Source organism: Pseudoxanthomonas mexicana (assembly GCF_010093385.1).
Taxonomy (GTDB): Bacteria; Pseudomonadota; Gammaproteobacteria; order Xanthomonadales; family Xanthomonadaceae; genus Pseudoxanthomonas_A; species Pseudoxanthomonas_A mexicana.
The window spans coordinates 1-56,573 of sequence record NZ_PDWV01000021.1 but is presented as its reverse complement, the minus strand read 5'-3'; the positions used below and the strand labels follow the sequence as shown (position 1 = coordinate 56,573).

The 56,573-nt window shown below is 67.0% G+C and carries 53 protein-coding genes and 1 pseudogene (1 of these 54 running past the window's edge); 42 read left to right on the top strand and 12 right to left on the bottom strand.

Annotated features, from left to right (window positions below; translation table 11 throughout):
• The 35 genes from rpoB to CSC76_RS09445 all read left to right on the top strand — a co-directional run.
• Window positions 1-2,370, top strand: the 3' portion of a protein-coding gene (gene rpoB, locus CSC76_RS09615) for a DNA-directed RNA polymerase subunit beta (protein ID WP_162109797.1). 1,782 nt of this gene lie to the left of the window's left edge; only the last 2,370 of its 4,152 coding nucleotides appear in the window; the start codon falls outside the window, past its left edge; the stop codon is at window positions 2,368-2,370.
• Window positions 2,371-2,457: 87 nt separating this feature from the next.
• Window positions 2,458-6,687 (top strand): DNA-directed RNA polymerase subunit beta', encoded by a 4,230-nt coding sequence (rpoC, locus tag CSC76_RS09610; protein WP_162109796.1) that lies wholly within the window; start codon window positions 2,458-2,460, stop codon window positions 6,685-6,687.
• A gap of 235 nt (window positions 6,688-6,922) precedes the next feature.
• Entirely contained in the window at window positions 6,923-7,297 is a 375-nt protein-coding gene (rpsL, locus tag CSC76_RS09605) for a 30S ribosomal protein S12 (protein WP_055945224.1), read from the top strand.
• A 13-nt stretch (window positions 7,298-7,310) separates the two neighbouring features.
• On the top strand, window positions 7,311-7,778 hold the full coding sequence (gene rpsG, locus CSC76_RS09600; RefSeq protein WP_056879074.1) for a 30S ribosomal protein S7: 468 nt from the start codon (window positions 7,311-7,313) through the stop codon (window positions 7,776-7,778).
• A 176-nt stretch (window positions 7,779-7,954) separates the two neighbouring features.
• Window positions 7,955-10,051: an elongation factor G gene (gene fusA / locus CSC76_RS09595; RefSeq protein WP_162109795.1), complete on the top strand. Its 2,097-nt coding sequence runs from the start codon at window positions 7,955-7,957 to the stop codon at window positions 10,049-10,051.
• Window positions 10,052-10,126: 75 nt separating this feature from the next.
• A complete protein-coding gene (gene tuf, locus CSC76_RS09590; protein ID WP_162109794.1) occupies window positions 10,127-11,317 on the top strand; it encodes an elongation factor Tu in 1,191 nt (396 codons plus the stop codon).
• 517 nt (window positions 11,318-11,834) lie between these two features.
• Complete coding sequence (gene rpsJ, locus CSC76_RS09585) at window positions 11,835-12,146, top strand: 30S ribosomal protein S10 (protein ID WP_162109793.1); 312 nt, start codon at window positions 11,835-11,837, stop codon at window positions 12,144-12,146.
• An 11-nt stretch (window positions 12,147-12,157) separates the two neighbouring features.
• The gene (gene rplC / locus CSC76_RS09580) at window positions 12,158-12,811 is read left to right on the top strand and encodes a 50S ribosomal protein L3 (RefSeq protein WP_162109792.1); all 654 of its coding nucleotides are present in this window, start codon (window positions 12,158-12,160) and stop codon (window positions 12,809-12,811) included.
• An 11-nt stretch (window positions 12,812-12,822) separates the two neighbouring features.
• Entirely contained in the window at window positions 12,823-13,428 is a 606-nt protein-coding gene (gene rplD, locus CSC76_RS09575) for a 50S ribosomal protein L4 (protein WP_162109791.1), read from the top strand.
• A complete protein-coding gene (gene rplW, locus CSC76_RS09570) occupies window positions 13,425-13,724 on the top strand; it encodes a 50S ribosomal protein L23 (protein WP_055941273.1) in 300 nt (99 codons plus the stop codon). Before rplD ends, rplW begins: the two co-directional genes overlap by 4 nt.
• A gap of 11 nt (window positions 13,725-13,735) precedes the next feature.
• Window positions 13,736-14,563 (top strand): 50S ribosomal protein L2, encoded by an 828-nt coding sequence (rplB, locus tag CSC76_RS09565; RefSeq protein ID WP_162109790.1) that lies wholly within the window; start codon window positions 13,736-13,738, stop codon window positions 14,561-14,563.
• A 6-nt stretch (window positions 14,564-14,569) separates the two neighbouring features.
• A complete protein-coding gene (rpsS, locus tag CSC76_RS09560; RefSeq protein ID WP_055941277.1) occupies window positions 14,570-14,845 on the top strand; it encodes a 30S ribosomal protein S19 in 276 nt (91 codons plus the stop codon).
• 12 nt (window positions 14,846-14,857) lie between these two features.
• A complete protein-coding gene (rplV, locus tag CSC76_RS09555) occupies window positions 14,858-15,193 on the top strand; it encodes a 50S ribosomal protein L22 (protein ID WP_055943295.1) in 336 nt (111 codons plus the stop codon).
• Between the two features lie 2 nt (window positions 15,194-15,195).
• Complete coding sequence (gene rpsC / locus CSC76_RS09550; protein WP_056878821.1) at window positions 15,196-15,915, top strand: 30S ribosomal protein S3; 720 nt, start codon at window positions 15,196-15,198, stop codon at window positions 15,913-15,915.
• A gap of 6 nt (window positions 15,916-15,921) precedes the next feature.
• The gene (rplP, locus tag CSC76_RS09545; RefSeq protein WP_056878822.1) at window positions 15,922-16,335 is read left to right on the top strand and encodes a 50S ribosomal protein L16; all 414 of its coding nucleotides are present in this window, start codon (window positions 15,922-15,924) and stop codon (window positions 16,333-16,335) included.
• Window positions 16,335-16,520 carry a 50S ribosomal protein L29 gene (rpmC, locus tag CSC76_RS09540; protein ID WP_162109789.1) on the top strand — a complete coding sequence of 62 codons (186 nt, stop codon included), beginning with the start codon at window positions 16,335-16,337 and terminating at the stop codon, window positions 16,518-16,520. The genes rplP and rpmC overlap by 1 nt, the downstream gene beginning before the upstream one ends.
• A 12-nt stretch (window positions 16,521-16,532) precedes the next feature.
• Window positions 16,533-16,799, top strand: a complete 267-nt coding sequence (rpsQ, locus tag CSC76_RS09535; protein ID WP_056878823.1) for a 30S ribosomal protein S17 — start codon at window positions 16,533-16,535, stop codon at window positions 16,797-16,799.
• Between the two features lie 16 nt (window positions 16,800-16,815).
• Complete coding sequence (rplN, locus tag CSC76_RS09530) at window positions 16,816-17,184, top strand: 50S ribosomal protein L14 (protein ID WP_013535986.1); 369 nt, start codon at window positions 16,816-16,818, stop codon at window positions 17,182-17,184.
• Window positions 17,185-17,199: 15 nt separating this feature from the next.
• Window positions 17,200-17,517 carry a 50S ribosomal protein L24 gene (gene rplX, locus CSC76_RS09525; RefSeq protein WP_162109788.1) on the top strand — a complete coding sequence of 106 codons (318 nt, stop codon included), beginning with the start codon at window positions 17,200-17,202 and terminating at the stop codon, window positions 17,515-17,517.
• 11 nt (window positions 17,518-17,528) lie between these two features.
• Complete coding sequence (gene rplE / locus CSC76_RS09520) at window positions 17,529-18,071, top strand: 50S ribosomal protein L5 (RefSeq protein WP_162109787.1); 543 nt, start codon at window positions 17,529-17,531, stop codon at window positions 18,069-18,071.
• 20 nt (window positions 18,072-18,091) lie between these two features.
• Complete coding sequence (rpsN, locus tag CSC76_RS09515; RefSeq protein WP_162109786.1) at window positions 18,092-18,397, top strand: 30S ribosomal protein S14; 306 nt, start codon at window positions 18,092-18,094, stop codon at window positions 18,395-18,397.
• Window positions 18,398-18,600: 203 nt separating this feature from the next.
• On the top strand, window positions 18,601-18,999 hold the full coding sequence (gene rpsH, locus CSC76_RS09510) for a 30S ribosomal protein S8 (protein WP_162109785.1): 399 nt from the start codon (window positions 18,601-18,603) through the stop codon (window positions 18,997-18,999).
• A gap of 17 nt (window positions 19,000-19,016) precedes the next feature.
• Window positions 19,017-19,544, top strand: a complete 528-nt coding sequence (rplF, locus tag CSC76_RS09505) for a 50S ribosomal protein L6 (RefSeq protein ID WP_162109784.1) — start codon at window positions 19,017-19,019, stop codon at window positions 19,542-19,544.
• 29 nt (window positions 19,545-19,573) lie between these two features.
• A complete protein-coding gene (gene rplR, locus CSC76_RS09500; RefSeq protein WP_162109783.1) occupies window positions 19,574-19,930 on the top strand; it encodes a 50S ribosomal protein L18 in 357 nt (118 codons plus the stop codon).
• A 156-nt stretch (window positions 19,931-20,086) separates the two neighbouring features.
• Window positions 20,087-20,629 (top strand): 30S ribosomal protein S5, encoded by a 543-nt coding sequence (gene rpsE / locus CSC76_RS09495; protein ID WP_162109782.1) that lies wholly within the window; start codon window positions 20,087-20,089, stop codon window positions 20,627-20,629.
• Complete coding sequence (rpmD, locus tag CSC76_RS09490; protein WP_055941302.1) at window positions 20,622-20,813, top strand: 50S ribosomal protein L30; 192 nt, start codon at window positions 20,622-20,624, stop codon at window positions 20,811-20,813. Before rpsE ends, rpmD begins: the two co-directional genes overlap by 8 nt.
• On the top strand, window positions 20,813-21,256 hold the full coding sequence (gene rplO / locus CSC76_RS09485; RefSeq protein ID WP_162109802.1) for a 50S ribosomal protein L15: 444 nt from the start codon (window positions 20,813-20,815) through the stop codon (window positions 21,254-21,256). Before rpmD ends, rplO begins: the two co-directional genes overlap by 1 nt.
• A gap of 7 nt (window positions 21,257-21,263) precedes the next feature.
• The gene (gene secY, locus CSC76_RS09480) at window positions 21,264-22,625 is read left to right on the top strand and encodes a preprotein translocase subunit SecY (protein WP_162109781.1); all 1,362 of its coding nucleotides are present in this window, start codon (window positions 21,264-21,266) and stop codon (window positions 22,623-22,625) included.
• 342 nt (window positions 22,626-22,967) lie between these two features.
• Window positions 22,968-23,324 (top strand): 30S ribosomal protein S13, encoded by a 357-nt coding sequence (rpsM, locus tag CSC76_RS09475; protein WP_055943298.1) that lies wholly within the window; start codon window positions 22,968-22,970, stop codon window positions 23,322-23,324.
• 12 nt (window positions 23,325-23,336) lie between these two features.
• Window positions 23,337-23,729 carry a 30S ribosomal protein S11 gene (gene rpsK, locus CSC76_RS09470; protein WP_055941307.1) on the top strand — a complete coding sequence of 131 codons (393 nt, stop codon included), beginning with the start codon at window positions 23,337-23,339 and terminating at the stop codon, window positions 23,727-23,729.
• 14 nt (window positions 23,730-23,743) lie between these two features.
• Window positions 23,744-24,373 (top strand): 30S ribosomal protein S4, encoded by a 630-nt coding sequence (gene rpsD / locus CSC76_RS09465; RefSeq protein ID WP_055941309.1) that lies wholly within the window; start codon window positions 23,744-23,746, stop codon window positions 24,371-24,373.
• A gap of 50 nt (window positions 24,374-24,423) precedes the next feature.
• Complete coding sequence (locus tag CSC76_RS09460) at window positions 24,424-25,422, top strand: DNA-directed RNA polymerase subunit alpha (RefSeq protein WP_162109780.1); 999 nt, start codon at window positions 24,424-24,426, stop codon at window positions 25,420-25,422.
• Between the two features lie 184 nt (window positions 25,423-25,606).
• Window positions 25,607-25,981 (top strand): 50S ribosomal protein L17, encoded by a 375-nt coding sequence (rplQ, locus tag CSC76_RS09455; RefSeq protein WP_162109779.1) that lies wholly within the window; start codon window positions 25,607-25,609, stop codon window positions 25,979-25,981.
• Window positions 25,982-26,132: 151 nt separating this feature from the next.
• Window positions 26,133-26,648, top strand: a complete 516-nt coding sequence (locus tag CSC76_RS09450) for a disulfide bond formation protein B (RefSeq protein WP_162109778.1) — start codon at window positions 26,133-26,135, stop codon at window positions 26,646-26,648.
• A 51-nt stretch (window positions 26,649-26,699) separates the two neighbouring features.
• Entirely contained in the window at window positions 26,700-28,094 is a 1,395-nt protein-coding gene (locus CSC76_RS09445) for a class II 3-deoxy-7-phosphoheptulonate synthase (RefSeq protein WP_162109777.1), read from the top strand.
• Between the two features lie 19 nt (window positions 28,095-28,113).
• Here the strand turns inward: CSC76_RS09445 and CSC76_RS09440 are convergent, their stop codons facing one another.
• The 4 genes from CSC76_RS09440 to typA all read right to left on the bottom strand — a co-directional run bounded on the left by CSC76_RS09440 (window position 28,114) and on the right by typA (window position 35,707).
• Entirely contained in the window at window positions 28,114-31,632 is a 3,519-nt protein-coding gene (locus CSC76_RS09440; protein ID WP_162109776.1) for a bifunctional diguanylate cyclase/phosphodiesterase, read from the bottom strand.
• Window positions 31,633-31,737: 105 nt separating this feature from the next.
• Window positions 31,738-33,339 carry an amidase gene (locus CSC76_RS09435; RefSeq protein ID WP_162109775.1) on the bottom strand — a complete coding sequence of 534 codons (1,602 nt, stop codon included), beginning with the start codon at window positions 33,337-33,339 and terminating at the stop codon, window positions 31,738-31,740.
• A gap of 53 nt (window positions 33,340-33,392) precedes the next feature.
• On the bottom strand, window positions 33,393-33,863 hold the full coding sequence (locus CSC76_RS09430; protein ID WP_162109774.1) for a DUF2127 domain-containing protein: 471 nt from the start codon (window positions 33,861-33,863) through the stop codon (window positions 33,393-33,395).
• A 14-nt stretch (window positions 33,864-33,877) separates the two neighbouring features.
• A complete protein-coding gene (gene typA / locus CSC76_RS09425) occupies window positions 33,878-35,707 on the bottom strand; it encodes a translational GTPase TypA (protein ID WP_162109773.1) in 1,830 nt (609 codons plus the stop codon).
• Between the two features lie 387 nt (window positions 35,708-36,094).
• Here typA and CSC76_RS09420 point away from each other — a divergent pair, with 387 nt between their 5' ends.
• From CSC76_RS09420 to prpE, 4 genes are all read left to right on the top strand, one after another.
• Complete coding sequence (locus tag CSC76_RS09420) at window positions 36,095-36,592, top strand: peptidylprolyl isomerase (protein WP_162109772.1); 498 nt, start codon at window positions 36,095-36,097, stop codon at window positions 36,590-36,592.
• 142 nt (window positions 36,593-36,734) lie between these two features.
• Entirely contained in the window at window positions 36,735-37,937 is a 1,203-nt protein-coding gene (locus CSC76_RS09415; RefSeq protein ID WP_162109771.1) for a pyridoxal phosphate-dependent aminotransferase, read from the top strand.
• A 119-nt stretch (window positions 37,938-38,056) separates the two neighbouring features.
• Window positions 38,057-39,043: a malate dehydrogenase gene (locus CSC76_RS09410; protein WP_162109770.1), complete on the top strand. Its 987-nt coding sequence runs from the start codon at window positions 38,057-38,059 to the stop codon at window positions 39,041-39,043.
• Window positions 39,044-39,265: 222 nt separating this feature from the next.
• Window positions 39,266-41,167 (top strand): propionate--CoA ligase, encoded by a 1,902-nt coding sequence (gene prpE, locus CSC76_RS09405; protein WP_162109769.1) that lies wholly within the window; start codon window positions 39,266-39,268, stop codon window positions 41,165-41,167.
• A gap of 3 nt (window positions 41,168-41,170) precedes the next feature.
• On the opposite strand, the gene CSC76_RS09400 is transcribed toward prpE, so the two are convergent.
• On the bottom strand, window positions 41,171-42,571 hold the full coding sequence (locus tag CSC76_RS09400; RefSeq protein WP_162109768.1) for a M14 family zinc carboxypeptidase: 1,401 nt from the start codon (window positions 42,569-42,571) through the stop codon (window positions 41,171-41,173).
• 71 nt (window positions 42,572-42,642) lie between these two features.
• Window positions 42,643-43,860 carry a citrate synthase family protein gene (locus CSC76_RS09395; protein WP_162109767.1) on the bottom strand — a complete coding sequence of 406 codons (1,218 nt, stop codon included), beginning with the start codon at window positions 43,858-43,860 and terminating at the stop codon, window positions 42,643-42,645.
• Between the two features lie 135 nt (window positions 43,861-43,995).
• Between CSC76_RS09395 and prpB the strand changes: the two are divergent.
• The 3 genes and pseudogenes from prpB to CSC76_RS09380 all read left to right on the top strand — a co-directional run bounded on the left by prpB (window position 43,996) and on the right by CSC76_RS09380 (window position 46,713).
• Window positions 43,996-44,879 (top strand): annotated as a pseudogene (gene prpB / locus CSC76_RS09390) (methylisocitrate lyase).
• A 15-nt stretch (window positions 44,880-44,894) separates the two neighbouring features.
• Window positions 44,895-46,049 (top strand): bifunctional 2-methylcitrate synthase/citrate synthase, encoded by a 1,155-nt coding sequence (prpC, locus tag CSC76_RS09385; protein ID WP_162109766.1) that lies wholly within the window; start codon window positions 44,895-44,897, stop codon window positions 46,047-46,049.
• Window positions 46,050-46,215: 166 nt separating this feature from the next.
• Entirely contained in the window at window positions 46,216-46,713 is a 498-nt protein-coding gene (locus CSC76_RS09380; protein ID WP_162109765.1) for a hypothetical protein, read from the top strand.
• A 16-nt stretch (window positions 46,714-46,729) separates the two neighbouring features.
• On the opposite strand, the gene CSC76_RS09375 is transcribed toward CSC76_RS09380, so the two are convergent.
• From CSC76_RS09375 to CSC76_RS09350, 6 genes are all read right to left on the bottom strand, one after another.
• A complete protein-coding gene (locus CSC76_RS09375; protein ID WP_162109764.1) occupies window positions 46,730-47,341 on the bottom strand; it encodes a glutathione S-transferase family protein in 612 nt (203 codons plus the stop codon).
• Between the two features lie 230 nt (window positions 47,342-47,571).
• A complete protein-coding gene (locus CSC76_RS09370) occupies window positions 47,572-48,027 on the bottom strand; it encodes a cell wall hydrolase (protein WP_162109763.1) in 456 nt (151 codons plus the stop codon).
• A 466-nt stretch (window positions 48,028-48,493) separates the two neighbouring features.
• Window positions 48,494-50,533, bottom strand: a complete 2,040-nt coding sequence (locus CSC76_RS09365) for an NADPH-dependent 2,4-dienoyl-CoA reductase (protein ID WP_162109762.1) — start codon at window positions 50,531-50,533, stop codon at window positions 48,494-48,496.
• A gap of 198 nt (window positions 50,534-50,731) precedes the next feature.
• Window positions 50,732-54,160, bottom strand: coding sequence for an SbcC/MukB-like Walker B domain-containing protein (locus CSC76_RS09360; protein WP_162109761.1), 3,429 nt, complete (start codon window positions 54,158-54,160; stop codon window positions 50,732-50,734).
• The gene (locus tag CSC76_RS09355; RefSeq protein WP_162109760.1) at window positions 54,147-54,788 is read right to left on the bottom strand and encodes a DUF4194 domain-containing protein; all 642 of its coding nucleotides are present in this window, start codon (window positions 54,786-54,788) and stop codon (window positions 54,147-54,149) included. Before CSC76_RS09355 ends, CSC76_RS09360 begins: the two co-directional genes overlap by 14 nt.
• Window positions 54,785-56,230 carry a Wadjet anti-phage system protein JetA family protein gene (locus tag CSC76_RS09350; RefSeq protein WP_162109759.1) on the bottom strand — a complete coding sequence of 482 codons (1,446 nt, stop codon included), beginning with the start codon at window positions 56,228-56,230 and terminating at the stop codon, window positions 54,785-54,787. Before CSC76_RS09350 ends, CSC76_RS09355 begins: the two co-directional genes overlap by 4 nt.
• Between the last annotated feature and the right edge of the window lie 343 nt (window positions 56,231-56,573).

Genomic DNA, 56,573 nt, shown 5'->3' with positions numbered 1-56,573 from the left:
AACATCGGCCTGATCAACTCGCTGGCCGTGTATGCGCGCACCAACAGCTACGGCTTCCTCGAGACGCCGTACCGCAAGGTCGTGGACGGCGTGATCACCGACGAGATCGAGTACCTGTCGGCGATCGAGGAGAACGAGTACGTCATCGCGCAGGCCAACGCGCTGCACGACGCCAAGAGCCGCCTGACCGAACAGTTCGTGCCGTGCCGCTACCAGGGCGAATCGCTGCTGAAGCCGCCGAGCGAAGTGCACTACATGGACGTCTCGCCGATGCAGACCGTGTCGGTCGCGGCGGCGCTGGTGCCGTTCCTGGAGCACGATGACGCCAACCGCGCACTGATGGGCGCCAACATGCAGCGCCAGGCCGTGCCGACGCTGCGTGCGCAGAAGCCGCTGGTCGGTACCGGCATCGAGCGCGCCGTGGCGCGCGACTCGGGCGTGACCGTGAACGCCCGTCGTGGCGGCGTGGTCGAGCAGATCGACGCCGGCCGCATCGTGGTGAAGGTCAACGAGAGCGAGATCTCCGGCGAAACCGATGCCGGCGTCGACATCTACTCGTTGATCAAGTACACGCGCTCCAACCAGAACACCTGCATCAACCAGCGTCCGCTGGTGAACGTGGGCGACGTGGTGGCGCGCGGCGACGTGCTGGCCGACGGTCCGTCTACCGACATCGGCGAGTTGGCGCTGGGCCAGAACATGCTGATCGCGTTCATGCCGTGGAACGGCTACAACTTCGAAGACTCCATCCTGCTCTCCGAGCGCGTGGTGGAAGAGGATCGCTACACCACGATCCACATCGAAGAGCTGACCTGCGTCGCGCGCGACACCAAGCGGGGGCCGGAGGAAATCTCCGCCGACATCCCGAACGTCTCCGAGCAGGCGCTGAACCGCCTGGACGAGAGCGGCGTGGTGTACATCGGTGCCGAAGTGCGCGCCGGCGACATCATGGTCGGCAAGGTCACGCCCAAGGGCGAAAGCCAGCTGACCCCGGAAGAGAAGCTGCTGCGCGCGATCTTCGGCGAGAAGGCTTCGGACGTGAAGGACAGCTCGCTGCGCGTGCCCCCGGGCATGGACGGCACCGTCATCGACGTGCAGGTCTTCACCCGCGACGGCATCGAGAAGGACAAGCGCGCGCGCCAGATCGAAGAGAACGAGATCAAGCGCGTCAAGAAGGACTTCGACGACCAGTTCCGCATCCTGGAAGGCGCCATCTACGCCCGCCTGCGTTCGCAGCTGGTCGGCAAGGTCGCCAACGGAGGTCCGGCCGGGCTGAAGAAGGGCGACGCGATCACCGACGCGTACCTGGACGGCCTGAAGAAGTCCGAGTGGTTCACCCTGCGCATGAAGGACGACGACGCCTCCGATGCCATCGAGCGCGCCCAGATGCAGATCCAGGCGCACGAGAAGGAGTTCGAGCGCCGCTTCGCCGACAAGCGCGGCAAGATCACCGCCGGCGACGACCTCGCCCCGGGCGTGCTGAAGATGGTCAAGGTGTACCTGGCCGTGAAGCGCCGTATCCAGCCGGGCGACAAGATGGCCGGCCGTCATGGCAACAAGGGCGTCGTGTCGACCATCGTGCCGGTCGAGGACATGCCGTACATGGCCAACGGCGAGACGGTGGACATCGTGCTGAACCCGCTGGGCGTGCCGTCGCGTATGAACATCGGCCAGGTGCTGGAAGTCCACCTGGGCTGGGCGGCTAAGGGACTGGGCAAGAAGATCCAGAACATGCTGGAAGCCCAGGCCAAGGTCGCCGACCTGCGCAAGTTCCTGACCCAGATCTACAACCACGACCAGAAGCTGGGCGAGGACCGCGTGGACCTGGACCAGTTCAGCGATGCCGAACTGATCGCGCTGGCCAAGAACCTGACCGACGGCGTGCCGATGGCCACCCCGGTGTTCGACGGCGCGGCGGAGACCGAGATCAAGCACATGCTCGAACTCGCGGATCTGCCGATCAGCGGCCAGACCCAGCTGTACGACGGCCGCACCGGCGAGGCGTTCGACCGCCACACCACGGTCGGCTACATGCACATGCTGAAGCTGAACCACCTGGTGGACGACAAGATGCACGCGCGTTCCACCGGTCCGTACTCGCTCGTCACCCAGCAGCCGCTGGGCGGCAAGGCGCAGTTCGGCGGCCAGCGCTTCGGCGAAATGGAAGTCTGGGCGCTGGAAGCCTACGGCGCGGCGCACACCCTGCAGGAAATGCTGACGGTCAAGTCGGACGACGTGCAGGGCCGCAACCAGATGTACAAGAACATCGTCGATGGCGCCCACGAGATGGTCGCGGGCATGCCGGAGTCCTTCAACGTGCTGGTGAAGGAAATCCGCTCGCTCGCCATCAACATGGAACTGGAAGACTGATCGCGACGCGCGGGCGCTTCCCTGCGCCCGCGTTGCGAAGCACGTCATCCCGCCCCCGACAAAGATTCCTCCTGACGGAGAAACAAAATGAAAGACCTGCTCAACCTCTTCAACCAGCAGCGCCAGACGCTGGACTTCGACGCGATCAAGATCGCGCTGGCTTCGCCGGACCTGATCCGTTCGTGGTCCTTCGGCGAAGTGAAGAAGCCGGAAACCATCAACTACCGGACGTTCAAGCCCGAGCGCGACGGCCTGTTCTGCTCGGCCATCTTCGGCCCGATCAAGGACTACGAGTGCCTGTGCGGCAAGTACAAGCGCATGAAGCACCGCGGCGTGGTCTGCGAGAAGTGCGGCACGGAAGTGACGCTGGCCAAGGTGCGCCGTGAGCGCATGGGCCACATCGACCTGGCCAGCCCGGTCGCGCACATCTGGTTCCTGAAGTCGCTGCCGTCGCGCATCGGCCTGATGCTTGACATGACCCTGCGCGACATCGAGCGCGTGCTGTACTTCGAAGCCTATGTCGTCACCGAGCCGGGCCTGACCTCGCTCGAACGCCGCCAGCTGCTGACCGAAGAGCAGTTCATGCAGGCGCGCCAGGAACATGGCGACGACTTCGACGCCGCCATGGGCGCCGAGGCCGTCTACGACCTGCTGCGCACCATCGACCTGCAGGCCGAGATGGTGAACCTGCGCGAGGAAATCGCCAGCACCAACTCCGAGACCAAGCTCAAGCGCCTCACCAAGCGCATCAAGCTGATCGAGGCGTTCCTGGAGTCGGGCAACCGTCCTGAATGGATGGTCATGACCGTGCTGCCCGTGCTGCCGCCGGACCTGCGTCCGCTGGTGCCGCTGGATGGCGGCCGCTTCGCGACCTCCGACCTGAACGACCTGTACCGTCGCGTCATCAACCGCAACAACCGCCTGCGCCGCCTGCTGGAACTCAACGCGCCCGACATCATCGTGCGCAACGAGAAGCGCATGCTGCAGGAGTCGGTGGACGCCCTGATGGACAACGGCCGCCGCGGCCGCGCCATCACCGGCACCAACAAGCGCCCGCTGAAGTCGCTGGCCGACATGATCAAGGGCAAGCAGGGCCGCTTCCGCCAGAACCTGCTGGGCAAGCGCGTCGACTACTCCGGCCGTTCGGTCATCGTGGTCGGCCCGACCCTGCGCCTGCACGAATGCGGCCTGCCGAAGAAGATGGCGCTGGAGCTGTTCAAGCCGTTCGTGTTCGCCAAGCTGCAGCGCCGTGGCCTGGCCACCACCATCAAGGCCGCCAAGAAGCTGGTCGAGCGCGAAGAAGCCGACGTCTGGGACATCCTGGAAGAGGTCATCCGCGAGCACCCGGTGCTGCTGAACCGCGCGCCGACGCTGCACCGCCTGGGCATCCAGGCGTTCGAGCCGGTGCTGATCGAAGGCAAGGCCATCCAGCTGCACCCGCTGGTTTGTACGGCGTTCAACGCTGACTTCGACGGTGACCAGATGGCCGTGCACGTGCCGCTCTCGCTGGAAGCCCAGCTGGAAGCGCGCGCGCTGATGATGTCGTCCAACAACATCCTGTCGCCCGCCAACGGCGAGCCGATCATCGTGCCGTCGCAGGACGTCGTGCTCGGCCTGTACTACATGACCCGCGCGCTGGAGAACAAGAAGGGCGAGGGCATGGCGTTCGCCAACATCGCCGAGGTCAAGCGCGCCTACGACAACCGCGCCGTCGAGCTGCACGCCAAGGTCAAGGTCCGTATCAGCGGCACCGTGATCGACGAGGAAGGTGGCCGCAGCAAGCAGACCAGTATCGTGGACACCACGATCGGTCGCGCGCTGCTGGCCGAGATCCTGCCGGAAGGCCTGCCGTTCGCCCTGGTGAACACCGAGCTGAACAAGAAGGCCATCAGCCGCCTGATCAACTCCAGCTACCGCATGCTGGGCCTGAAGGACACGGTCGTGTTCGCCGACAAGCTGATGTACACCGGCTTCGCGTACGCCACGCGCGCCGGCGTCTCGATCGGCATCGACGACATGCTGATCCCGGCCGAGAAGAAGGGCATCCTGGGCGAAGCCGAGCAGGAAGTGCTGGAGATCCAGGAGCAGTACCAGAGCGGTCTGGTCACCGCCGGCGAGCGCTACAACAAGGTGGTCGACATCTGGTCGCGCACCAACGAGCGCATCGCCAAGGCGATGATGGACACCATCGGCACCGACAAGGTGAAGAACGCCAAGGGCGAGACCATCAACGAGAAGTCGATGAACTCGCTCTACATCATGGCCGACTCCGGCGCCCGTGGTAGCCAGGCCCAGATCCGCCAGCTGGCCGGCATGCGCGGCCTGATGGCCCGCCCCGACGGCTCGATCATCGAGACGCCCATCAAGGCGAACTTCCGCGAAGGCCTGAACGTGCAGGAGTACTTCAACTCCACGCACGGTGCCCGCAAGGGCCTGGCCGATACCGCGCTGAAGACCGCGAACTCCGGTTACCTGACCCGTCGCCTGGTCGACGTGGCGCAGGACGTGGTGATCACCGAGGTCGATTGCGGTACGTCGGAAGGCCTGATGATGACCCCGATCGTGGAAGGCGGCGACGTGGTCGAGCCGCTGCGTGACCGCGTGCTGGGCCGCATCGTGGCCGAGGACGTGTTCCTGCCGGGCAACGACGAGGATCCGATCGTCACCCGCAACACGCTGCTGGACGAAGCCTGGGTGCAGAAGTTGGAAGACGCCGGCGTGCAGGCGCTGAAGGTGCGCTCCACCATCACCTGCGAGTCCGATTTCGGCGTCTGCGCCCACTGCTATGGCCGCGACCTGGCCCGTGGCCACATCGTCAACATCGGCGAAGCGGTCGGCGTCATCGCCGCGCAGTCGATCGGCGAGCCCGGCACCCAGCTGACCATGCGTACGTTCCACATCGGTGGCGCGGCATCGCGTGCGGCGGCGGTCGACAACATCACCGTCAAGACCACCGGCTCGATCAAGTTCAACAACCTGAAGTTCGTCGAACACGCCAACGGCAGCCTGGTCGCCGTCTCGCGTTCGGGTGAACTGTCGGTGCTCGACGGCCACGGCCGCGAGCGCGAGCGCTACAAGCTGCCCTACGGCGCCACCATCAACGTCAAGGACGGCGACCAGATCACCGCCGGCCAGGCCGTGGCGAACTGGGATCCGCACAACCACCCGATCGTGTCGGAAGTGGCCGGTTTCGTGCGCTTCGTCGACTTCGTCGACGGCGTCACCGTCATCGAGAAGACCGACGAACTGACCGGTCTGGCCTCGCGCGAGATCACCGATCCGAAGCGTCGCGGTTCGCAGGGCAAGGACCTGCGTCCGATCGTCCGCATCGTGGACAAGGACGGCAAGGACCTGAGCATTCCCGGGACCGACCTGCCGGCGCAGTACCTGCTGCCGCCGCGCTCGATCGTCAACCTGCAGGACGGCGCGCCCGTCGGCGTGGGCGACGTGGTCACCAAGGTGCCGCAGGAAGCGTCCAAGACGCGCGACATCACCGGCGGTCTGCCGCGCGTGGCCGACCTGTTCGAAGCCCGCAAGCCGAAGGACCCGGCCATCCTGGCCGAGCGTTCCGGCATCATCAGCTTCGGCAAGGACACCAAGGGCAAGCAGCGCCTGATCATCAAGGACCCCGATGGTTCCGAGCACGAGGAGCTGATCCCGAAGTTCCGCCAGATCATCGTGTTCGAAGGCGAACACGTGGCCAAGGGCGAAACCATCGTGGACGGCGAGCCGAGCCCGCAGGACATCCTGCGCCTGCTGGGCGTCGAGCCGCTGGCCGCCTACCTGGTGAAGGAAATCCAGGACGTGTACCGCCTGCAGGGCGTGAAGATCAACGACAAGCACATCGAGGTGATCACCCGCCAGATGCTGCGCAAGGTCGAGATCACCGATGCCGGCAACAGCAAGTTCCTGGCGGGCGAGCAGGTCGAGAAGCAGCGCGTGATTGAGGAGAACGCCAAGCTGGCCGCGCGTAACGAGCTGCCCGCCAAGTACGATCCCGTGCTGCTGGGCATCACCAAGGCGTCGCTGGCGACCGAATCGTTCATCTCCGCGGCCTCCTTCCAGGAGACCACCCGCGTGCTGACCGAGGCGGCTGTCCGTGGTACGCGCGATCCCCTGCGTGGCCTGAAGGAGAACGTCATCGTCGGTCGCCTGATCCCGGCCGGCACCGGTCTGGCGTACCACAACCAGCGCCGCCGCAATGCCTCCGGTCTGACCGAGGCCGAGGTCGACGCCCTGTCCGGCGTCGTCAGCGAGCCGGTCACCCCGGCGGCCGTGGCCTCGGACGAGGCGGGCGAGGAGTCCAGCGCCAGCTAAATTCGTACCACCCGACGGCCCCCGGGCCGTCCCAGACCACGAAAAGAGGCGCAGGACGCGCCTCGTTTTCGGCCCAGGAAGGGCGGGATCGCAGTCAGTTGGCAGGCACCCACCCCCGTCGCGTTGACGGTAGGGCGGGTGGCCGGCTATACTTTTCCGTCTAGGTGGGCCGTCTTGCGGCCTGCCTTCGTTTTCATGTCAAACAAGGCTCCGGCCTTCACACGAAGAATCCACTATGGCAACCGTCAATCAGCTGGTCCGCAAGCCGCGGCAGGCCCCCACGTACAAGAGCCAGTCGCCCGCGCTGGACAACTGCCCGCAGCGTCGCGGCGTGTGCACCCGTGTCTATACGACCACCCCGAAGAAGCCGAACTCGGCCCTGCGCAAGGTCGCCAAGGTGCGCCTGACCAACCAGGAAGAGATCATCAGCTACATCGGCGGCGAAGGCCACAACCTGCAGGAGCACTCCGTGGTGCTCGTGCGCGGTGGTCGCGTGAAGGACCTGCCGGGCGTGCGTTACCACACCGTGCGCGGCTCGCTGGACGCCTCGGGCGTCGCCAAGCGCCGTCAGGGTCGTTCCAAGTACGGCGCCAAGCGTCCCAAGGCTTAAGGAATAAACGAACATGTCGCGCAAAGGCTCTGCCCCCCAACGTGAAATCCTGCCGGACCCCAAGCACGGCAGCCAGACGATCGCCCGCTTCATCAACATGGTGATGCTGAGCGGCAAGAAGTCCGTCGCCGAGAAGATCGTCTACGGCGCCATGGACGTGATCGGCGAAAAGAACCCGAACGCCCTGGAACTGGTCGAGAAGGCGCTGGACAACGTCTCTCCGGCCGTCGAGGTGAAGTCCCGCCGCGTCGGCGGCGCCACCTACCAGGTGCCGGTCGAAGTGCGTTCCTCGCGTCGCATGGCGCTGGCGATGCGCTGGCTGATCGAGTCCGCCCGCAAGCGCGGCGAGAACTCCATGCCGCGCAAGCTGGCCGCCGAACTGCTGGATGCCTCCGAGAACCGCGGTGGCGCCATCAAGAAGCGTGAAGAGACCCACCGCATGGCGGAAGCGAACAAGGCGTTCGCGCACTACCGCTGGTAACGGCCTGCGGGCCCTTGCGATCAAGGGCCCTCGGCACCATCTAGGTGCCCCTGGGACGCGCTCCGGCGTCCCGATCCCGAAGGCCGCCGAAAGGCGGCATTCGGCCATCTGAAGATCCGCCCTCCACGGAAGGCCACGGCATCCCGCCGGCCCTCCATCAGAAAAGAGAGACTGTCGTGGCTCGCACCACTCCCATCGAGCGTTACCGCAACTTCGGCATCATGGCGCACATCGACGCCGGCAAGACCACCACGTCCGAGCGCATCCTGTTCTACACCGGCAAGAGCCACAAGATCGGTGAAGTGCACGACGGTGCCGCGACCATGGACTGGATGGAGCAGGAGCAGGAGCGTGGCATCACGATCCAGTCCGCCGCCACCACCGCGTTCTGGAAGGGTATGGACAAGTCCATGCCGGAGCACCGCTTCAACATCATCGATACCCCCGGGCACGTCGACTTCACCATCGAAGTGGAGCGCTCGCTGCGCGTGCTCGACGGCGCGGTGTTCGTCCTGTGTGCCGTGGGCGGCGTGCAGCCGCAGTCCGAGACCGTGTGGCGTCAGGCCAACAAGTACCACGTTCCGCGCATCGCGTTGGTCAACAAGATGGACCGGACGGGCGCCAACTTCTTCAAGGTCCGTGACCAGCTGAAGTCGCGTCTGGGCGCCTCGCCGGTGCCGATGCAGGTGCCGATCGGTGCCGAGGATGGTTTTGTCGGCGTGGTCGACCTGGTCAAGATGAAGGCCATCGCGTGGGACGACAAGACCCAGGGCATGACCTTCGAGTACCGCGACATCCCGGCTGACCTGCAGTCCGTGGCGGAGGAGGCTCGTGCGTTCATGGTCGAGTCGGCCGCCGAGGCCAATGAAGAGCTGATGGACAAGTACCTGGGTGGCGAGGAGCTGACCGAGGACGAGATCTATTCCGCGCTGCGTGCCCGCACGCTGAAGACCGAGATCGTGCCGATGTTCTGCGGTTCGGCGTTCAAGAACAAGGGCGTGCAGGCCATGCTGGACGGCGTGGTCAAGCTGCTGCCGTCGCCGGTGGACGTGCCGGCGGTGAAGGGCACCGACGTGGATGACGAATCCAAGGAGCTGACCCGCGATTCCAGCGACAAGGCGCCGTTCTCGGCGTTGGCCTTCAAGATCATGACCGATCCGTTCGTCGGCTCGCTCACCTTCTTCCGCGTGTATTCGGGAACGCTGAATGCCGGCGATCAGGTTTTCAACTCGGTCAAGGGCAAGAAGGAGCGCATCGGTCGTCTGTTGCAGATGCACTCCAACAACCGTGACGAGATCAAGGAAGTGTTGGCCGGCGATATCGCGGCTGCCGTGGGCCTGAAGGACGTCACCACCGGTGACACCCTGTGTGCCCAGGACGCTCCGATCATCCTCGAGCGCATGAGCTTCCCGGAGCCGGTCATCTCGATGGCCGTGGAACCGAAGACCAAGTCCGACCAGGAGAAGATGGGTTTGGCGCTGGGCCGCCTGGCGCAGGAAGATCCCTCGTTCCGCGTCCGTACCGACGAGGAATCGGGTCAGACCATCATCTCGGGCATGGGCGAGCTGCACCTGGATATCATCGTTGACCGCATGAAGCGCGAGTTCAACGTGGAGGCCAACGTCGGCAAGCCGCAGGTGGCCTATCGCGAGACGATCCGCAAGGCGATCAAGCAGGAAGGCAAGTTCGTGCGCCAGTCGGGCGGTCGCGGCCAGTACGGCCACATCGTCATCGAGATGTCGCCGGTCGAGCGCGGCGTGGGCTTCTCGTACGAGAGCGCCATCGTCGGCGGTGTCGTGCCGAAGGAATACGTCGCAGCGGCGGGCAAGGGCATCGAAGAAGCCATGAAGAGCGGTCCGCTGGCCGGTTTCCCGGTCGTCGACATCGCCATCAAGGCCGTGGACGGCTCCTTCCATGACGTCGACTCCAACGAAATGGCGTTCAAGGTCGCTGGCTCGATGGCGTTCAAGGAAGCCTTCAGCAAGGCCCAGCCGGTCCTGCTGGAGCCGATCATGAAGGTCGAGATCGTCACCCCGGAAGACTATCTGGGCGACGTGATGGGCGACGTGAGCCGTCGTCGCGGCATCCTGCAGGGTCAGGACGACAGTCCGTCCGGCAAGGTGATCAACGCGATGGTGCCGCTGGGCGAAATGTTCGGCTACGCCACCACGCTGCGTTCGATGTCGCAGGGTCGCGCCACGTTCTCGATGGAGTTCGACCACTACGCGGAAGCGCCGGCCAACATCGCTGACGCGGTCGTCAAGAAGAACTAAGAGTTGGGGGCCGGGCATCGCGGGTGCGATGCCCGGCGCTCCCGTCATGAATCACGCATAACAAGGTAGAAGACAATGGCAAAGGGTAAATTCGAACGCACCAAGCCGCACGTGAACGTGGGCACGATTGGCCACGTTGACCACGGCAAGACGACGCTGACGGCGGCGCTGACGAAGATCGGCGCGGAGCGTTTCGGTGGCGAGTTCAAGGCGTACGACGCGATCGACGCGGCGCCGGAAGAGAAGGCGCGCGGCATCACGATTTCGACGGCGCACGTGGAATACGAATCGGCCACGCGCCACTACGCGCACGTGGACTGCCCGGGCCACGCCGACTACGTGAAGAACATGATCACCGGTGCGGCGCAGATGGACGGCGCGATCCTGGTGTGCTCGGCCGCCGACGGCCCGATGCCGCAGACGCGTGAGCACATCCTGCTGTCGCGCCAGGTGGGCGTGCCGTACATCGTCGTGTTCCTGAACAAGGCTGACATGGTGGACGACGCCGAGCTGCTGGAGCTGGTGGAGATGGAAGTCCGCGAACTGCTGAGCAAGTACGAGTTCCCGGGCGACGACACCCCGATCATCTCGGGCTCGGCCCGTCTGGCGCTGGAAGGCGACCAGAGCGAGATCGGCGTGCCGGCGATCCTGAAGCTGGTGGACGCGCTGGACACCTGGATCCCGACCCCGGAGCGTGACGTCGACAAGCCGTTCCTGATGCCGGTGGAAGACGTGTTCTCGATCTCCGGCCGCGGCACCGTGGTGACCGGTCGTATCGAGCGCGGCATCATCAAGGTGGGCGACGAAATCGAAATCGTCGGTATCCGTCCGACCCAGAAGACCACGGTCACGGGCGTGGAAATGTTCCGCAAGCTGCTGGACCAGGGCCAGGCGGGCGACAACGCCGGTCTGCTGCTGCGCGGCACCAAGCGTGACGACGTGGAGCGTGGCCAGGTGCTGGCCAAGCCGGGTTCGATCACCCCGCACACCGAGTTCGAAGCCGAAGTGTACGTGCTGAGCAAGGACGAAGGCGGCCGTCACACCCCGTTCTTCAAGGGCTACCGCCCGCAGTTCTACTTCCGCACCACCGACATCACCGGTGCGGTGCAGCTGCCGGAAGGCGTGGAGATGGTGATGCCGGGCGACAACGTGAAGATGGTGGTCACGCTGATCAACCCGGTGGCGATGGACGAAGGCCTGCGCTTCGCGATCCGCGAGGGCGGCCGTACGGTCGGCGCCGGCGTGGTGGCCAAAATCATCAAGTAAGGCCCCGGCGGTCCCGCGTGTCGCGCCTCCGGGCGCGCCCCGCAACCCGGGAGGGCCGGTAACGCCGGCCTTCCTTTTGGGTGCATCCGCTGGAGGCGCGAAACGCTTGCGGCAAGAGTGTTGAACGGCTACAATGCCGGCCCCCGAATGGCGACCCGCTATTCAGGATCGCAATAACTGCCGGCGCCCCCTGGGAGGAGGCCGGCCTACCGCGAAAAGAGGTGCAGGATGCGCCTCGTGTTCGCCAGACACGGAGTGTCGCGTGCCATCCTGCAGGCTTCGGCCGGGCAGGGCGCCCTGGTGGTTGACGGGGTGTGTCACGCGTCCTATACTTTCATGTCTGGGCGGGCCGGTTTACCGGCCTGCCTTGTTTTTCAGGAAGAATCCCCAGCCGATTCAGGTGCTTTCCGCTCGTGGAGTCCTCGCGGGCAGTGGGGAAATGGATCAGCTTGGACTAACCGGGGCAAGGCATCCCAGAGGCCGCGCCCGTCGCTCTTTAACGAAGGAAATTTCCGTCATGGCGGACCAAAAGATCCGAATCCGGCTCAAGGCGTACGATCATCGTCTGATCGACCGCTCGGCCAGCGAGATCGTTGAGACGGCCAAGCGGACCGGCGCGCAGGTGCGCGGCCCGATCCCGCTGCCGACCAAGATCGAGCGTTTCACCATCCTGGTGTCCCCGCACGTCGACAAGGACGCGCGCGACCAGTATGAGACCCGCACGCACAAGCGCGTGCTCGACATCGTCGACCCCAACGACAAGACCGTGGACGCGCTGATGAAGCTCGAACTGGCTGCCGGCGTCGACGTTCAGATCAAGCTGACCTGAGGCCAACGACCATGACCGCGAAGAAGTATTCGTTGGGTCTCGTCGGCCGCAAGGCTGGCATGACCCGCGTGTTCACCGAAGATGGCAAGTCCATTCCGGTGACGCTGATCGAAGCAACCCCGAACCGCATCACCCAGATCAAGACCCCGGAAACCGACGGCTACAGCGCCGTGCAGGTCGCTGTGGGCAGCCGTCGCGCCTCGCTCGTCACCAAGCCGGTCGCCGGTCACCTGGCCAAGGCCAAGGTCGAAGCCGGTCGTGGCCTGTGGGAGCTGCGTATCGAAGCCGACAAGCTGGGCGACTTCACCGTCGGCGGCGAAATCAAGGCCGACATCTTTGAAGTGGGCCAGAAGGTCGACGTCCAGGGCGTCACCAAGGGCAAGGGCTTCCAGGGCACCATCAAGCGCTGGAACTTCCGCATGGGCGACGCCACCCACGGTAACTCGCTGTCGCATCGCGCGCCGGGTTCGCTGGGCCAGCGCCAGACGCCGGGTCGCGTGTTCCCGGGCAAGAAGATGTCCGGCCACATGGGCGCAGTGCAGCAGAGCACGCAGAACCTGGAAATCGTCCGCGTGGACGCCGAGCGCGGCCTGATCGCCGTTCGCGGCGCCGTGCCGGGTGCGCCGGGTGGCGACGTGATCGTGCGTCCGGCAAGCAAGGGTTGAGGAGAACGACCATGGAACTAGCCATTACAGGTAGCGCCAACAAGCTGTCGGTCTCCGACGACGTGTTCGGCCGCGAATTCAGCGAGGATCTGGTCCACCAGGTCGTCGTTGCCTACCGCAACGCCGGTCGTTCCGGCACCAAGGCGCAGAAGACCCGCGCCGAAGTGAACGGCACCACCAAGAAGTCCAAGAAGCAGAAGGGCGGCGGCGCCCGTCACGGCGCCCTGACCGCGCCGATCTTCGTCGGCGGCGGCGTGACCTTCGCGGCCAAGCCGCGCAGCTTCGCGCAGAAGGTGAACCGCAAGATGTACCGCGCGGCCATCAGCTCGATCCTGTCGGAGCTGAACCGCCAGAACCGCCTGACGGTCGTGGAAGCGTTCGATGTGGACGCCACCAAGACCAGCGCCCTGGTCGAGAAGCTGAAGGGCCTGGATCTGGGCAAGCGTCCGCTGATCGTCACCGAGGATGCCTCCGAGCACCTGTACCTGTCCGCCCGCAATCTTCCCTACGTGGAAGTGCGCGACGTGCAGGGCCTGGATCCGGCGGCGCTGGTCGGTGCCGACTCCGTGCTGATCACGGCCGACGCCATCAAGAAGATCGAGGAGTGGCTGGCATGATCAGCAACGAAAAGATTTTTGCCGTGCTGCGCGCTCCGCGTGTCTCCGAAAAGACCGTGCGCCTGCAGGAACTCTCCAACCAATACGTCTTCGAAGTCTCGAACGATGCCACCAAGGCCGATGTGAAGGCCGCGGTCGAGCAGCTGTTCGACGTCAAGGTCGAGACGGTCAACGTGGTGAACGTGAAGGGCAAGAACAAGTCCTTCCGCAACCGCGCCGGCCGCCGCGGCGACTGGCGCAAGGCGTACGTGCGTCTGGCCGATGGCCAGGCCATCGACGTGTCGGCCAAGGCCTGAGGTAGACCCACATGCCATTGATGAAGTTCAAACCCACCTCCGCCGGCCGCCGTTCCGCCGTCCGCGTGGTGACGCCCGATCTGCACAAGGGGGCGCCGCATGCGCCGCTCCTCGAGAAGCAGAGCAAGACCGGTGGTCGTAACCACCACGGTCGCATCACCACCCGCCACATCGGCGGTGGCCACAAGCAGCACTACCGTCTCATCGACTTCAAGCGCGACAAGGAAGGCATCCCGGCGCGCGTGGAGCGGATCGAATACGATCCCAACCGCACCGCGCACATCGCGCTGCTGTGCTACGTCGATGGCGAGCGCCGCTACATCATCGCCCCTAAGGGCCTGAAGGCCGGCGACCAGGTCATCGCCGGTAGCGATGCGCCGATCAAGGCCGGCAACACGCTGCCGCTGCGCAATATCCCGGGCGGTACGACTATCCACGGCATCGAGCTGAAGCCGGGCAAGGGCGCGCAGATCGCCCGCGCCGCCGGCGCCGCCGTGCAGTTGGTCGCCCGCGAGCAGGGTTTCGCCACGCTGCGCCTCCGCTCCGGCGAGATGCGCAAGGTGCAGGTCGAGTGCCGCGCCGCCGTTGGCGAAGTGGGCAACGACGAGCACAGCCTGGAGAAGCTGGGCAAGGCCGGCGCCAAGCGCTGGCGTGGTGTCAAGCCGACCGTCCGCGGTGCGGCCATGAACCCCGTCGACCACCCGCACGGTGGTGGTGAGGCCAAGGCCGGCCAGGGCAACCCGCACCCGGTCACCCCGTGGGGTGTGCCGACCAAGGGTTACAAGACGCGCAAGAACAAGCGCACGCAGCAATTCATCGTCCGCGATCGTAGGGGCTAATCGACCATGGCACGTTCACTCAAGAAGGGCCCGTTCGTCGATCACCACCTCGTCAAGAAGGTGGAGGCCGCGGGCGGTAGCAAGAAGCCGATCAAGACCTGGTCGCGCCGTTCGATGATCCTGCCGGAAATGGTGGGTTTCACGATCGCCATCCACAATGGCAAGAACCACGTTCCGGTGCTGGTCAACGAGAACATGGTCGGCCACAAGCTCGGCGAGTTTGCCGTCACCCGTACCTTCAAGGGTCACGGTGGCGACAAGAAAGCCGGCGGCAAGAAGTAAGGAGAGATGATCATGGAAGCGAAAGCCATCCTGCGCACCGCGCGCATCTCCCCCCAGAAGGCCCGCCTGGTCGCCGACCAGGTGCGCGGGCTGCCGGCCGAGCGCGCCGTCAACCTGCTGAAGTTCTCGGACAAGAAGGCTGCCCACCTGATCAAGAAGGTCGTGGAGTCCGCCATCGCCAACGCCGAGAACAACCAGGGCGCCGACGTCGACGAGCTGAAGGTCAAGACCATCATGGTCGACGAAGGTCCGATGCTGAAGCGTTTCATGGCCCGCGCCAAGGGCCGTGGCACCCGCATTCTGAAGCGCACCAGCCACATCACCGTGGTCGTGGGCGAGGGCAAATAAGTATGGGTCACAAAGTTCATCCGACCGGTATCCGCCTGGGCATCGCCAAGGACTGGAATTCCAAGTGGTTCGCCAACAAGCGCGACTACGCCGACTATCTGGCCGCGGACCTCAAGGTGCGCGAGATGCTTCGCAAGAAGCTGGCCCAGGCCGGCATTTCCAAGATCCTGATCGAGCGTCCGGCCAAGACCGCCCGCGTGACCATCCACACCGCCCGTCCGGGCGTGGTGATCGGCAAGCGCGGTGAGGACATCGAGAAGCTGCGCAAGGAAGTGAGCGACCTGATGGGCGTCCCGGCGCACATCAACGTCACCGAAGTGCGCAAGCCCGAGCTGGACGCCCAGCTGGTGGCCGAATCGATCGCGCAGCAGCTGGAGCGCCGCATCATGTTCCGCCGCGCCATGAAGCGCGCCGTGGGCAACGCGATGCGCTTGGGTGCCTTGGGCATCAAGGTCAACGTGGCAGGCCGCTTGAACGGTGCGGAAATCGCCCGTTCCGAGTGGTACCGCGAAGGCCGCGTGCCGCTGCACACGCTGCGTGCCGACATCGATTACGGTTTTGCCGAGGCGAAGACCACCTACGGCATCATCGGCATCAAGGTGTGGGTCTACAAGGGCGAAATCTTCGATTTCAGCCAGGTGGGTCAGGAGAAGCAGGACGACGCGCGCCCCGAGCGTAGCGAGCGTCCTTCGCGCCCGGCTCGTGACCGCGACGCGAGGTAATCAGTCATGTTGCAACCCAAGCGAACCAAATACCGCAAGATGCACAAGGGCCGGAACGAAGGCCTGAGCTGGAACGGTAACCTCGTCAGTTTCGGCGAGTACGGCCTGAAGGCCACGGCGCACGGTCAGTTGACCGCGCGCCAGATCGAAGCGGCCCGCCGCTCGATCAGCCGCTACGTCAAGCGCGGCGGCAAGATGTGGATCCGCGTGTTCCCCGACAAGCCGATCACCAAGAAGCCCATCGAAGTCCGAATGGGTTCGGGTAAGGGCAACGTCGAGTACTGGGTCGCCCAGATCCAGCCGGGCCGCATGATCTATGAAATCGAAGGCGTCAGCGAGGACATTGCGCGCGAGGCGTTCCGCCTGGCCGCGGCCAAGCTGTCGGTCACCACCACTTTCGTGACCCGGACGGTGCGCTAATGGAACTCAAGCAACTCCGCGAGAAATCGGCTGACGAGCTGAAGGCCCACCTGACCGAGTTGCGCAAGGAGCAGTTCTCCCTGCGCATGCAGAAGGTGACCGGCCAGCGGCCGAAGACGCATGAACCCCGCCGGGTCCGTCGCGAGATCGCTCGCGTCAAGACCCTGCTGGGCAGCCAGAAGTAAGGAGCGACCAAGATGAGCGATAACAAAGACAAAGCGCAACGCACCATCGAAGGCCGCGTCGTCAGCAACAAGATGGACAAGACGGTCACCGTCCTGGTGGAGCGTCAGGTCAAGCACGCCCTGTACGGCAAGTACATCAAGCGTTCCACCAAGCTGCACGCGCACGACGCGGACAACAGCTGCAAGGAAGGCGACGTGGTGCGCGTGACCGAGATCGCCCCGATGTCCAAGACCAAGAACTGGCGCGTGGTGGAAATCATCACCCGCGCGGCCGAATAAAGAGGAGATCTGAATCATGATCCAGATGCAGAGCTACCTTGACGCGGCCGACAACTCCGGCGCCAAGGAACTGATGTGCATCAAGGTGCTGGGCGGTTCCAAGCGCCGTTACGCCGGCATCGGCGACATCATCAAGGTGACCGTCAAGGACGCCATTCCGCGCGGCAAGGTTAAGAAGGGCGAAGTCTACGACGCCGTGGTCGTGCGTACCCGCAAGGGCGTCCGCCGCCCGGACGGTTCGCTGATCCGCTTCGACGGCAACGCCGCCGTGCTGCTCAACAACAAGCAGGAGCCGATCGGCACCCGCATCTTCGGGCCCGTGACCCGCGAGCTGCGTTCCGAGAAGTTCATGAAGATCGTTTCGCTCGCGCCTGAAGTGCTCTGAGCGGAGGACATAGAAATGGCTAACCGTATCAAGAAGGGCGACCAGGTCGTCGTCATCACCGGCAAGGACAAGGGCAAGAAGGGCGACGTTGTGCGCGTGGACGGCGACCGCGTGGTCGTCTCCAACGTGAATGTCGTCAAGCGCCACACCAAGCCGAACCCGCAGGCCGGCATCGCGGGTGGCGTGGTGGAGAGCGAGCGCTCGATCCACATTTCCAATGTCGCGCTGTTCAACCCGGCGACGGGTAAGGGCGAGCGTATCGGTTTCAAGGTGCTGGAGGATGGACGCAAACTGCGCGTGTTCCGCTCCAGTGGTGAGGCGCTCGACGCCTGAGGAATGAGGTCATGACCACCCGTCTCGAAAAAATGTACAAGGAAGAAGTGGCGCCGGCTCTGATGAAGAAGTTCGGCTACACCAATCCGATGGAAGTGCCGAAGATCACCAAGATCACCATCAACATGGGTGTGGGTGAAGCGGCTACCAACAAGAAGATCCTGGAAAACGCCGTGGCCGACCTGGCCAAGATCACCGGCCAGAAGCCGATCACGACCAAGTCCCGCGTGTCGGTGGCTTCGTTCAAGATCCGCGACGGTTGGCCGATCGGCTGCAAGGTCACCCTGCGTCGCGCCAAGATGTACGAGTTCCTGGACCGCCTGATCAGCATCTCGCTGCCGCGCGTCCGCGACTTCCGTGGCGTATCCGGCCGTTCGTTCGACGGTCGCGGCAACTACAACATGGGCGTGAAGGAACAGATCATCTTCCCGGAAATCGACTTCGACGCCGTCGACGCGATCCGCGGCATGGATATCGCCATCACCACGACCGCCAAGAATGACGCCGAAGCCAAGGCGCTGCTCGAAGCGTTCAAGTTCCCGTTCCGCAACTGATTCGCTAGGAAGAAGACATCATGGCAAAGACCTCGATGGTCAACCGCGACATCAAGCGGGAAAAGCTGGCCAAGCAGTACGCCGCCAAGCGCGATGCGCTGAAGAAGATCATCTCGAGTACGACTGCGTCGTACGAAGAGAAGATCGAGGCGGTCACCAAGTTGCAGAAGCTGCCGCGCGACTCCTCGCCGAGCCGCCAGCGCAACCGCTGCGAGCTGTCCGGCCGTTCGCGTGGCGTGTACCGCAAGTTCGGCCTGGGCCGCAACATGCTGCGCAAGGCCACCATGAACGGTGACGTGCCCGGCCTGCGCAAGGCCAGCTGGTAACAGTCTCCCGCGCCGCCCGCGAGGGCGGTCGCATGGAGTGAAGCGACAAGTCCGGCACAGGCCGGACTTGTTGTTGTACAATGTTCGGCTCCCGTGGCCTGGCCGGGGAGTGCCGGTCCGCCGGCGGCCCGCCTGGGGGTTCCAGGGACAACACAAGATTTTCGCGAAAGCGGATATCGGTGCTACTCATAAGGCAGACTCTAATGAGCATGACTGATCCCATCGCCGACATGCTGGTGCGCATTCGCAATGCCGCCGCTGTGGGCAAGCCGACGGTGAAGATGCCGTCCTCCAAGATCAAGACCTCGATCGCCAACGTGCTGAAGGCCGAAGGCTATATCGGTGACGTCCGCGTGACGAAGACCGAGAACAACAAGGCCGAGCTCGAGATCGTCCTGAAGTACTTCGAAGGCAAGCCGGTCATCGAGAAGCTGAGCCGCGTGTCCCGTTCGGGCCTGCGCCAGTACCGTGGCAAGGCCGAGCTGCCCAAGGTCCTCGGTGGCCTGGGCGTCGCCATCATTTCCACTTCCAAGGGCATCATGACCGATGCGCAGGCCCGTGCGGCCGGCGTGGGTGGTGAAGTCCTGTGCTTCGTGGCCTAAGCGAAGGAGCCCAGAACATGTCCCGCGTAGCCAAGAAGCCGATCAATCTCCCCAAGGGCGTCGAACTGAGCACTCAGGGCGAGACCCTTAACGTCAAGGGCCCGAAGGGCACCCTGTCCATCGCCAAGCCGGCCGGCGTCGACGTGAATGTCGACAACGGCGTGGCCAACTTGTCGCCCGCCACCCCGGCCGACGACGCCATCACCGGCACCATCCGCGCGATCCTGGCCAACATGGTCAAGGGCGTGTCGGAAGGCTTCGAGCGCAAGCTCGAGCTGGTGGGCGTGGGCTACCGTGCCGCGATGCAGGGCAAGGACCTGAACCTGTCGCTGGGTTTCTCCCACCCGATCCTGTTCAAGACGCCGGAAGGCATCACCATCGCCACCCCGACCCAGACCGAAATCCTGGTGCAGGGCGCCGACAAGCAGCGCGTGGGTGAAGTCGCCGCCAAGATCCGCGGTTTCCGTCCGCCGGAGCCCTACAAGGGTAAGGGCGTGAAGTACTCCGACGAAACCATCATCCGCAAGGAAGCGAAGAAGGCCTAACCGGGCTTTCGGCTTCGAGGAACCAGATCATGAGCATCAAGAACACCGCCCGCCTGCGTCGCGCCAAGTCGACCCGTGCGCACATCCGCGAGCTCGGCGTGCCGCGCCTGTCGGTGCTGCGCACCGGCCAGCACATCTATGCCCAGCTGTTCACCGCCGACGGCGCCAAGGTCATCGCCTCCGCCAACACCCTGCAGGCCGACGTCAAGGATGGCCTGAAGAACGGCAAGAACAGCGACGCCGCCGCGCGCGTGGGTCGGGTCATCGCCGAGCGCGCCAAGGCCGCGGGCATCGAGAAGATCGCGTTCGATCGCTCGGGCTACCGTTACCACGGCCGCATCAAGGCCCTGGCCGACGCGGCCCGCGAAGGCGGCCTGCAGTTCTAATCCTGAAAGGCATGGGGGCGACCCCATGCCTTGTCCTGCCGGCGCGGGCTGCGCCGGGCGCGGTCGCTCTTCTGCAGCGGCCGATGCGTCACCGCTCCACACCACAACCATAAGCGGCCACGCCGTACATACCTCATCAACCAAGGAATTCAAGCAATGGCAGAAGAACGTCAGCCGCGGGGTCGCGATCGCGACCGCAACCGCGAAGAGAAAGTCGACGACGGCATGATCGAGAAGCTGGTCGCGGTCAACCGCGTCAGCAAGACCGTCAAGGGCGGTCGCCAGTTCACCTTCACCGCACTGACGGGGGTGGGCGACGGCAACGGCAAGATCGGTTTCGGGTACGGCAAGGCGCGTGAAGTGCCGGTCGCCATCCAGAAGTCGATGGAATACGCCCGCAAGGGCATGCTGAACGTCGACCTGAACAACGGCACGCTGTGGCACCCGGTGAAGGCCGGTCACGGTGCGGCGCGCGTGTTCATGCAGCCGGCCTCGGAAGGTACGGGCGTGATCGCCGGCGGTGCCATGCGCGCCGTGCTGGAAGCGGTGGGTGTGAAGAACGTGCTGGCCAAGGCCGTCGGTTCGCGCAACCCGATCAACCTGGTCCGCGCCACGCTGAAGGGCCTGAGCGACATGCAGTCGCCGACCCGCATCGCGGCCAAGCGCGGCAAGAAGGTGGAGGAACTCCTCAATGGCTAACGAGTCCAACAAGACCGTCAAGGTGCGCCTGGTGCGCGGCCTGCGTGGTTCCCAGTCGCGTCACCGCCTGTCGGTGAAGGCGCTGGGCCTGAACAAGCTCAACGACGTGCGTGAACTGAAGGACAGCCCGCAGGTGCGCGGCCTGATCGCCAAGGTCCACTACCTCGTCAAGGTCGAGGAGTAATCAACATGCGTCTCAACACACTGAAGCCCGCCGACGGCGCCCGTACCGAACGCACCCGCGTCGGCCGTGGTATCGGTTCCGGCCTGGGCAAGACCGCGGGTCGTGGCCACAAGGGCTCGTTCGCGCGCGCCGGCAAGGGCAAGATCAAGGCGAAGTTCGAAGGCGGCCAGATGCCGCTGATCAAGCGTCTGCCGAAGGTCGGTTTCCGCTCCAAGCTGAAGCTGGATTGCGCGGAAGTGCTGTCTTACCAGCTGGAAAAGCTGGAAGCCGGCGAGATCGACTTCGCCGCGCTGCGTGCCGCCAAGCTGGTGCCCAGCACCGCCAAGCGCGCCAAGATCGTGAAGAAGGGCGAACTGACCACGAAGTTCGTGCTGAAGGGCGTGTCCGTCACGGCCGGTGCCAAGGCCGCCATCGAGGCTGCCGGCGGCAGCGTGCAGGGGTAACGGACGCATGGCGCAGGGGAATGCCGCCGGTGCGCTGGCAGGCGCAGGCAAGTTCACCGAACTCCGCCAGCGCCTGCTGTTCGTGCTGGGTGCGCTGATCGTCTACCGGATCGGCTGCTTCATTCCGGTCCCGGGCGTCAATCCCGATGCCATGCTTGCGATGATGCAGGCGCAGGGCGGCGGCATCGTGGACATGTTCAACATGTTCTCGGGCGGCGCCCTGCATCGTTTCAGCATCTTCGCGCTGAACGTCATGCCCTACATCTCGGCGTCGATCGTGATGCAGCTGGGCGTGCACATCTTCCCCAGCCTCAAGGCGCTGCAGAAGGAAGGCGAGTCCGGTCGCCGCAAGATCACCCAGTACTCGCGCATCGGCGCCGTGCTGCTGGCGGTCGTGCAGGGCGGCAGCATCGCCACCGCGCTGCAGAACCAGGTCGCGCCGGGCGGCATGCCGGTGGTGTACGCGCCGGGCATGGGTTTCGTGCTGACCGCGGTGGTCGCACTGACCGCCGGCACCATCTTCCTGATGTGGCTGGGCGAGCAGGTGACGGAGCGCGGCATCGGCAACGGCGTCTCGCTGATCATCTTCGCCGGCATCGTGGCCGGCCTGCCGGGTGCGGTCATCCAGACGGTGGGCGCGTTCCGTGACGGCACGCTGAGCTTCATCTCGCTGCTGGTCATCGCGGTGGTGGTGCTGGGCTTCACGTTCCTGGTCGTCTTCGTGGAGCGCGGGCAGCGACGGATCACGGTGAACTACGCGCGCCGCCAGGGCGGTCGCAACGCGTACATGAACCAGACCTCGTTCCTGCCGCTGAAGCTCAACATGGCCGGTGTCATCCCGCCGATCTTCGCGTCCAGCATTCTGGCTTTCCCGGCCACGCTGGCGATGTGGTCCGGCGAGAACAGCGGTGCCACCACCTGGCTGCAGCGCATCTCCAATGCCCTGGCCCCGGGCGAGCCGCTGCACATGATCGTGTTCGCAGCGATGATCATCGGCTTCGCGTTCTTCTACACGGCGCTGGTGTTCAACTCGCAGGAAACCGCCGAGAACCTGAAGAAGTCGGGCGCGCTGATCCCGGGCATCCGCCCCGGCAAGGCCACCGCCGACTACGTCGACGGCGTGCTGACCCGCCTGACGGCCATCGGTTCGCTGTACCTGGTGGCGGTCTGCCTGCTGCCGGAAGTGATGCGCACGCAGCTGGGCACCTCGTTCTACTTCGGCGGCACCTCGCTGCTGATCGTGGTGGTGGTGGTGATGGACTTCATCGCGCAGATCCAGGCGCACCTGATGTCCCACCAGTACGAGAGCCTGCTGAAGAAGGCCAATCTGAAAGGCGGTTCGCGGGGCGGTCTTGCCCCCCGTGGCTGAGGTATAATCGCGGGCTTCCCGCACCAGTCCGGCCCTCATGGCCGGCTGACTTAGATGGGCGGCCCCCGCAGCGATCCGGTGCGGGGGTGAGAACCGGCCAGTCCCTGCGCCAGAGTAGCGCGGGCGGGGCGGGCAGGGGGGAACCCCGGTCCCGCACCAGGCAGGTTCCGGCGCCGGAGCATGGGCACACTCCCCATGCCGGGTCTGCGGCCGGCTTCGCCGGCACGGACTTCCAAGGAACACCGGATCGGGCTATACTTTCCAGTTCACTCCGCCTGTCTGCGCGAATCCCGCCCGGGACGACCGTACACGGGCCAATACTCACAGTTGGAGAACCGCGTCATGGCGCGTATTGCAGGTGTCAACCTGCCTGCCCAGAAGCATGTCTGGGTCGGTTTGCAAAGCATCTACGGCATCGGCCGTACCCGTTCCAAGAAGGTCTGCGAAGCCGCCGGCGTCGCCTCGACCACCAAGATCCGCGACCTGTCGGAGCCGGAAGTCGAGCGCCTGCGCGCCGAAGTCGGCAAGTACGTGGTCGAAGGCGACCTGCGCCGTGAAGTCGGCATCGCCATCAAGCGCCTGATGGACCTGGGCTGCTACCGCGGCCTGCGCCACCGTCGCGGCCTGCCGCTGCGTGGCCAGCGCACCCGCACCAACGCCCGCACCCGCAAGGGTCCGCGCAAAGCCATCAAGAAGTAAGGGGCGACCATCATGGCCAAGCCAGCTGCTGCCAAAGTCAAGAAGAAGATCAAGCGCGTCATCACCGACGGCGTCGCCCACGTCCACGCTTCTTTCAACAACACCATCGTCACCATCACCGACCGCCAGGGCAATGCGCTTTCCTGGGCGACCTCGGGTGGTGCCGGTTTCCGCGGTTCCCGCAAGTCCACGCCGTTCGCGGCCCAGGTCGCCGCCGAGAAGGCCGGCCGTGCCGCACTGGACTACGGCGTGAAGTCGCTGGAAGTCCGCATCAAGGGCCCGGGTCCGGGTCGTGAGTCGGCCGTGCGTTCGTTGAACAACGTGGGCTACAAGATCACCAACATCATCGACGTGACGCCGATCCCGCACAACGGGTGCCGTCCGCCGAAAAAGCGTCGCGTCTAAGGGGGCGATAAGAAATGGCTCGTTATATCGGTCCTACCTGTAAGCTCGCGCGCCGTGAAGGCGCCGACCTGTCGCTCAAGAGCCCGGCCCGTGCGCTGGACTCCAAGTGCAAGCTGGAGCAGAAGCCCGGCCAGCACGGCGCCACCGCCCGCAAGGGCAAGCTGTCCGACTACGCCACCCAGCTGCGCGAAAAGCAGAAGGTCAAGCGTATCTACGGCCTGCTGGAGCGCCAGTTCCGCAACTACTACAAGAAGGCCTCGACCAAGAAGGGCAACACCGGCGAGAACCTGCTGCAGCTGCTGGAAACCCGCCTGGACAACGTCATCTACCGCATGGGCTTCGCCGTGACCCGTCCGGCCGCGCGCCAGCTGGTCTCGCACCGCGGCGTGCTGGTCAACGGCAAGCCGGTCAACCTGCCTTCCTACCAGGTCAAGGCCGGTGACGCGATCGCGCTGTCGGAGAAGGCCCAGAAGCAGCTCCGCGTGCAGGAGTCGCTGACGGTCGCCGAGCAGCTCGACCTGAACCCGTCGTGGGTCGAAGTCGATGCGAAGAAGTTCAGCGGCGTGTTCAAGGCGGTGCCGGCGCGTTCGGACCTGCCCGCCGACATCAACGAAGCGCTGATCGTCGAGTTGTACTCGAAGTAATTCATTCACGCACCCCCGGGCGACCGGGGGACCGCAGGAGACAAAGCAACATGACGGGTATTACTCAGCAAGTGCTGCGCCCCCGCGGCCCGCAGATCGAGCGCCTGACCGGCAACCGTGCGAAGGTGGTCATTGAACCGCTTGAGCGTGGTTACGGCCATACGCTCGGCAACGCGTTGCGCCGCGTGCTGCTGTCGTCGATCCCCGGCTTCGCGATCACCGAAGTCGAGATCGATGGCGTGCTGCACGAATACAGCACCATCGAAGGCATGCAGGAAGACGTGCTGGAAGTGCTGTTGAACCTGAAGGATGTGGCCATCCGCATCCACAGCGGCGACTCCTCCACGCTGAGCCTGGCCAAGCAGGGCCCGGGCGTGGTGACCGCCGGCGACATCAAGACCGACCACAACGTCGAGATCCTGAATCCGGAACTGGTCATCTGCAACCTGACCAAGGACACGGCGCTGAACATGCGCCTGAAGATCGAGCGTGGTTTCGGCTACCAGCCGGCCGCTGCCCGCCGCCGTCCGGACGAAGAGCCCCGTGCCATCGGCCGCCTGGTGCTGGACGCCTCGTTCTCGCCGGTCCGTCGCGTCGCGTACGCGGTGGAATCGGCGCGCGTCGAGCAGCGCACCGACCTGGACAAGCTGGTCCTGGACATCGAGACCAACGGCACCATCGACGCCGAGGAAGCCGTGCGCACGGCCGCCGACATCCTCAGCGACCAGCTGTCGGTGTTCGGTGACTTCACGCATCGCGACCGCGGCGCGCCGAAGCAGGCTGCCAGCGGCGTTGATCCGGTGCTGCTGCGCCCGATCGACGACCTGGAGCTGACGGTGCGTTCGGCCAACTGCCTGAAGGCCGAGAGCATCTACTACATCGGCGACCTGATCCAGAAGACGGAAGTCGAACTGCTCAAGACCCCGAACCTCGGCAAGAAGTCGCTGACCGAGATCAAGGAAGTCCTGGCGCAGCGCGGCCTGTCCCTGGGCATGAAGCTGGAGAACTGGCCGCCGGCCGGTGTCGCCCAGCACGGCATGCTCGGCTGATGATGCAACACGAAGCTCCCGCCATCGCGCGGGAGCTTCGCTGCAACACCCTCGTCGACGGACCTGAAGGCCCGCGACGCTCCGGTCAGGGATGGCCGGTACGGACCACCCGCAGTCCACTGTTCCAGCGCCTGGAAGGCGACAGCGAAGTACAACGACCCACCATTCAACAGGAATCACACCCATGCGCCACCAGAAAGCCGGTCGCAAGTTCAACCGCACCAGCGCCCATCGCGAAGCGATGTTCCGTAACATGGCCGCCTCGCTGATCAAGCACGGCCTGATCAAGACCCCCCTGCCGAAGGCCAAGGAACTGCGCCGCGTCGCGGAACCGCTGATCACCCTCGGCAAGATCGATGGCGTCGCCAATCGTCGTCTCGCCTTCTCGCGCCTGCGCGACAAGGAAGCCGTCGGCACGCTGTTCACCACCCTCGGCCCGCGCTACCAGTCGCGCCCGGGTGGCTACCTGCGCATCCTGAAGTGCGGCTTCCGCGCCGGCGACAACGCGCCGATGGCGTACGTCGAGCTGGTCGACCGTCCGGAAGCGGCGGCCGAGTAAGCGCCGCGTTACCGCGCGACCCCAGAAACCCCGGCAAATGCCGGGGTTTTTGCTTTTTCGGTGATCCAGGAGGCGCGGCAGACCGCCGCAGGGTGACGTCGGCCCCGCCACGCATGGATAATGCGGGCACGACCTCATGCCACCGGTGCCAATGAATCCTCTTCGCTGGAGTTTCCGTGCGCAGTGTTTCCTGGGCTTCGCGATCTGCGTGGGCCTGCTGGGCTATGCACTTTACGTGCAGTTCGTGCAGCAGCTGGAACCCTGTCCGTTCTGCATCTTCCAGCGGCTGGCCTTCGCCGCGACCGGGGTGTTCTTCCTGCTCGGCGCATTGCATGGACCCCGCCGGCCCGGTGGTCGCAAGGGGTACGGCGTACTGGCGTTCCTCGGCGCGGCGACCGGCATCGGCATCGCGGGCAGGCACGTGTGGGTCCAGCTGTCCCCGCCGCTGATGCCCAGCTGCGGCCCCGGATGGGATTACATGATCGAGACCAACACCTGGCTGGGCGTGGTGCAGAAGGTGCTGACCGCCAAGGGCGACTGCAGCACCATCGACTGGAGCTTCCTGGGCCTGACCATGCCGATGTGGAGCCTGGTGTGGTTCGTGCTGCTGGCGGTCTGGGCGCTCTGGATCGGCTTCCGCGCCCGCAGGACCTCGACCTTCCGCTGATTTGACGCGGCGCACCAATCTGGCAGGATGGTGGGCCCCCAGGAGTCCACCATGAATCCGTCCGACCGCAACCTACGCGCCGTCACCCTGCCGCCGAACTGGGCGCCGGAAAGCTGGCGCTCGCGTCCGGCGGTGCAGATGCCCACGTACCCGGATGCGGCGGCGCTGGAGTCCGCACTCGGCGAACTGCGCCAGCTGCCGCCCCTGGTCACGTCGTGGGAGATCTTCTCGCTGAAGAAGCAACTGGCGGAGGCCCAGGAAGGCAAGCGCTTCCTGCTGCAGGGTGGCGACTGCGCCGAGAGCTTCAGCGACTGCGAGTCCGGGCTGATCTCGAACCGGCTGAAAGTGCTCCTGCAGATGAGCCTGGTGCTGGTGCACGGCCTGCGGCTGCCGGTGGTGCGCGTGGGGCGCTTCGCAGGGCAGTACGCCAAACCGCGCTCGGCGGACATGGAAACGCGCGACGGCGTCACGCTGCCCAGCTATCGCGGCGACCTGGTCAATGCGCCCGAGTTCACGCCCGAAGCCCGCGTGCCCGACCCGCGGCGCATGATCAAGGCGCACGCGCGCTCGGCGATGACGATGAATTTCGTGCGTGCGCTGATCGACGGCGGCTTCGCGGACCTGCACCACCCCGAATACTGGAACCTCAATTGGGTAGGCTATTCGCCGCTGGCGAACGAGTACCAGCACATGGTCACCTCGATCGGTGATGCGGTGAGGTTCATGGAGACCCTGTCGGGCTCCGAGGTGCACAACCTCAACCGGATCGACTTCTACACCTCGCACGAAGCGCTGCTGCTGCCGTACGAGGAAGCGCTGACACGCGAGGTGCCCCGCCAATGGGGCTGGTTCAACCTCAGCACCCATTATCCGTGGATCGGCATGCGCACCGCGGCGGTGGATGGCGCGCACGTGGAGTACCTGCGCGGCGTGCGCAATCCCATCGCCATCAAGGTGGGACCCTCGGTTACGCCCGACCAGCTGCTGCGGCTGATCGACGTACTGAATCCCGAAGATGAAGCAGGCCGCCTGACCTTCATCCATCGCATGGGGGCGACGCAGATCGCGGACAAGCTGCCGCCGCTGCTGGATGCGGTCCGTCGGGACGGTCGTCGCGTGCTGTGGGTGTGCGACCCGATGCACGGCAACACCGAAAGCACGAGCAACGGGTTCAAGACCCGCCGCTTCGACAACGTGCGCGGGGAAGTCGAGCAATCCTTCGACCTGCATGCGGCGGCCGGTACGCGCCTGGGTGGCGTGCATCTGGAGCTGACGGGCGAGGACGTCACCGAATGCACCGGAGGCGCGCGGGAACTTACGGACCTGGATCTGGAGCGCGCTTATCGTTCCACCGTCGATCCGCGGCTGAACTACGAGCAGTCGCTGGAGATCGCCATGTGCATCGTGCGCAAGCAGAACCAGCTGGCCACGCCGGCCACGCGTTGACGGCGGCACCGGGACGGCCTCACGAGCCGTGCGCGTGCGCGGCTGATGCGGTCGGTGGGAGGTGCCAGGTCTTCCCCCGCGCATACAGGCGCGCGAACTCCGCGGCCGGCACCGGCAGGCTGAAGTAGTTGCCCTGCAACTCGTCGCAACCGTTGGCGACGAGCCAGGCTGCCTGCGCGGCCGTTTCGACGCCCTCGGCGATCGTGCGGCACTGCAATTGCGCCGCCAGGCCGATGATGGCGCGCGTGATGGCGGCCTGGTTCGGCTCGCCGACGTCCCGCACGAACGTCTGGTCGATCTTGAGCACGTTGAAGCCGTAGTTGCCCAGATAGCTGAGGCTGGAGAAGCCGGTGCCGAAGTCGTCGATGGCGATGCGCACGCCCAGGGCCTTCAGGGCGCGCAACGTGCGGTCGGTCCGTTGCACGTCGCGCATCAGCGTGGTCTCGGTGACTTCCAGTTCCAGGAACTCGGCGGGCAGCCCGCTGTCCTGCAGCGCTTCGACCACCGTGTCGACCAGGTCGTCGGTGTCGAAGTTGGCGGCGGCGATGTTGACCGACACCCGGATTGGCGGCAGTCCCGCCTGCTGCCAGATGCGGTTCTGCCTGCACGCTGCGCGGATGGCCCACTGGTCGATGTCGACGATCAGGCGCGTTTCTTCGGCGATGGGCAGGAATTCGCCCGGCAGTACCAGCCGGTCGCCACGCTGCCAGCGGGCCAGGCCCTCTACGCCGACGATCCGCCCGCTCAGACTGTCGATCTGCGGCTGGTAGTGCAGGACGAGGTCGCCGTTGCGCAGGCTGCGGCGGAGGCTGTTCTCCAGTTCGATGCGCGCGTCCACGCTGGACGCCAGCTCGCGCGTGTAGAAGCGGCTGGCGTTGCGGCCGTTGCGCTTGGCCAGATACATGGCGGCGTCGGCACGCATCATCAGTGTGCCGGCATCGTAGCCGTCGTCGGGGAACAGGCTGATGCCGATGCTGAAGGCCTGGTGCAGTTCGTGCGAGGCCACGGTATACGGCGTGCCGCACAGGGCGAGCAGGCGGTCCGCGACCTGCAGCACGCTGTCGCGCGTCACCACATTGGGCAGCAGCACCACGAATTCGTCGCCGCCGGTGCGGTAGACCGTCCCCAGGTTGCCCACGTTGCGCTGCAGGCGGCGCGCCACCTGCTGCAGCAGTTCATCTCCCGTGTGATGCCCCAGCGCATCGTTGACGTGCTTGAACAGGTCCAGGTCGAGGAACAGCACGGCGATGCCGTTGCCGTGGTTGGTGGCATGGGTGATGGCCTGGCCCAGGCGCTCGTTGAGCTGGAGGCGGTTGGGGAGCCCGGTCAGCGCATCGTGGTGGGCCAGGAACGTCATGCGCGAACTCAACGCGCGCGATTCGGTGATGTCGCGCAGCACCATCACCGTGCCCACCAAGCGATCGTCGCGGTCGTGGATGGACGACAGCGAGCGCTCCACCAGCATGTACGAACCGTCCTTCCGCTCCAGCCGCAGGTCGCCCGGCTGGCCCGCCGAGTGCGACATGTCGTCCTCATCCTGCGCCTCGACCCTCGCCAGCGGCGCGACGCGGTCCTGTGCCTCGCCCAGTGCCTGGTCCAGGCTCCATCCGCACAGCGCCTCGGCCGCGGGATTCAGGTAGGTCACCCGTCCCTCGGTGTCGACGGTGATGACGGCTTCGCGGATGGAGGTCAGCGTGACTTCGGCCAGTTCGTTCGCCTCGTGCAGTGCATGTTCCAGGCGGGCCTTCTCGGTGATGTCGATCGCCATGACGAAGAATCCACCGATCCTGCCGGTCTCGTCGATGTCGGGCGTGTAGAAGCTGTGCAGGCTGCGTATGCCGTCCCCCGGGGCGGGGCTGCTCCCGAACTCGCCCTCGCGCCCCTGCAGGGCCGCCTCGATCTGCGGCAACCGACGCAGGTAGGCGTCCTCGCCGAACAGCTCGCGCATGTGCCGACCCGCCTGCGGCGTCACGCGCCAGCGGACCTGCTCGGCGAACGCGCGATTGTGGAAAACCAGCCGGTGCTCGACGTCGAACTGTGCGATCAGCGCGGGCAGGCGATCGGTGACGCGCTTGAGGTGGTCGCGCGCCAGCGCCAGCTCGCGATGCGTGCGACGCTGTTCGCTGACATCGTTGCCCATCAGGTACCAGCCGGCGATCCGCCGGCCCGGTTCGACGTCGGGCACGAGGTACAGGTGGACGGCACGTGGGGGCTGCCCGAGTTCGGCGTCCCACGCGATCCACCGGTCCGGGGTGCAGTCGCGCATGGCCCGCTTGAGCGAGGCCAGGAACGCCGGCGCGCCCGCATGCACCTCGTCCACGTGCCGCTCGCGCCATTCCTCTTCCGTTCCCGACCACTCCCGGCAGGCGCGGTTGGCGAACCCGTAGCGCCCGCCGGCATCGACATAGGCGATCAGGGCGGGCAGGTGGTCGGCGACCGCGTCCAGCAGGGCACGGCTGCGGTGCTCGGTGCGTGCCAGGTTGCGCAGCAACAGGAACAGCAGCCCTCCCAGCCCGATGCCGGAGAGCGTCAGCGAGACGATGGTGGTCAGTCCGGACAGGGCATCGCGCAGGGGCGGAGACTGCAGGACGAGCTGCCATTCGCTGCCCAGCAGGCGGATGTTGCGCTGGGCCGTGAAGGCCGGTCGCCAACCTTCGCCGTGGCGATCCTGCAGGGCGCGGATCTGGAAGATCGGTTCATCGCCGAAGTCGCGCGCGCGCAGTTGCAGGTCGAACTCGTCGCCGGCGCTCCTGCCGATGGCGTCCTCCATGACCCGCTCCCAGCCGAAGCCGGCCGTGGCGAATCCACGCAGCAGGCGCCGCCGGGCGTCCACGCCGGCGCGCGCCGCGACGGAATCGGCGTAGACCGGCGCGTACAGCAGGAAGCCCGGCAGGCCGGTACTGCCCCGGGAGGCATCGCCCAGCGCGACCAGCGGCGCGGCGGCCAGTTCGCCGCTGTCGCGCGCGGATTCGATGGCGCCACGGCGCACCGTTTCCGCCATGACGTCCTTCCCCAGCAGGGGGCGCATGCCCGGGGCATCCGGATACAGCAGGTCCACGACCACGTATTCGCTGCGGTCGCCAGCGGGATGGATGGCGAAGGCATCCCCGTAGCGTGCGCGCTGGGAGGCGAGGTAGGCGTCGCGCTCGTCATGGCGCACAAGGCGCGCGAACCCGAGCCCGTGCACGCCGGCCTGGCGCGTGGGCACCTGCAGCTTCTCGACGAATGCGTAGAAGCTGTCCTGTTCGATGTCCTGCCGCCCTTCCAGCACCGCGGCGGCCGCGCGCACGGTGTCCTCGTAGGCGTTCATGTGGGTGGAGACGGCAGTGGCGATGGCGTCGGCGCGGGCGTCGAACTGGGCGCGCGCATGATCGCGGGCCTGCCGCCAGGCGGTGGCACCGGCCCACAGCGACAGCAGGCAGGCGGCGACCAGCACGCCCCACGCCAGCGAGTTCAGGTTCCGCTGACGTCGTCGTGCCGTGGAGACCGATCCACTCAACGCACGCAGTTCCGATGCCCGGTCCGCGCCTGACTCCACGCGTGCGATCCCCACCTGCTGGTTGCCGGCTATGACGCCACGAACACGGCGCGGCTGCAAGCGGCCCGGCCCGCGGCCCGCGGAACGGGGCGGTCGGCCTGGGTCTCAGCGCCGAGCGGCGCGCGGCGGCAATGTGGGCCAGTACTCGGGCGGCTTGCGTGCCCGTGTCCGCTGCTCGTAGTCGTAGCCAAGCGCGATCAGCCGGGCTTCGCTCCATGCCGGCCCCATGAACACGATGCCCGGCGGCAGTCCGTCGCTGTGGCCCGCCGGCACGGTGAGGCTGGGGTAGCCGGCCACCGCGGCCGCGCCGTAACCGGCGCCAGGGAAGTGGTCGCCGGCCTTGTGGTCGGTCAGCCAGGCGGGACCCGTGGTGGGGGCGATCAGGACATCCAGCTGCTGCGCCTTCAGCGCGGCGTCGATGCCCTCGGGCCCCGCCAGGCGGCGGGCGCGGCTGCGGGCGGCGATGTAGGCCGATTCGCCCAGTCCGCCCTTGGCGTTGGCCCGTTCGAACAGGTCCTGGCCGAAATGCGGCATTTCCGACAGGCGGTACTGTTCGTTGTAGCCGATCAACTGCGTCAGCGTGGTCAGCGGGGCGTTGCGCTCGGCGAGGTAGCGTTCCAGGCCATGCTTGAACTCGTACAGCATCAGCTCCAGTTCGTCAGCGCTCCACTGGCCGTCGGTGGGGATCTCCGCATCCACCACGATCGCGCCGGCCTCGCGCATCACCTGGATGGCGCCCTCCAGCGCTGCGGCCGCGTCGGGATGGATGGCCGCCTTGCTGCGCAGCACGCCGATGCGCGCACCCTTCAGCGCGCCGGGCGTCAGTCGCGCGCTGTAGTCGAGGGTGGTGTTCCAGGCTGCATTGGTCGTTGCGGCGTCGGCAGGGTCCCGCCCGGCCAGCACGCCGAGCAGCAGCGCGGCATCGGCGACGGTGCGCGCGATGGGGCCCGCCGTGTCCTGGCTGTGCGAGATCGGCAGGATGCCTTGCCGGCTGACCAGGCCCACGGTGGGCTTCAGGCCGACCACCCCATTGATCGCCGCCGGGCACAGGATGCTGCCGTCGGTCTCGGTGCCCACGCTGACGGCCGCCAGATTGGCGGATATCGCCACCGCGCTGCCCGAGCTGGAGCCGCAGGGATTGCGGTCCAGTGCGTAGGGGTTGCGGGTCTGCCCGCCGCGCGCGCTCCAGCCCGAGGTCGAATGCGACGAACGGAAGTTGGCCCACTCGCTCAGGTTGGCCTTGCCCAGGATCACCGCGCCGGCCTCGCGCAGGCGCCGCACCAGGAACGCATCCCGGCCGGGCCGGAAATCCTTCAGTGCCAGCGAGCCGGCGGAGGTGGCCAGGGGTACGGCGTCGATGTTGTCCTTCAGCAGCACCGGGATGCCATGCAGCGGGCCGCGCACTGCATTGGCGCGGCGTTCCACATCGCGCAGCGCCGCTTCCTTCAGCGCGTCCGGGTTCAGTTCGATGACGGCGTTGAGCTGGGGCCCGGCCTTGTCGACCGCAGCGATCCGGTCCAAGTAAGCCTGTGTCAGCCTCCGGCTGTCCAGTTCTCCCGCCTGCATGCGCGCCTGCAGGTCGGCGATGTCGAGTTCGGCATAGATGAAGTCGGTCGGGGCTGCGGGCGCGGTGGCATTCGGCGGCGACGCCTGCTGGCAGGCTGCCAGGGCGAGCATCAGGCCGAGCGGCAGCAGGGATCGACGCATGCGGACACCTTTGTCACATCAGTGTGCAGGCTACGCAGCCCCCGCACCGCGCGTCAAATCGACCGGCGACGACGGATATCGCGCCACAGCACCCACACGATCACCAGGTTGACGACGAGCAGGGCCCAGGTATGCCAGCCCGGGTGGTGGTACAGCGCGTACACGTCCAGGGGCAGGTAGGCGGCCGAGCCGATGCAGCCCAGCCACGAGGCCCAGGCGCGTGCGCGCCACAGGCCCCAGGCTTCCAGCAGGCGCATGCCAGCATACACGGCGATGATGAGGGCGGCCACGTGGACCGATTCGGGATTGATGCGGGCCATCCACTGGCTCACCACGCCAGGACCGGCGTCGGGGATGAAGCGGGTGACGATCGCCTGCACGCTCTCGCGCAGGCGGTCCGGGCCGAACGCCAGCAGGCCGCCGGCGAAGGCCAGGGCCAGCACGCCCTTGGCGCCCTCGAACAGGGCGATGGCGTGCAGGCCGGGATGCGCCTTGGGGTCCGGGTTGTAGGTGGCGTCGTCCAAGGCGCGGGCGGCAATTACGCCGCCCGCGAGGCGCGCTTGCGGTCGCTCTCGGTCAGCAGCTTCTTGCGCAGGCGGATTTCCTTCGGCGTGATCTCGACCAGTTCGTCGTCGTCGATGAAGTCCAGCGCCTGCTCCAGCGAGAACTTGATCGCCGGGGTCAGCTGGATGGCGTCGTCCTTGCCCGAGGCGCGCATGTTGGTCAGCGGCTTGGTCTTGATGGCGTTGACGGTCAGGTCGTTGTCCTTGGAGTGGATGCCGACCAGCTGGCCTTCGTACACGTTGTCGCCTTCGGCGGCGAACAGCTTGCCGCGCTCCTGCAGCGGGCCCAGCGCGTACGCCGGCGTGGCGCCCGGCGCATTGGCGATCATCACACCGTTCAGACGCTTGGCGATGGCGCCCTGTTCCTTCGGGCCATAGTGGTCGAACACGTGGAACAGCAGGCCCGAACCCTGGGTCAGCGTCTTGAACTCGTTCTGGAAGCCGATCAGGCCACGCGCCGGGATTTCATAGTCCAGGCGCACGCGGCCCTTGCCGTCGGGTTCCATGTTCTTCAGCTGGCCCTTGCGGGTGCCCAGCTTCTCCATCACGCCGCCCTGGTGAGCTTCCTCCACGTCGACGACGAGCTGCTCGATCGGTTCCATCAGCTGGCCGTCGATCTCCTTGATGATGACCTCCGGGCGCGACACGGCCAGCTCGTAGCCTTCGCGGCGCATGTTCTCGATCAGGACCGACAGGTGCAGTTCGCCGCGGCCGGAGACCAGGAACTTGTCCGCATCCTCCAGCTGCTCGACCTTCAGCGCCACGTTGTGCACGGTCTCGCGCTCCAGGCGTTCCTTCAGCTGGCGGCTGGTCAGGAACTTGCCACCGGACAGGTCCTTGTGGCCGGCGAACGGCGAGTTGTTCACCTGGAACGTCATGCTGATGGTCGGCTCGTCCACCGTCAAAGCCGGCAGCGCCTCCGGGACGTCCAGCGCGCAGACCGTATCGGAGATCGTCAGGTCCTGGATGCCGGAAATGGCCACGATGTCGCCGGCCTCGGCCGATTCCTGCTCGATGCGCTCAAGGCCCAGGAAGCCGAGCACCTGCAGCACCTTGCCCTGGCGCTTCTTGCCTTCGCGGTCGATCACGGCGACCGGCATGTTCTTCTTCAGCGTGCCGCGCTGGATGCGGCCGATGCCGATGACGCCGACGAAGTTGTTGTAGTCCAGCTGGCTGATGCGCATCTGGAAGGCGCCTTCCGGGTCCACGTCGGGCTTGGGCGCGTGCTGCATGATCGCTTCGTACAGCGGGGTCATGTCGCCGGAGCGGACCTCCGGGTCCAGGCTGGCATAGCCGTTCAGCGCCGAGGCGTAGACGATCGGGAAATCCATCTGTTCGGCGGTGGCGCCTAGGCGGTCGAACAGGTCCCACACCTGCTCGACGACCCACTCCGGGCGCGCGCCCGGGCGGTCGATCTTGTTCACCACCACGATCGGCTTGAAACCCATCGCGAAGGCCTTCTGGGTGACGAAGCGGGTCTGCGGCATCGGGCCGTCCATCGCATCGACCAGGATCAGCACGGTGTCCACCATCGACAGCACGCGCTCGACCTCGCCGCCGAAGTCGGCGTGTCCGGGGGTGTCGACGATGTTGATGCGGTTCTCGCGCCAGGTGATGGCGGTGTTCTTGGCCAGGATGGTGATGCCGCGCTCTTTTTCCTGGTCGTTGCTGTCCATCACGCGTTCGGCCAGCACGGTGCGCTCGGAGAGGGTGCCGGACTGCTTCAGCAGCTGGTCGACGAGGGTGGTCTTGCCATGGTCGACGTGCGCGACGATCGCGATATTGCGGAGGGTTTGGATGGACATGGATTCTGGGATCGGAAAAACGCACCCGGATACCCCCTTCGAAGGGGCAGGGCGCGAGGACGGGGAGGAAAGAAGGCGGCGTATTATAGCGGGCTATCGAGCCCTAAGCACCTGATTTGCCGGAGAACACTGAACGAGCGCCGCCGACGACGGTCTTCCCTTGAAAGCCCGGGCTGGCGCCGTGATCTGGCAAAGGGTAGGCCCGCATCCCCGGCCTTGACCTGTCGCCGCTCCCCCATCCGGCCACGTGGTGGGCGGGGAGGGGGCGTCTGGCGCTTCCATGGTCTCGTGGCCCACCCGATGTCGGGCTTGGCCGCACCCGGGTAGCCACTGCCGGCGCGGTACGCCACCATCCGTTTCCCTTTTTTCACCCCGGAGAACCACCCCATGAGTCAGCTGACCGCCACCTTCGATACCTCGCGCGGCCCCATCAAGATCGAGCTGTACCCCGACAAGGCGCCGCTGACGGTGGCCAATTTCGTCAGCCTGGCCAAGCGTGGCTTCTACGACGGCCTGAACTTCCACCGCGTGATCGCCGACTTCATGATCCAGGGCGGCTGCCCGGAAGGCTCCGGCCGTGGCGGCCCGGGCTACCGCTTCGAGGACGAAACCACCAACGGCGTGCGCCACGAGCGTGGCGTGCTGTCCATGGCCAATGCCGGCCCGAACACCAACGGCAGCCAGTTCTTCATCACCCATGTGCCCACGCCGTGGCTGGACGGCAAGCACACCGTGTTCGGCAAGGTCACCGAAGGCCTGGACGTGGTCGATGCCGTGAAGCAGGGCGACCTGATCAACAAGGTGACGATCGATGGCGACGCCGACGCCGTGCTGGCCGCCAAGGCCGAGCGCGTGGCGGAGTGGAACCGCTTCCTGAGCGCCTGATCCTGGGCTCCATCCAAGGCGGCGGCACCCGCCGCCTTGGACCTTTGGCGCATCCGGTCGCGGCGAGGGGTCGTGATACCATTTTGCGCCGCAAAAAAAGACGGCGGCGACCCTCCCTGACCTTTCCACGCGAGGTTGTGCAATGCCCCTGCTTGCCCGGCGCATCGGTCGCGCCAAGCCAAGTGCGATCATGGCAGTGGCCGAAAAGGCCAAGAAGCTGAAGGCCGAAGGCCGCGACATCATCAGCTTCTCGATCGGCGTTCCCAATTTCCTGCCCGGCGACCACGTCTACCAGGCCGCGCGCGACGCGCTGGCGAAGGACTCCGGCCAGTACGGCAGCAACCGCGGCACCGACGCGCTGCTGGACGCCTTCCTGCAGCACATCGAGGCGCTGGGCCTGACCGGCTATACGCGTGCCAACGTGTCCACCGGCATCGGCGCCAAGCACATCCTGTACAACCTGGCCGAGTCGTTGCTGGACGAGGGCGACACCATCGTCTATCCGTCGCCGTACTGGACCACCTACGCCGACATCGCCGACATCGTCAACGCGAAGGCGGTGCCGCTGCCGTGTCCGGCCAGCCAGGACTACAAGCTGACGCCGGCGCAGCTGGACCAAGCGCTGGCGACGCACAAGCCGAAGGTCTTCCTGTTCAACAACCCGTCCAATCCGACGGGCATGGTCTACACGCGCGAGGAAGTCGCCGCGCTGGCCGATGTATTGGTGAAGCACCCGGACACGTGGATCATCACCGACGACATCTACAACCGCATGCTGTTCGACGGACTGGCCTACACCAACTTCGTGCAGGCGCGGCCGGAACTGCGTGATCGCACGGTCTTCGTCGATTCGCTGTCCAAGACCTACGGCATGCCGGGCTGGCGCGTGGGCTTCATGGCCGGCCCCGAGGTGGTCGCCAAGGCGCTGACTACGATGAACTCCAACCACATCACCAACGTGCCGGAAGTCGTCACCGCTGCGGCGATCGCCGCGCTGACCGGTCCGCAGGACGTGCCGGTCGCGAAGAACGCCGAGTTCCAGGCCAAGCGCGACCAGGTGCTGGCCGCGATGAATGCGATTCCCGGCGTGGTTTGCCCGCGTCCGCAGGGTGCGTTCTACGTGTTCCCGGACATCAGCTGCGCCTTCGGCCAGTCGCACAACGGCGTGAAGATCGAGAACGATGTCGACTTCTGCAATGCGCTGCTCGACGCCAAGGGCGTGGCCTGCGTGCCGGGTTCGGCATTCGGCGAGCCGCGCGCGCTGCGCATCAGCTACACCTGCCCGACGCCGCAACTGGCGCCGGGGCTGCAACGCTTCCAGGAATTCTTTGCCGAGTTGAAGTAACAAGTACGGCGGGAACAGGGAACGGGGAACCGGGAAAGAAGGTTCCGCGCGACGCTGCCCGCGATGTCCCATTTCCCGTTCCCAGGTCCCCGTTCCCGCTTTCCAAAGGAGTCCGCACCATGAAAACCCCCGTCCGTGTTGCCGTCACCGGCGCTGCTGGCCAGATCGGCTATGCGCTGCTGTTCCGCATCGCCTCCGGCGAAATGCTGGGCAAGGACCAGCCGGTCATCCTGCAACTGCTCGAGCTGCCGCTGGAGAAGGCCCAGGCCGCGCTGAAGGGCGTGATCATGGAGCTGGAAGACTGCGCGTTCCCGCTGCTGGCCGGTATCGTCGGCACCGACGATCCGGAAGTCGCGTTCAAGGATGCCGACGTGGCCCTGCTGGTCGGCGCGCGTCCGCGCGGCCCGGGCATGGAGCGCAAGGACCTGCTGCTGGAGAACGCCAAGATCTTCACCGCCCAGGGCGCGGCGCTGAACAAGGTCGCCAGCCGCAACGTCAAGGTGCTGGTGGTCGGCAACCCGGCCAACACCAATGCCTACATCGCGATGAAGTCCGCGCCGGCCCTGCCGTCGAAGAACTTCACCGCCATGCTGCGCCTGGACCACAACCGCGCGCTCTCGCAGCTGGCCAACAAGGCGGGCGTCGCCGTGGGCGACATCGAGAAGCTGGTCGTGTGGGGCAACCACAGCCCGACCATGTACCCGGACTACCGCTTCGCCACGGTCAACGGCCAGTCGCTGAAGGACAAGATCAACGACGCCGACTGGAACGCCAACACCTTCATCCCGCAGGTCGGCAAGCGCGGCGCCGCGATCATCGAAGCGCGCGGCCTGTCCTCGGCCGCCTCGGCCGCCAACGCCGCCATCGACCACGTGCGCGACTGGGTGCTGGGCAGCAACGGCAAGTGGGTGACGATGGGCATCCCGTCCGACGGCAGCTACGGCATTCCGGAAGGCGTGATGTTCGGCTTCGCCGTCACCACCGAGAACGGCGAGTACACGATGGTCAGGGACCTGCCGATCGACGACTTCAGCCAGGCCGCCATCGACAAGACCCTGGGCGAACTGGAAGAAGAGCGCAGTGGCGTCGCGCACCTGCTGGGTTGATCGCCGCCTGCAATGAGTGCGAAGAACGCCGGGCTTATGCCCGGCGTTCGTTTTGCGGCATCGCGCATCGCCACTCCCATGGTTCACCATCCGGGCGCGTCGCGACGCGTGACGAGCGACGTGCGTTGATGCCTCCACGGGGCGCCATGCGACCAAGGTAGGAAGGTGGCCGCGACGGGGCAGGTCTATGCTGGTGTCGGCTGTCGGATCTGGGAGGATCGCATGGCATACGAAGACGTCTACCGGCGCTCGATCGAGCAGCCCGAGGCCTTCTGGGGCGAGGAGGCGAAGGCCATCCACTGGCATGTGCCGCCGCAGCAGGTGCTGGACTATTCCAACCCCCCGTTCCGCCGCTGGTTCGTCGGCGGGCAGACCAATCTCTGCTACAACGCGGTGGATCGCCACCTCGCCGAACGCGGCGATCAGTTGGCGCTGGTGGCGGTGTCCACCGAGACCGATGTCACCCGCGAGCTGACCTACCGGGACCTCTACCGCGAAGTGAACGCCTTCGCCGCGGTGCTGAAGAAGCTCGATGTCGGCCGCGGCGACCGCGTGGTCATCTACATGCCCAACATGGCCGAAGCCGTGTTCGCGATGCTGGCCTGCGCGCGCATCGGCGCGGTGCATTCGGTGGTGTTCGGCGGCTTCGCCGCGCACAACCTGGCGCTGCGCATCGACGACGCGCAACCCAAGTTGCTGATCGCCGCCGATGCGGGAAGCCGCGGGGGCAAGGTCATCCCGTACAAGCCGCTGGTGGACGAAGCCTGCGCGAAGGCCGCCACGCCGCCGGCCAGGGTGCTGATCGTCTCGCGCGGGCTGGATGCGGCCGAGCCGAAGGTCGCCGGCCGCGACGAAGACTACGCCACGCTGCGCGCCGCCGTCGGCGACGCCGAGGTGCCCGTCGAATGGCTGGAGTCGAACGAGCCCAGCTATCTGCTCTACACCTCCGGCACCACCGGCAAGCCCAAGGGCGTGCAGCGGGATGTCGGCGGCTATGCCGTGGCCATGGCGCTGTCCATGCGCACGGTGTTCGACGTGGGGCCCGGGCAGGTGATGTTCTCCACCTCGGATGTGGGCTGGGCGGTGGGTCATTCCTACAACGTGTACGGCCCGCTGATCGTCGGCGCGACCTCGGTGCTCTACGAGGGTCTGCCGACCCATCCGGATGCCGGCATCTGGTGGGCGCTGTGCGAGCAGTACGGCGTGCGCACGATGTTCTCCTCGCCGACGGCGGTGCGCGTGCTGAAGAAGCACGACATCGACTTCATCAAGCGCCACGACCTGTCCGAGCTGAAATACCTGTTCCTCGCGGGCGAGCCGCTGGATGAGCCTACTGCGCACTGGATCACCGATGCCTTGGGCAAGCCGGTGATCGACAACTACTGGCAGACCGAGACCGGCTGGCCCGCGTTGACGTTGCTGCCGGGCCTGGACATGAAGCCGGTGCGCTTCGGTTCGCCCGGGTTCCCGAATCTCGGCTACAGGATGAAGGTGATCGACGAAAGCACCGGCGAGGACGTCGGGCCCGGTCAGAAGGGCGTGCTGGTCATGCAGCCGCCGCTGCCGCCGGGGTGCATGACGACGATCTGGAACGACGACGCACGCTTTCTCTCCAGCTATTTCAGCCATTTCAAGGAACTGCTGTACAGCTCGCTGGACTGGGCGATCCGCGACGAGGACGGCTACACCTTCATCCTCGGCCGCACCGACGACGTCATCAACGTCGCCGGGCATCGCCTGGGCACGCGCGAGATCGAGGAATCCGTCTCCGGCTTCCCGGCCGTGGCGGAAGCCGCCGTGATCGGCGTGGCCGACGAACTGAAAGGGCAGGTGCCGGTGGTGTTCGCGACGCTGCGCCAGGCCACCGACGAACCGCATGAGCGCGTGCAGGCCGCCGATGGCATGCGGCGCACGGTGGAGCAGAGCCTGGGCGCGGTCGCGCGGCCGGCGCGCGTCTACATCGTCAATGCGTTGCCGAAGACGCGCTCCGGCAAGCTGCTGCGGCGCTCGCTGCAGGCGCTGGCGCAGGGCGCCGATCCCGGCGACCTGTCCACGTTGGACGATCCCAACGCGCTGGAGGAAGTGAAACGCGCGCTGCAGCGCGGGCCGGAAGTCGGTAGCTGAAGATCAGCGTGCGGGTGGCGAGGGCGCCGCCGGATCCACGCTGCCATCCAGCGTCCACACCACGTCGCGGCCCTGCGGATCGCGGCTGAGCACGAAGTGCGCGCTCGCACCCGGCGTGAGCGGCAGAGGCGAGGGCGGCTCGTCGTTGTCGCCGTCGTCGTTGGCTTCGATCAGCGTGCGTTCGCCCGCATGTCCCGGGATCGGCACGATGAACAGGTCGCGTGCGTTGATGGTGCGGCGCGCCTTCTTTCTGCCGAGATCGCCGACATCGGCGATCGCACCGTCGGTTTCCATCAATGGGTTGCGGAAGTTGACCAGCAGGTCGGCCTTCATCGGCGGCCGGCCCGGCACGGCCAGCGTGCCGCCGCGCACCAGCAGGTCGGGCCACACGTCGCCGTTCTCCGGCAGTTCGCGGTAGAGCGCAGGCGATACGCCCTGGTGGCTCCCCGTCGCGATGCTGTCCAGCGCCGCCACCAGGCCGAGGAAGTAGAGCTTGCGCAGGCGCTGCTTCTGCACGTCGCCCTCGATGCCGCCGGCCTCGATCAGCACGGTGCTGGCGCCCCACTGCGTGGTGAGGTCGCCGAACGCGCGCGGATCGAAGGTTTCATCCCAGCGTGCGATATGGCCGGCCAGGTAAGGTTCCAGCGCCGTGCGGATCACGCCCGCCACTTCGATGGCGCGCGTGCGCACGTCGTTGACGTCGGCGGCGTGGTTGTACGGCGGCGACAACAATGCGATGGCGGTGCCGCGGTCGGAGTCGCCGGCGCGGTAGCCGACGCGCTGGTCGTGCAGGTTGAAGCCGTACATCGGCTTTACCTTGTCGTACAGCGCCTTCAGCGTGCGCGCTTCAGGTGTCGCCAGCATGCGCGCATCGCGGTTGATGTCGATGCCCTGCACGTTGCGACGCTGGAAACGCGCGGCGCCGTCGGGATTGAGGATAGGCAGGAAATGCAGCGTGGTATTCGCGCGCAGCGCCTCCACCTGCGGATCGTCCGGGTGTTCGCCGAGGAAGCGGAACAGGTCCGACAGCACCATCGAGGCCGTGCTCTCGTCGCCGTGCATCTGCGACCAGAGCAGTACCTGCGTCCTGCCTTCGCCCCAGCGCACGTGGCGCAGCGGACGGTTCTCCACGCTGCGGCCGATTTCTTCCACATGGAAACCGCGCGTGCGCTCCAGCAGCGGCGTGGTCACGGTCCACCAGTGCTCAGCGGTGAACACACGGTCGTCGAGCCCGGTAGCACGCAACTCGGCGTCGTAGCGCGCCTCCAGGACGGGCAACCAGGCAGGCGGGGGCGGCACCGGCGTGGCTGCCGCGGTCGGTGCGTGAGGATTGTCGGCATTCCCGGCGATGGTGGTGGGCGTCATCATCGTCAACAGCAGGCACAGGAGGAGGGCAGGGCGCATTGCGGGCGACACGGTGGACGGACATCCGCAGGGTCCCTGCATGCGTCCGCGATGTCAAACCCGCGCGCGCATCACGCCGCCGGCGTGATGCCCGTGTAGCGGGCGCGCGGACGGATCAGGCGGCCCTGCGCCTGCTGTTCCAGCGCATGCGCCAGCCAGCCGGCCAGACGGCCTGCGGCGAACATCACCAGCGCCGGCGTCGCCGGCAGCCGGTTGAGGTGGCAGATCGCGGCGAGCATGAAATCGATGTTCGGTCGCAGGCCGCTGATGTCTTCGGTGGCGGCGATCAGCGTTTCCAGTGCGGCCATTTCGCGCTCGCCTGCATGGCGTTCGCGTGCGCGTGCCAGCAGCTCGGCGCCGCGCGGATCGCCCTGCGGATACAGCGCGTGGCCGAAGCCGGGAAGATCGTCGCCGCGCTGCCAGCGTTCACTGATGAAGCGGCGCGCATGCCCGGCCTCGCGCGCGTCCGCGATCAGCGCGTACGCGCGTGCCGTGGCGCCGCCGTGGCGTGGCCCCGACAGCGCGGCAAGGCCGCTGCAGACGGTGGCGTGCAGGTGCGCACCGGTGGAGGCGACCACGCGCGCGGCGAACGCGGAGACATTCAATTCGTGATCGGCGCAGACCACCAGCGCGGCGCGCACGAGGTCGGCGAAGCCGTCGTCGCCCGGATGCCAGGCCTGCGCGAGCACACGGTGCACCGGCGCACCGGACGGCGGCTGGGCCACCAGCAGTGCGGCGTTGTGGCGCAGCAGCCCCGCGGCGATCTCGTGGCGCACGCGGGGCGCCGAATTGAAGGAGTGGCGCACGTCCAGCGCCAACAACGGGATGGTCGCCATCGCGCGCTCCAACGGCGGCAGCGAGGCATCGGTGGCCAGTGGCGCGACCACCGCCGGCCATTGGGTCGGCGAAGGCGCGGTGAACGGGTCGTCCTCCCCGCAATCCCAGAGTTGCCGCGCGACGTCTTCCAGCGTGGCGCCGTCGTGGACCATGGCGATCGCCGACCGGCCCCGGTAGTACGGGCCATCCGGCCGGATCAGGGAGATCTGCGTCTCCAGCACCGGCAGGCCCCGGTCCAGGCTCTGCGCCGCGCCCCGGGCCGCGCCACGCCCCACCTGCTTGCGCTGGGCCAGCCGCTCCACGTCCTGGCGCAGGTAGAGGCGGCTGCGGTGGTCCTTGCCCGGGCGCGACTCCAGCAGGCCGCGGCTGACGTACGCATACAGCGTGGCCTGGCTGATACCCAGTAGCCGGCAGGTGTCGCGGGCGGACAGGAGGTCGGTCGCAGAGGCCATGTGGAAATATTGATTCGTTCGATCAAGATTGATCAACCCTGCGGATGGTGCCAGATTTGCTTCCCGAAGAGGGGCGTACCCTTCACGCACCTCCGGCGGCCGGCACATGCGGGCGCCAGATCGAGAGGAGTTCCCATGAGTTCCGTTTCCGCTGGCGCGAAATTCCGCACCGCGCTCGCCGCCGAATCGCCGCTGCAGGTGATCGGCGCCATCACGCCAACCACGCCCTGCTGGCCAAGCGCGCCGGCTACCGGGCGATCTATCTGTCCGGTGGCGGCGTCGCCGCAGGATCGCTCGGCCTGCCCGATCTGGGTATCAACACGCTCGAAGACGTGCTGATCGACGTGCGCCGCATCACCGACGTCTGCGACCTGCCGCTGATGGTCGACATCGACACCGGCTTCGGTCCCAGCGCGTTCAACATCGAGCGCACGGTGAAGTCGCTGATCAAGGCCGGCGCGGCGGCCTGCCACATCGAGGACCAGGTCGGCGCCAAGCGTTGCGGCCATCGCCCGGGCAAGGAAATCGTGTCGGCCGGCGAGATGGTCGACCGCGTGAAGGCGGCCGCCGATGCGAGGACCGATCCGGATTTCTTCCTGATCGCGCGCACCGACGCCATCCAGGTCGAAGGCGTGGACGCCGCCATCGAGCGCGCCATCGCCTGCGTCGAGGCAGGTGCCGACGGTATCTTCGCCGAGGCCGCCTACGACCTGCCCACCTATCAGCGTTTCGTCGATGCGGTGAAGGTGCCGGTATTGGCCAACATCACCGAGTTCGGCAAGACGCCGCTGTTCACCCGCGAGGAACTGGCCTCGGTCGGCGTGGCGATCCAGCTGTATCCGCTGTCGGCGTTCCGCGCGATGAACAAGGCCGCCGAGACCGTGTACGAAGCGATCCGCCGCGACGGCCACCAGAAGAACGTGGTCGACAGCATGCAGACCCGCGAGGAACTGTACGACCGCATCGGTTACCACGCCTTCGAGCAGAAGCTCGATACCCTGTTTTCCGCAAAGAAGTGACGTAGGGAGTCCATCATGAGCGAAACCACACCCGCACCCGGCTTCAAGCCGAAGAAGTCCGTCGCCCTGTCCGGCACCGCTGCGGGCAATACCGCGCTGTGCACGGTCGGCCGCAGCGGCAACGACCTGCACTACCGCGGCTACGACATCCTCGACATCGCCACGACCAGCGAGTTCGAGGAGATCGCCCACCTGCTGGTGCATGGCAAGTTGCCCAACCGCGCCGAACTGGCGGCCTACAAGGCCAAGCTGAAGGCGCTGCGTGGCATCCCGGCGGCGGTGAAGGCCGCGCTGGAGGAACTGCCGCCGTCCGCGCACCCGATGGACGTGATGCGCACCGGCGTGTCCGTGCTGGGCTGCGTGTCGCCGGAGAAGGACGACCACAATCATCCGGGCGCGCGCGACATCGCCGACAAGCTGATGGCCTCGCTCGGTTCGATGCTGCTGTACTGGTACCACTGGAGCCACAACGGCCGCGCCATCGACGTGGAAACCGACGACGACTCCATCGGCGGCCACTTCCTGCACCTGCTGCATGGCGAGAAGCCGCGCGAGTCCTGGGTGCGCGCGATGCATACTTCGCTGATCCTGTACGCCGAGCACGAATTCAACGCCTCCACCTTCACCTGCCGTGTCATCGCCGGCACCGGCAGCGACATGTATTCGGCCATCGCCGGCGGCATCGGCGCGCTGCGCGGCCCGAAGCACGGTGGTGCTAACGAGGTGGCCTTCGAAGTGCAGAAACGCTACGAGTCGCCCGACGAAGCGGAAGCCGACATCAAGGCGCGCGTGGAGCGCAAGGAAGTGGTGATCGGCTTCGGTCATCCGGTCTACACGGTCGGCGACCCGCGCAACGAAGTCATCAAGCAGGTGGCGAAGGACCTGTCGGCCGAGCAGTCGAACATGAAGATGTACGACATCGCCGAACGGCTGGAGTCGGTGATGTGGGACATCAAGAAGATGTTCCCCAACCTGGACTGGTTCAGCGCGGTCAGCTACCACATGATGGGCGTGCCGACAGCGATGTTCACGCCGCTGTTCGTGATCGCGCGCACCAGCGGCTGGAGTGCGCACGTCATCGAGCAGCGCATCGACGGCAAGATCATCCGCCCCAGCGCCAACTACACGGGTCCCGAGGATCTGGAATTCGTTCCGTTGGACCAGCGCTGAGGTCCGCGCCGCCGAACCGCGGGGCCGTTTCGACCAAGGTCGGGCGGCCCCGGGTCGTTTGTGTGACCCGTGTGGCAGCCCCGGGCGGCCACGCCGCGGTACTACTGGCGGACAGGGGAACGCCGTAGCCGTGGGAGGGGCCCACCGCGCGGCGTGGGGGGATGCCATGCAGACCAGATGGTGCAAGACCGAGGCCGGACGCAACGAGATCCAGCAGCGCACGCGCAAGCTGCCGGCGGGACTGCGTTCGATCCTGTTGCTGGTCGACGGCCAGCGCAGCGACGACGAACTGCAGGCCATGATGAGCGGCCTGCATGCGCCCGCAGACGCATTGGGTCAGCTGGCGGCGGATGGCCTGATCGAACGCCGCTCCGGTGCCGCCTCGATGCTGGCCGCAGTGGCTGCCACGAAATCGAACGACGGCGCGTCCGCATTGGCCATGACCCCCGCCGAGCGCTACAACCTGCTGTATTCGCGCATCACCGACGATATCCGCGCGCACATCGGCCTGAAGGGCTACTTCCTGCAGCTCAAGGTCGAGCGCTGCGCCAGCGCGGACGACCTGGAAGCCCTGCTGCCCGACATCGCCACCGCGATGACGAAGGCGCGCGACCACACCTTCGCCACCCGCTGGCTGGAGGACGTGCGCGCGTCGGTGGCCTGATGCGCGCCGTCCGCGATCAGGCCAGGCCTTCGGCCTTCAACGCGGCCTGCACGCCGGCATCGGCCTCCATGCGCTGCTTGACCGCGGCGATGTTCGGCAGACCCGACAGGTCCACGCCCGTGCGGTCTGCCCAGCGCAGCGTGATGTAGAAATACGGGTCGGCGAAGCTGCGGAACCCGGCCAGCCAGTCGCGACCTTCGAGCCGCTTCTCGGCGGTTTCGTACATGCCGCGCAGACGCCGGCGCGCCGCATCCTTCACCGCCTCGAACTGCGCTTGGTCGCCGATGAAGCGCGCCGGCCCGAACAGCGGGTGGAACGCCGGGTGCAGGTCCGAATTGACGAAGGCCAGCCACTTCGCTGCCTGCGCGCGCTGCTGCGGCGAACCATCGCCGGCCAGGTGTGCCTGAGGATACGTATCGGCGATGTAGCCCATGATCGCGGCGTTCTGGGTCAGCACGAAATCGCCATCGACGATGGCGGGCACCGCCCCGGTGGGATTGATCGCCAGGTACGCCGGCTCCTTCATCTCGGCGGCCGTCATCACCTGCACGTCGAACGGCTGGCCCGTCCACTGCAGCGCGATGTGGTCGGCGGTCGAGCACGCGCCGGGCTTGGTATAGAGCTTCATGGTGTCCCCTTGGGAAAAAGAAAGGCCCGCGATTATCGCGGGCCTTCAAGGGTCACAGCGTCATGCGGGGTGCAACGGATCGTCGCGTTCAGGGCGATGTGCTCGGTTGCATCGCTGCTGTCGGCCCTCACCCCTTGCCCTCTCCCGCAGGGGCGCCCCCCTGAAGGAATGGCTATGGTGAATTCAAACGCGTCGCAACGCGCCCGGATAGAGAAGGGCTTGGGTTACTTTCAGGAGCGGGGCTTGAGCTTCTGCACGCGCAGGAAGGTGTGATCGCCGATCGTGGCCACGTGGTATGCGTTGCGCCAGCTGGGATTGGCGATCTGATGCGCCATGAAGTGACTGGCACCCGGCACGATCTCCTTGCGCTGGCCGGGCGGCAGGGCCCAGTTGCGCTCGGCGTTGAGCGCCACGCTGACCGACTTGGCCCAGGCGTCGGAATTCCTGAGGCGGGTATTGGGGCCGACGATGGTCGGGGCGAACTGCTTGCGGGCGGTGACCACGGAGCAGACGGAATCGCCCCACAGGCCGCTGTCGCGGCGGCGCAGGGCCACCTCGGCGACGGCCTGCTGGCCGCGCAGGGTCTGGTCGCGGGCTTCCAGGTACACGGTGGTGCTGAGGCAAAGCGAATCGGCGGCCGGCTGCGGCAACATCTGCGACAGCCATAGGATCCAGGCCAGTTTCATGGGAACTCCTTGCTCCGTCTTTCCCGCACCCCTGCCTCTCCCGTCACGCTGGGAGCGGCAAACCTGGGACATGCGGCAGGGCGTCATGGGGAGGCAGCCTTCACACGGGCTGCCCGGGGACCGGCAAGGCCTGACCCCGAGGGGGTCCGAGCGCCGGGCTCAGCCCGCCTGAACTGGGCGGCGGGCCGGAAAGTGCGCGCAAGGTAGGGGGGGGCGTCCCAACTTGGCCTGAACGGGCAGGCTTGACGGCGGGGGGCTCGATCTGGCTGGAAAGTGTGAGCGGTGTCGCACCTGTACCACCCGCGACGGATGCGACAAGCGCGAAGCCGCGTTGCCTGACGGTGCCGTCTACCCCCTGTAGGAGCGCCCCATGGGCGCGATGCCGTTGCTCAGGGTACGCGAAGAGCATCGCGCCCAAGGGGCGCTCCTACGGGCGGTGTGCCGGCTGCCTGGTAGGCCGAGGGCCTTACAGGCGGGCGGCCAGCCGGCTGCCCTGGTCGATGGCGCGCTTGGCGTCGAGCTCGGCGGCGACATCGGCGCCGCCGACCAGATGGGGCGTCTTGCCTGCCGCGATCAGGTCGGCCTGCAGCTCGCGGCGCGGTTCCTGGCCGGCGCAGACCACCACGTGGTCGACCGGCAGCAGGTGCTCCGCGCCGTCCACCTTGATCCGCAGGCCGACGTCGTCCACGCCCAGGTACTCCACGCCACCCAGCATCTTCACCTGCTTGGCCTTCAGCGTGGCCCGGTGCACCCAGCCGCTGGTCTTGCCCAGGCGGGCGCCCGGCTTGCCGGGGCTGCGCTGCAGCAGCCAGACCTCGCGGGCCGGCGGTTCCGGCTGCGCCTTCACCAGACTGCCGCGGGCCTCGAAGGTCGGGTCCACGCCCCATTCGGCCATCCAGCGGGCCGGGTCCAGTGAGGGGGAATGGCCTTCGTGGGTCAGGTATTCGGCCACGTCGAAGCCGATGCCGCCGGCCCCGATCAGTGCGGCGCGCGCGCCCACCGTCACCCGGCCGGACAGCACGTCCGCGTAGCTGACGACCTTGGCGTGGTCGGCGCCGGGGAAGGCGACCCTGCGCGGGGTGATGCCGGTGGCCAGCACGACCTCGTCGAAGCCGGTCAGGTCGGCCACAGTCGCCGGGGTCGACCGCTTAACGTCCACCCGGGTTTCCTCCAGCCGGTGGCGGAAGTAGCGCAGCGTCTCGTGGAATTCCTCCTTGCCGGGAATCCGCTTGGCGTAGTTGAACTGTCCGCCGATCTCGTCGGCCGCATCGAACAGGGTCACGCGGTGGCCGCGCTCGGCGGCGACCGTCGCGCAGGCCAGTCCCGCCGGGCCCGCGCCGACCACGGCGACGGTCTTCGGCGCGAACGTTTTCCTGTAGGCGAGGTCCGTCTCGTGGCAGGCGCGCGGATTGACCAGGCAGCTGGCCAGCTTGTTCTCGAACACGTGGTCCAGGCAGGCCTGGTTGCAGGCGATGCAGGTGTTGATGGCCTGGGGCGTGCCGGCGCGCGCCTTGGCCGCCCACTGCGGGTCGGCCAGCAGCGGACGCGCCAGCGAGACCATGTCCGCCTTGCCGGCGGCCAGGATGCCCTCGGCCACCTCCGGCATGTTGATCCGGTTGGTCGCCACCAGCGGCACACGCACGTGCGGCTTGAGCTTGGCGGTCACGTCCACGAAGGCCGCGCGCGGGACCGAGGTGACGATGGTCGGCACGCGCGCCTCGTGCCATCCGATGCCGGAGTTGATGATCGTGGCGCCGGCGGCCTCCACGGCCTTGGCCTGCTGGACGATCTCGTCCCACTGGTTGCCGTCTTCGACCAGGTCCAGCAGCGACAGCCGGTAGATGATGATGAAGTCCGGGCCCACCGCCTCGCGCACACGACGCACGATCTCCACCGCGAAGCGCATGCGCTTCTCCGGCGTGCCGCCCCAGGCGTCGTCGCGCTTGTTGGTGCGCGGCGCGGTGAATTCGTTGATGAAATAGCCTTCCGAACCCATGATTTCCACGCCGTCGTAGCCGGCGTCGCGCGCCAGCTTCGCCGCGTTGGCGTAGGCGTTGATCTGGCGCTCGATGCCGCGCGCCGACAACGCGCGCGGGGTGAACGGATTGATGGGCGCCTTGATCTTCGACGGCGCCACCGTCAGCGGGTGGTAGCCATAGCGCCCCGCATGCAGCAACTGCGCGCAGATCTTGGCACCGTGTTCATGTACCGCCTTGGTCACGAACTTGTGCGGCCGGGCCTCCCAGGGCCAGGACAGCTTGCCGCCGAACGGCTTCAGCCAGCCCACCAGGTTGGGCGAGAAGCCGCCGGTGACGATCAGGCCCACGCCGCCGGCCGCGCGCTCGGCGAAGTACGCCGCCAGCCGCGGGAAATCCTTCGCCCGGTCCTCCAGCCCGGTATGCATCGAGCCCATCAGCACCCGGTTGCGGATCGTGGTGAAACCCAGGTCCAACGGCGTGAACAGGTGGGGGTAGGGCGGGGAGTCGGTGGCGGCGGTCGACGTCATGCGGGCAGTGGATACGCGAGCGTATGGGTGGACGCACGATGCCGTGAAACACGGGGGCACGCAAGCGCGGTCCGGGCAGTGGCGACGATCATCGCGCTGCGAGGTCGGTGGGTGACAGTCGGGCGGGCAGGGCATCGCAGCGCAGCCGGGCGCGTTCGCCCTTGCTCAGCAGCCGCTCCAGCACGCGCCGGGCGTCGCTCACGCCGGCGCCTGCTGCCTTTCGATGCGGGCGGTCTCCTCGGCCAGCAGTTGCGGATGCAGGTCGAACTGGTCGGACAGCAGCAGCGCGCGCGCCGCGGCCTGCACTTCGATGCGCTCGGCCTGCAGCAGGTCGCCATCGCGGAACAGTTCGATGTAGCTGTCCAGCACGCCGCTCAGCGTGCCCTGCGCCGTGTCGGGTGCGGCCAGCACCAGCTGCAGCCCCAGCGAGCGCAGGTAGTTGGTGGTGGCGCGCGCGTTCTGCGCGTCGATCTTGTCGCCGAACTCATCCAGCAGGATCAGCCCCATGCCGCCCGGATGCGCCTCGCTCTTGCCGTAGGCCGCCGCCAGCGCGGCACCGGCGATCACGTACAGCGGCGCGCGGTGCTCACCACCGGAACCGGAGCGCATGCGCTCGCTGAGCGTGCCGATCATGGTGTCGTCCTGGCGTATCTGCACCTCGAAGCGGAAGAAGCGGCGGTAGTCGTCCAGCGGCGAGGGGGCGGGACGCACGGCGGCGCCGTCCTCGATCAGGGCGCGGAACGCCGCCGGTACTTCCCCGGCTGTGCCGAACAGGGGGTCCTCGCCGCCGACATCCACGGCGCGCCGGATGAAGCGTTCCAGGTCGCGGAACTCGGGTACCACGTCGTAGTGGAACTGGTAGCGCTCGTTGTTGGAGAACGGCGGGCTGCTGCGCAACGTCCGGTTGAGCGTGGCGATCTGCTGGCGCAGGCGGATGAAGTTGTCGTTGAGCGCGGCGGCGACGCCGGCGCGGAAGGTGTCCACGGCGGTGTCGTAGGCCTGGCGCGCCTCGCCTTCGTAGCGCACCAGGTCGGTGTCGCGCAGCTGGGTCAGCTCGCGCTGCAGCAGCGCCAGCGCCGGCCGCCAGGCGTTGGCGTCGAAGTCAACGTCCAGGCTGTGGTCGCGCGCATACTGTGCCAGCGCACTCCAGGCTTCCGGCAGCAGCTTGGCGAGCTGCCGGTCGCTCTCGTCGGCGCGTCGTTCGCAGGTGGCCCCGCGCTCCTCCAGCGAATCGACCTTCGCGTCCAGTTCGTCGCGGTGCCGTTCGATCAGGTTGGGGTCGACATCGGGATCCCTGAAGGCATCCACCGCACGGCGGGCGACGAGCTCCTCCTGCTGGCGCAGGCCTTCAAGCAGACGACGGCTGCGATCGAGATCGGCGACCGCCACCGCTTCCTGTCCGACCAGCGCGTCGGTACGTGTCTCGCACTCGCCCAGTTGCGCGGCGAGCGTGCGCACCGCGTCGGACAGGCGTAGCAGGTCCGGATCGAGCGCGGCGAGGCGGCTTTCCTGCGCGGTGCGGTAGCGTCCTGCGACCTGGCGGTGCTCGATCGCGCGCTCGTGCAGCGCCTGCGCCACCGCATCGGCATCGGCCAGCCGCGCCAGGCTGCGCTGGCTGTCGTCGGCGCGGCGCAGGAGGGGCTCGATCTCGCGCACTTCGCGCTCCGCCTTTTCGATCTCTTCGTGCAGCACGCGCAAACGGGCCCGGTTGTCGGATGCGCCGATGCGCAGCTCGCCGGCGGCAGGCAGGCGCAGCCGCTCGATGCTGCCGCCGCGTGCCAGCAGGCCATCGCGCGTCAGGCCCTGACGACTGCGCACCAGCTCGGCCTCGGTGTCCACGCAACGCAGTTCGCCGAGTTGCCGGCGCAGGAACGCCAGGGCGTCGGCGTTGACGCCATCCAGCAGCGCCGCAACGCTGCCGGCCGCTGCCTCCTTGCCGCGCACATCGCGCGCCTGGCTGGACAGGGCCAGTTTCACGCCATAGACCGAGCGCCCGCCGGACAGGCTGCGATACAGCTTGACCGCGCGCTCCTCATCCGCGGCGGGAATCAGCAGCGCCTCGACGTTGCTGCGCAGGTAGGCTTCGATGGCGGGCTGCCAGGCGGCATCGGCGACCCGCACCAGGTCGCAGACCGGGCGGGCATCGATGCCGGCCTCGCGCAGATAGCTCATCAGCCGCACGGTGTCGGCGTGCAGCTCCGCCTGGCCGGCGGCCAGTCGCTTCTGGTTCTGCCGCGCGGCCAGCAGCGCATCGCGTGCCTTGTCGTGGGCGGCGTGCAGCTGGCGGGCGTGCTGGTCGACCTTCTCGCGCAAGGGTTCTGCCGCGCGCAGCGCCTGGCGTGCGCGCGCGAACAGGTCTTCCGGCGTCCACGGCAGGGCATCGCCGTCCGCGAGCGCCGACAGCGCCGCGTGCCAGGCATCCCAGTCCGCGCGCGCGGCATCCACGGCGCCCGCCTCGATGCCGCCGAGTGCGAGCTCGTCGAGCTGACGGAAGGTGTCGCGCACGAATCCGATCTCGCGCAACAGTTCCTTGTTCAACTGCGCCAGGCGTTCGCGGTCGCGGCCGGCCAGTTCGTCCAGCTGCGCCTGTTCGCCATAGCCGCTGTTCCCCTGCAGGCGGGCGTTGGCGCGTGCCTGCTCATCGCGCAGGGTGTCGCGCTCGGCGCGCGCATCGACCAGGCGGCGGCGGGTGTCGGCCAGGGCGTCTTCCGCGGTGGTGACCGCGCCTTCGGCCCGTTCCAGTTGTTCGCCGTACAGATCCCGCGCGTACTCGGCCGCCAGTGCGCGGTAGGACGCGGCACGTACGGCCTGGGTGGCGATGCGCTCGTACTGCCGCTCCACGCCTTCGGCGGCCTCGATGCGCTGGCGCACCTGTTCGATGCGGTCGCGGATCTGGCGGAAGCTCTCCAGCAGGGCGCGGAAGCGGGCGATGTCGGTGGGCCGGTCCTCGGCGACCAGCGTGCGCACGAACAGGTCCACGTCCTCCACGCGCTGCAGGTTGAGCGCGTTGAGGAAGGCCTTGCGGTAGGCGTTGATGTCCGGGCTGGCGGTAGGCGAAGCGCGCAGGCGCAGCAGCAGGTCCTTGACGAAGCGCTCGGCGACGGTGTGCAACTCGGGCGCGCCTCCGGCCGCCTTGCAGCGGCTTAGCGCCATCTCGCGGAAGGTCGCCCAGGCCAGCGGCAGTTCCTTGCCCTTGACCTGTTCCACGTGGTCGGCCAGGTCCAGCGCTACGCCCGGCAGCAGGTACAGCCCGTGCAGCCGATGGTCGGGTTCGTCCACCGAGGCGCCCAGGGCAATGCCGGCAGTCAGTGCTTCGCCGGTATCGGTGTCGCGGAACACCAGCGAGATGTAAGTGGTGGCGGTACGCCGCTTGCGTCCTTCGTCGCCGCTGCGGAACACGCCCAGGCAGTAGTCGCGGATGGTGCGCGCGCGATGGCTGCCGCCGGCCTGCGCGTTGAACCGGATGCGGCTGCGGTCGCCGCCCAGCAGCACGATCTGCAGCGCATCGAGCAAGGCGCTCTTGCCGGCGCCATTGGGCGCGATGATGGCGGTGGTGGCGTCCAGCTCCAGGGTCTGCGCCTCGAACAGGAAGAACTGCACCAGGTGCACGCGCTCAAGCTGCTGCATCGCCGTCCTCCATGACGTCGTCGTTGTCGGCCGCGTCGGCATCGTCGTCGCGGTTGTGCTGGTCCAGCCGTTGCAGCCATTGTTCGCCGACGATCTCGACGATGGCGGGCCGCACCTGCAAGTGGAACGGCTGGGGATCGTCCGGTTGCGACTCCACCAGCCGGCACGTACCCCAGCGCTTCAGTGTACGGGCCAGTTCGCGCAGGGTGCCGACATCGGGCATCGGCCGTCCCGCCAGGGCCTGGTAGGCCTCCTGCAGCTCCGGGAGTTCGACGGTGACGACGCCTTCGTCCTCCACCATCCCCTGCCGCATCGCTTCGTCGTAGCGCTGGCGCAGCACCAGCAGCAACAGGGTCTCGGCCAGGGTCACGGGCACACCCTCGGCGTGGGCGGGCAGCGCCACCACGTAGCGGTAGTGCGCGTTGCGTTCCAGGCGGATGCCGAGCGGTGCCAGCGCGGCGATGAAATCGTCGAAGTGGTCTTCCACCAGGTGGTAGGCCAGCCGCGTACCGCGGTCGCTCGCATACAGCACCTGTTCCACCACCAGGCGGTAGGCGGCGCGTTCGAAGTCCTGCACGGCGTAGACGCCGTTGGAGAGTTGGCTGAGCGTGTTCCAGCTGCGTTTCATGCGGTTTTCCGTGAGGGCGTACCGATGCGGCGCACGACGAAGCGTGGCGCGCGCAGGTAGCCGTTGTCGTCGTGCCCGCCGGCGTCGAGCAGTTCGACGCGGTAGCCGCGCAGCAGGCGGCCCAGCGGGTCTTCGCGCCGCAGGCCGCCTGCGCGATGGCTGCGCAGCGCGAGCGTGAGCAGGGTCTGGTAGGCGCGCAGGTCCTCGATGCTGGCGATGGAGAACGCGCCCGATTCGACGGCGTCCGTCGTTTCCAGGGGCGGGCCGATGTAGCGGGCCATGTCCTCGGCGGTGACCAGCCGTGCGCGCTTCATCCGCCGCAGCAGGCTGAGCCGGGCCAGTTGTTCCGGCGTCGGCGGATGCGTGGCGTTGGCGCTGCGCGGGATGGGTTGCGGCTTCTGCCGCGGCGGGCGCAGGCGGCTGGCGTCCATCAGCGCGCCCGGCGCCACCGGCAGGCGCAGTTCGCCTTCCGGCGCGTGCTGCACGCCGCGGCAGGCACGGCGCAGCAGGATGTCCAGCTTGTCGGGCGCACGCAGGCGATAGTCGAGGAAGGCCAGCGCGCGCCGGTTGGCCTGGCGGATGTCGTCGTCCAGCCGGCCCAGGTATTCGTCGATGCGGTCCAGTTCGCGCAGGCGCCGCAGGCTGCGCGCGAAGCGCTGGCTGCCGCGCCCGGCGTCGCCGCCGCCGACATGCTCGCGGTACCAGGCCAGCAGCGCCGTGCGGCGCTCGCCGGTCTCGATCTGCTGTGCCATCGACAGGATCGCGCTGCGCCGCGCCAGCGGGTGATCGCCCTTGTGCAGCTCGGCGTAGTCGCCGATGAAGAAGTCGCTCACGTAGCGCTCGAACCACTGGCGCGCGAACTGCGCGGTGGATTCGGCCTTGCTCAGCTCCGGCATCAGGTCGCGGACCTGCAGGCTCATCGAGGACAGCGATACCAGCAGCCGACGCGCCTGGTCGGCGGCCTCGTCCAGGGCGTCGCCGGCGGCCTTGCCCTCCGCCACCTGCTGCAGCTGGTGTTCGATCGAGCGCATCTTCGCCGACACGAAGGTCGGGCCATGCTCGGCGAACTCGACCAGCAGCGAGAGGAACTGGTGCACGACCGGCGGCATGGTGACCATCTCGCGCGCGCCGACCCGTTCCTGCCGCAGCCAGCCCGCGCCACGGAAACGGTCGTAGATGTTGTTGACCCTGACCGGCAGTGGCGTGTCCGGGGTATCGCCGTCCTCGTCTTCCCAGGGGTCATCGGCGAGCAGATAGCGCTCCAGCGCCGCGGTGATCTCGCGGCGCTGGAAACCCATGCTGGGTGGCACTGGCGCGTCCGGCCCGAAGAACTCATCGAACAGCCGGCATAGCAGCAGCCAGTAGTGTTCCCGGTTGGGCGACGCCAGGGGGCCGAACAGGCCGCTGGGCAGCAACGGGAACAGGGCGGGCGCCTGCGTCATGGCCGCACGCACCGCCGCGGTGGGCTGGCATTGTGATGTGGCGGGGGCGGCAGCGCCGGGGGAAAAGGCATGGGGGGGGCCGGAAAGGGGGGGGGGTGCGCCGGGGCGCGCCGCCGGCCGGCCCAGCAACGCACACCGCCCCGGGGCCGGGGGCCGTTTCCCCCCCCCGGCCGCGGCCCCCAACACGCCGGTGGCGGTCGCCAAGCCACCCAGGCTCCTCCGGGTTGCGGTTTGACCGGGCGCCCGCAACCGCAGGGAGGGGAAAAAGGATGCGGACGGCCGCACGGGCGGGACCACCACCGCGGCGCGCCACTGGCCCCGGGCCATCACCCGCAGGGGAACA

Excerpts from the sequence above, each read along its gene's own strand:
- rpoC (WP_162109796.1), top strand. The coding sequence starts at position 2,458 with ATGAAAGACCTGCTCAACCTCTTCAACCAGCAGCGCCAGACGCTGGAC.
- rpsL (WP_055945224.1), top strand. The coding sequence starts at position 6,923 with ATGGCAACCGTCAATCAGCTGGTCCGCAAGCCGCGGCAGGCCCCCACG.
- rpsG (WP_056879074.1), top strand. The coding sequence starts at position 7,311 with ATGTCGCGCAAAGGCTCTGCCCCCCAACGTGAAATCCTGCCGGACCCC.
- tuf (WP_162109794.1), top strand. The coding sequence starts at position 10,127 with ATGGCAAAGGGTAAATTCGAACGCACCAAGCCGCACGTGAACGTGGGC.
- rpsJ (WP_162109793.1), top strand. The coding sequence starts at position 11,835 with ATGGCGGACCAAAAGATCCGAATCCGGCTCAAGGCGTACGATCATCGT.
- rplC (WP_162109792.1), top strand. The coding sequence starts at position 12,158 with ATGACCGCGAAGAAGTATTCGTTGGGTCTCGTCGGCCGCAAGGCTGGC.
- rplD (WP_162109791.1), top strand. The coding sequence starts at position 12,823 with ATGGAACTAGCCATTACAGGTAGCGCCAACAAGCTGTCGGTCTCCGAC.
- rplW (WP_055941273.1), top strand. The coding sequence starts at position 13,425 with ATGATCAGCAACGAAAAGATTTTTGCCGTGCTGCGCGCTCCGCGTGTC.
- rplB (WP_162109790.1), top strand. The coding sequence starts at position 13,736 with ATGCCATTGATGAAGTTCAAACCCACCTCCGCCGGCCGCCGTTCCGCC.
- rpsS (WP_055941277.1), top strand. The coding sequence starts at position 14,570 with ATGGCACGTTCACTCAAGAAGGGCCCGTTCGTCGATCACCACCTCGTC.
- rplV (WP_055943295.1), top strand. The coding sequence starts at position 14,858 with ATGGAAGCGAAAGCCATCCTGCGCACCGCGCGCATCTCCCCCCAGAAG.
- rpsC (WP_056878821.1), top strand. The coding sequence starts at position 15,196 with ATGGGTCACAAAGTTCATCCGACCGGTATCCGCCTGGGCATCGCCAAG.
- rplP (WP_056878822.1), top strand. The coding sequence starts at position 15,922 with ATGTTGCAACCCAAGCGAACCAAATACCGCAAGATGCACAAGGGCCGG.
- rpmC (WP_162109789.1), top strand. The coding sequence starts at position 16,335 with ATGGAACTCAAGCAACTCCGCGAGAAATCGGCTGACGAGCTGAAGGCC.
- rpsQ (WP_056878823.1), top strand. The coding sequence starts at position 16,533 with ATGAGCGATAACAAAGACAAAGCGCAACGCACCATCGAAGGCCGCGTC.
- rplN (WP_013535986.1), top strand. The coding sequence starts at position 16,816 with ATGATCCAGATGCAGAGCTACCTTGACGCGGCCGACAACTCCGGCGCC.
- rplX (WP_162109788.1), top strand. The coding sequence starts at position 17,200 with ATGGCTAACCGTATCAAGAAGGGCGACCAGGTCGTCGTCATCACCGGC.
- rplE (WP_162109787.1), top strand. The coding sequence starts at position 17,529 with ATGACCACCCGTCTCGAAAAAATGTACAAGGAAGAAGTGGCGCCGGCT.
- rpsN (WP_162109786.1), top strand. The coding sequence starts at position 18,092 with ATGGCAAAGACCTCGATGGTCAACCGCGACATCAAGCGGGAAAAGCTG.
- rpsH (WP_162109785.1), top strand. The coding sequence starts at position 18,601 with ATGAGCATGACTGATCCCATCGCCGACATGCTGGTGCGCATTCGCAAT.
- rplF (WP_162109784.1), top strand. The coding sequence starts at position 19,017 with ATGTCCCGCGTAGCCAAGAAGCCGATCAATCTCCCCAAGGGCGTCGAA.
- rplR (WP_162109783.1), top strand. The coding sequence starts at position 19,574 with ATGAGCATCAAGAACACCGCCCGCCTGCGTCGCGCCAAGTCGACCCGT.
- rpsE (WP_162109782.1), top strand. The coding sequence starts at position 20,087 with ATGGCAGAAGAACGTCAGCCGCGGGGTCGCGATCGCGACCGCAACCGC.
- rpmD (WP_055941302.1), top strand. The coding sequence starts at position 20,622 with ATGGCTAACGAGTCCAACAAGACCGTCAAGGTGCGCCTGGTGCGCGGC.
- secY (WP_162109781.1), top strand. The coding sequence starts at position 21,264 with ATGGCGCAGGGGAATGCCGCCGGTGCGCTGGCAGGCGCAGGCAAGTTC.
- rpsM (WP_055943298.1), top strand. The coding sequence starts at position 22,968 with ATGGCGCGTATTGCAGGTGTCAACCTGCCTGCCCAGAAGCATGTCTGG.
- rpsK (WP_055941307.1), top strand. The coding sequence starts at position 23,337 with ATGGCCAAGCCAGCTGCTGCCAAAGTCAAGAAGAAGATCAAGCGCGTC.
- rpsD (WP_055941309.1), top strand. The coding sequence starts at position 23,744 with ATGGCTCGTTATATCGGTCCTACCTGTAAGCTCGCGCGCCGTGAAGGC.
- CSC76_RS09460 (WP_162109780.1), top strand. The coding sequence starts at position 24,424 with ATGACGGGTATTACTCAGCAAGTGCTGCGCCCCCGCGGCCCGCAGATC.
- rplQ (WP_162109779.1), top strand. The coding sequence starts at position 25,607 with ATGCGCCACCAGAAAGCCGGTCGCAAGTTCAACCGCACCAGCGCCCAT.
- CSC76_RS09450 (WP_162109778.1), top strand. The coding sequence starts at position 26,133 with ATGAATCCTCTTCGCTGGAGTTTCCGTGCGCAGTGTTTCCTGGGCTTC.
- CSC76_RS09445 (WP_162109777.1), top strand. The coding sequence starts at position 26,700 with ATGAATCCGTCCGACCGCAACCTACGCGCCGTCACCCTGCCGCCGAAC.
- CSC76_RS09435 (WP_162109775.1), bottom strand. The coding sequence starts at position 33,339 with ATGCGTCGATCCCTGCTGCCGCTCGGCCTGATGCTCGCCCTGGCAGCC.
- typA (WP_162109773.1), bottom strand. The coding sequence starts at position 35,707 with ATGTCCATCCAAACCCTCCGCAATATCGCGATCGTCGCGCACGTCGAC.
- CSC76_RS09420 (WP_162109772.1), top strand. The coding sequence starts at position 36,095 with ATGAGTCAGCTGACCGCCACCTTCGATACCTCGCGCGGCCCCATCAAG.
- CSC76_RS09415 (WP_162109771.1), top strand. The coding sequence starts at position 36,735 with ATGCCCCTGCTTGCCCGGCGCATCGGTCGCGCCAAGCCAAGTGCGATC.
- CSC76_RS09410 (WP_162109770.1), top strand. The coding sequence starts at position 38,057 with ATGAAAACCCCCGTCCGTGTTGCCGTCACCGGCGCTGCTGGCCAGATC.
- prpE (WP_162109769.1), top strand. The coding sequence starts at position 39,266 with ATGGCATACGAAGACGTCTACCGGCGCTCGATCGAGCAGCCCGAGGCC.
- CSC76_RS09400 (WP_162109768.1), bottom strand. The coding sequence starts at position 42,571 with ATGCGCCCTGCCCTCCTCCTGTGCCTGCTGTTGACGATGATGACGCCC.
- CSC76_RS09395 (WP_162109767.1), bottom strand. The coding sequence starts at position 43,860 with ATGGCCTCTGCGACCGACCTCCTGTCCGCCCGCGACACCTGCCGGCTA.
- prpC (WP_162109766.1), top strand. The coding sequence starts at position 44,895 with ATGAGCGAAACCACACCCGCACCCGGCTTCAAGCCGAAGAAGTCCGTC.
- CSC76_RS09380 (WP_162109765.1), top strand. The coding sequence starts at position 46,216 with ATGCAGACCAGATGGTGCAAGACCGAGGCCGGACGCAACGAGATCCAG.
- CSC76_RS09375 (WP_162109764.1), bottom strand. The coding sequence starts at position 47,341 with ATGAAGCTCTATACCAAGCCCGGCGCGTGCTCGACCGCCGACCACATC.
- CSC76_RS09370 (WP_162109763.1), bottom strand. The coding sequence starts at position 48,027 with ATGAAACTGGCCTGGATCCTATGGCTGTCGCAGATGTTGCCGCAGCCG.
- CSC76_RS09365 (WP_162109762.1), bottom strand. The coding sequence starts at position 50,533 with ATGACGTCGACCGCCGCCACCGACTCCCCGCCCTACCCCCACCTGTTC.
- CSC76_RS09360 (WP_162109761.1), bottom strand. The coding sequence starts at position 54,160 with ATGCAGCAGCTTGAGCGCGTGCACCTGGTGCAGTTCTTCCTGTTCGAG.
- CSC76_RS09355 (WP_162109760.1), bottom strand. The coding sequence starts at position 54,788 with ATGAAACGCAGCTGGAACACGCTCAGCCAACTCTCCAACGGCGTCTAC.
- CSC76_RS09350 (WP_162109759.1), bottom strand. The coding sequence starts at position 56,230 with ATGACGCAGGCGCCCGCCCTGTTCCCGTTGCTGCCCAGCGGCCTGTTC.